The sequence below is a fragment of the Methylosinus trichosporium OB3b genome (genome assembly GCF_002752655.1).
Classification (GTDB): Bacteria; Pseudomonadota; Alphaproteobacteria; order Rhizobiales; family Beijerinckiaceae; genus Methylosinus; species Methylosinus trichosporium.
In genome coordinates, this window is sequence record NZ_CP023738.1 from 230686 (window position 1) to 285280 (window position 54595).

Annotated in this window: 34 protein-coding genes and 3 pseudogenes (1 of these 37 cut by a window edge); 12 read left to right on the top strand and 25 right to left on the bottom strand. The window is 64.6% G+C overall.

The features are described 5' to 3' along the window. A protein-coding gene (locus CQW49_RS22200) for an efflux RND transporter permease subunit (RefSeq protein ID WP_003612375.1) crosses the window boundary here: on the top strand, window positions 1–1395 show its final stretch. The gene continues 1761 nt to the left of window position 1, outside the view; the window shows 1395 of its 3156 coding nt (coding positions 1762–3156); its start codon lies off the left edge, out of view; its stop codon occupies window positions 1393–1395. A gap of 288 nt (window positions 1396–1683) precedes the next feature. Here CQW49_RS22200 and CQW49_RS22205 read toward each other — a convergent pair whose 3' ends face one another. The 5 genes and pseudogenes from CQW49_RS22205 to CQW49_RS26400 all read right to left on the bottom strand — a co-directional run bounded on the left by CQW49_RS22205 (window position 1684) and on the right by CQW49_RS26400 (window position 6920). Then, window positions 1684–2451 (bottom strand): phosphate/phosphite/phosphonate ABC transporter substrate-binding protein, encoded by a 768-nt coding sequence (locus CQW49_RS22205; protein ID WP_244441393.1) that lies wholly within the window; start codon window positions 2449–2451, stop codon window positions 1684–1686. Window positions 2452–2506: 55 nt separating this feature from the next. Next, complete coding sequence (locus CQW49_RS22210; RefSeq protein ID WP_003612378.1) at window positions 2507–3610, bottom strand: fatty acid desaturase; 1104 nt, start codon at window positions 3608–3610, stop codon at window positions 2507–2509. A gap of 313 nt (window positions 3611–3923) precedes the next feature. Next, the gene (locus CQW49_RS22215) at window positions 3924–4445 is read right to left on the bottom strand and encodes a c-type cytochrome (protein WP_024750066.1); all 522 of its coding nucleotides are present in this window, start codon (window positions 4443–4445) and stop codon (window positions 3924–3926) included. Next, window positions 4438–5709: a sulfite dehydrogenase gene (gene soxC, locus CQW49_RS22220; RefSeq protein ID WP_003612382.1), complete on the bottom strand. Its 1272-nt coding sequence runs from the start codon at window positions 5707–5709 to the stop codon at window positions 4438–4440. Before soxC ends, CQW49_RS22215 begins: the two co-directional genes overlap by 8 nt. Before the next feature lie 171 nt (window positions 5710–5880). Then, window positions 5881–6920, bottom strand: a pseudogene (locus CQW49_RS26400) (ABC transporter substrate-binding protein). Window positions 6921–6999: 79 nt separating this feature from the next. On the opposite strand from CQW49_RS26400, the gene CQW49_RS22230 reads away from it, so the two are divergent. The 4 genes from CQW49_RS22230 (at window position 7000) to CQW49_RS22245 (ending at window position 11824) form a co-directional block, all read left to right on the top strand. Further along, window positions 7000–9417: a DUF3604 domain-containing protein gene (locus CQW49_RS22230; protein ID WP_003612386.1), complete on the top strand. Its 2418-nt coding sequence runs from the start codon at window positions 7000–7002 to the stop codon at window positions 9415–9417. Then, window positions 9414–10157: an ABC transporter permease gene (locus CQW49_RS22235; protein WP_003612387.1), complete on the top strand. Its 744-nt coding sequence runs from the start codon at window positions 9414–9416 to the stop codon at window positions 10155–10157. Before CQW49_RS22230 ends, CQW49_RS22235 begins: the two co-directional genes overlap by 4 nt. Then, window positions 10145–10894, top strand: a complete 750-nt coding sequence (locus CQW49_RS22240) for an ABC transporter ATP-binding protein (RefSeq protein ID WP_003612388.1) — start codon at window positions 10145–10147, stop codon at window positions 10892–10894. The genes CQW49_RS22235 and CQW49_RS22240 overlap by 13 nt, the downstream gene beginning before the upstream one ends. Before the next feature lie 171 nt (window positions 10895–11065). Continuing rightward, window positions 11066–11824: a RibD family protein gene (locus tag CQW49_RS22245; protein ID WP_003612389.1), complete on the top strand. Its 759-nt coding sequence runs from the start codon at window positions 11066–11068 to the stop codon at window positions 11822–11824. Between the two features lie 127 nt (window positions 11825–11951). Here CQW49_RS22245 and CQW49_RS22250 read toward each other — a convergent pair whose 3' ends face one another. The 4 genes from CQW49_RS22250 to CQW49_RS22265 are packed head-to-tail and all read right to left on the bottom strand — an operon-like array spanning window position 11952 to window position 15292. Continuing rightward, on the bottom strand, window positions 11952–12803 hold the full coding sequence (locus CQW49_RS22250) for a hypothetical protein (protein WP_003612390.1): 852 nt from the start codon (window positions 12801–12803) through the stop codon (window positions 11952–11954). Next, complete coding sequence (locus tag CQW49_RS22255; protein ID WP_003612391.1) at window positions 12800–13858, bottom strand: glycosyltransferase family 4 protein; 1059 nt, start codon at window positions 13856–13858, stop codon at window positions 12800–12802. The genes CQW49_RS22250 and CQW49_RS22255 overlap by 4 nt, the downstream gene beginning before the upstream one ends. Then, window positions 13855–14259 (bottom strand): 6-pyruvoyl trahydropterin synthase family protein, encoded by a 405-nt coding sequence (locus CQW49_RS22260; protein WP_003612392.1) that lies wholly within the window; start codon window positions 14257–14259, stop codon window positions 13855–13857. The genes CQW49_RS22255 and CQW49_RS22260 overlap by 4 nt, the downstream gene beginning before the upstream one ends. Before the next feature lie 10 nt (window positions 14260–14269). After that, window positions 14270–15292: a zinc-dependent alcohol dehydrogenase gene (locus tag CQW49_RS22265; protein WP_003612393.1), complete on the bottom strand. Its 1023-nt coding sequence runs from the start codon at window positions 15290–15292 to the stop codon at window positions 14270–14272. Window positions 15293–15378: 86 nt separating this feature from the next. On the opposite strand from CQW49_RS22265, the gene mdoH reads away from it, so the two are divergent. Continuing rightward, window positions 15379–17181 carry a glucans biosynthesis glucosyltransferase MdoH gene (gene mdoH, locus CQW49_RS22270; protein WP_003612394.1) on the top strand — a complete coding sequence of 601 codons (1803 nt, stop codon included), beginning with the start codon at window positions 15379–15381 and terminating at the stop codon, window positions 17179–17181. A gap of 99 nt (window positions 17182–17280) precedes the next feature. After that, window positions 17281–17628, top strand: a pseudogene (locus tag CQW49_RS22275) (IS6 family transposase); the annotation flags it as partial. Window positions 17629–17731: 103 nt separating this feature from the next. Here the strand turns inward: CQW49_RS22275 and CQW49_RS22280 are convergent. From CQW49_RS22280 to CQW49_RS22290, 3 genes are read right to left on the bottom strand one after another with little or no spacing between them, the layout of a single operon-like run. Then, complete coding sequence (locus tag CQW49_RS22280) at window positions 17732–19321, bottom strand: efflux transporter outer membrane subunit (protein WP_003612397.1); 1590 nt, start codon at window positions 19319–19321, stop codon at window positions 17732–17734. Beyond that, window positions 19318–20517, bottom strand: a complete 1200-nt coding sequence (locus tag CQW49_RS22285; RefSeq protein WP_003612398.1) for an efflux RND transporter periplasmic adaptor subunit — start codon at window positions 20515–20517, stop codon at window positions 19318–19320. The genes CQW49_RS22280 and CQW49_RS22285 overlap by 4 nt, the downstream gene beginning before the upstream one ends. Next, complete coding sequence (locus CQW49_RS22290; protein WP_003612399.1) at window positions 20504–23722, bottom strand: efflux RND transporter permease subunit; 3219 nt, start codon at window positions 23720–23722, stop codon at window positions 20504–20506. Before CQW49_RS22290 ends, CQW49_RS22285 begins: the two co-directional genes overlap by 14 nt. A gap of 222 nt (window positions 23723–23944) precedes the next feature. Here CQW49_RS22290 and CQW49_RS22295 point away from each other — a divergent pair, with 222 nt between their 5' ends. Both CQW49_RS22295 and CQW49_RS26405 read left to right on the top strand, forming a co-directional pair. Then, window positions 23945–24859 (top strand): LysR family transcriptional regulator, encoded by a 915-nt coding sequence (locus CQW49_RS22295; RefSeq protein ID WP_003612400.1) that lies wholly within the window; start codon window positions 23945–23947, stop codon window positions 24857–24859. Between the two features lie 26 nt (window positions 24860–24885). Then, window positions 24886–24960, top strand: a pseudogene (locus CQW49_RS26405) (IS6 family transposase); the annotation flags it as partial. Between the two features lie 227 nt (window positions 24961–25187). Here the strand turns inward: CQW49_RS26405 and CQW49_RS22310 are convergent. The 11 genes from CQW49_RS22310 to CQW49_RS22370 form a co-directional block, all read right to left on the bottom strand. After that, window positions 25188–33449 (bottom strand): filamentous haemagglutinin family protein, encoded by an 8262-nt coding sequence (locus CQW49_RS22310; RefSeq protein WP_420845628.1) that lies wholly within the window; start codon window positions 33447–33449, stop codon window positions 25188–25190. Between the two features lie 1328 nt (window positions 33450–34777). Further along, the gene (locus CQW49_RS22315) at window positions 34778–38230 is read right to left on the bottom strand and encodes a two-partner secretion domain-containing protein (RefSeq protein ID WP_099831942.1); all 3453 of its coding nucleotides are present in this window, start codon (window positions 38228–38230) and stop codon (window positions 34778–34780) included. Window positions 38231–38401: 171 nt separating this feature from the next. Beyond that, the gene (locus tag CQW49_RS22320; protein WP_003615215.1) at window positions 38402–39427 is read right to left on the bottom strand and encodes a FecR family protein; all 1026 of its coding nucleotides are present in this window, start codon (window positions 39425–39427) and stop codon (window positions 38402–38404) included. Between the two features lie 47 nt (window positions 39428–39474). Continuing rightward, window positions 39475–39987: an RNA polymerase sigma factor gene (locus tag CQW49_RS22325; protein ID WP_003615217.1), complete on the bottom strand. Its 513-nt coding sequence runs from the start codon at window positions 39985–39987 to the stop codon at window positions 39475–39477. A 46-nt stretch (window positions 39988–40033) separates the two neighbouring features. After that, on the bottom strand, window positions 40034–40717 hold the full coding sequence (locus CQW49_RS22330) for an STN domain-containing protein (protein ID WP_003615219.1): 684 nt from the start codon (window positions 40715–40717) through the stop codon (window positions 40034–40036). 408 nt (window positions 40718–41125) lie between these two features. After that, entirely contained in the window at window positions 41126–43351 is a 2226-nt protein-coding gene (locus CQW49_RS22335) for a TonB-dependent receptor (RefSeq protein ID WP_003615221.1), read from the bottom strand. Between the two features lie 714 nt (window positions 43352–44065). Next, on the bottom strand, window positions 44066–45403 hold the full coding sequence (locus tag CQW49_RS22345) for an ATP-binding protein (RefSeq protein ID WP_003615225.1): 1338 nt from the start codon (window positions 45401–45403) through the stop codon (window positions 44066–44068). Then, window positions 45400–46062 (bottom strand): response regulator, encoded by a 663-nt coding sequence (locus CQW49_RS22350; protein ID WP_003615227.1) that lies wholly within the window; start codon window positions 46060–46062, stop codon window positions 45400–45402. The genes CQW49_RS22345 and CQW49_RS22350 overlap by 4 nt, the downstream gene beginning before the upstream one ends. A gap of 157 nt (window positions 46063–46219) precedes the next feature. After that, window positions 46220–46891, bottom strand: coding sequence for an IS6 family transposase (locus CQW49_RS22355; RefSeq protein WP_003616345.1), 672 nt, complete (start codon window positions 46889–46891; stop codon window positions 46220–46222). Between the two features lie 239 nt (window positions 46892–47130). Next, window positions 47131–47337: a hypothetical protein gene (locus CQW49_RS22365; RefSeq protein ID WP_024750055.1), complete on the bottom strand. Its 207-nt coding sequence runs from the start codon at window positions 47335–47337 to the stop codon at window positions 47131–47133. 227 nt (window positions 47338–47564) lie between these two features. Then, the gene (locus CQW49_RS22370) at window positions 47565–48236 is read right to left on the bottom strand and encodes an IS6 family transposase (protein ID WP_003616345.1); all 672 of its coding nucleotides are present in this window, start codon (window positions 48234–48236) and stop codon (window positions 47565–47567) included. Between the two features lie 176 nt (window positions 48237–48412). On the opposite strand from CQW49_RS22370, the gene CQW49_RS22375 reads away from it, so the two are divergent. Next, window positions 48413–49093, top strand: a complete 681-nt coding sequence (locus tag CQW49_RS22375; protein WP_155931335.1) for a hypothetical protein — start codon at window positions 48413–48415, stop codon at window positions 49091–49093. Between the two features lie 33 nt (window positions 49094–49126). Here CQW49_RS22375 and CQW49_RS22380 read toward each other — a convergent pair whose 3' ends face one another. Continuing rightward, entirely contained in the window at window positions 49127–49333 is a 207-nt protein-coding gene (locus tag CQW49_RS22380; RefSeq protein ID WP_003615518.1) for a hypothetical protein, read from the bottom strand. Window positions 49334–49350: 17 nt separating this feature from the next. Beyond that, on the bottom strand, window positions 49351–50946 hold the full coding sequence (gene rtcR / locus CQW49_RS22385; RefSeq protein WP_024750052.1) for an RNA repair transcriptional activator RtcR: 1596 nt from the start codon (window positions 50944–50946) through the stop codon (window positions 49351–49353). Between the two features lie 189 nt (window positions 50947–51135). Here rtcR and CQW49_RS22390 point away from each other — a divergent pair, with 189 nt between their 5' ends. After that, on the top strand, window positions 51136–52692 hold the full coding sequence (locus CQW49_RS22390) for a hypothetical protein (RefSeq protein ID WP_003615523.1): 1557 nt from the start codon (window positions 51136–51138) through the stop codon (window positions 52690–52692). Between the two features lie 729 nt (window positions 52693–53421). Next, on the top strand, window positions 53422–54585 hold the full coding sequence (locus CQW49_RS22395; RefSeq protein WP_051418955.1) for an RtcB family protein: 1164 nt from the start codon (window positions 53422–53424) through the stop codon (window positions 54583–54585). The last annotated feature ends 10 nt before the right edge of the window (window positions 54586–54595 follow it).

The following is a 54595-nucleotide window of genomic DNA, read 5'->3' on the forward strand; positions in this document are numbered from 1 at the left end:
GAGGCCGATCCGGGAGTCGAGTCGGCGTCCGCCGTGATCGGCGGCAGCTTCGGGCCCGGCGGTCCGGTCAATATCGCCGACATGCTCGTGACATTGAAGCCGCTCGACGAGCGCAAGGCCTCCGCCGACGAGATCATGGCGCGTCTGCGTCCAAAGTTCGCGCGCGTGGGCGGCGCGAGCCTGTTTCTGCAATCGGTGCAGGACATCCGCATGGGCGGGCGAACCGGCAATGCGATGTTTCAATATACGCTGCTCTCCGACGATCTCGAGCAATTGCGCACATTCGCTCCGCTCATCGTAGAGGCGCTGCGACGCGACAAGACTCTTGTCGACGTAAGCTCGGATCAACAGGACAGGGGTCTTCGCCGCAGCATTGTGATGGATCGCTCCAAGGCCGCGCGCTTCGGCCTGCCAGCGAGCGCGATCGACAACACGCTCTACGACGCTTACGGGCAACGCCAAGTCTCGACGATCTACGAGCCGCTCAACCAATATCATGTGGTGATGGAGGTCGCTCCGAATCTTCAAGGAACCGGGGAATCGCTCGACAATCTCTACATCGGGGCAGACGCCGCCGCGGCGCGGCGTGTGTTCTCCCCGCGCGCTTCGATGAGCGCGAGAAGCGTCGTCAACAGCGCGCCGGCGCCGATGATTCCGCTGTCGTCGCTCGCGCGCTTCGATGACGGCGTGACGCCGCTGCAAGTCAATCATCAAGGCCATTTCGCCGCGATCACGATCTCTTTCAATCTGGCCGAGGGTAAGTCGCTGGGCGACGCCGCGAGCGCGATCGCCGCAGAGATCGCCAAATCCGGCGCGCCCGGCTCGATCCAAGGCGTCTTCTCCGGCAACGCCGCCGGCTACCAAGATGCGCTCGCCAATCAACCCTTGATGATCGCGGCCGCTCTGACCGTGGTCTATATCGTGCTCGGGATCCTCTATGAGAGCTTCCTGCATCCGCTGACCATTCTGTCGACACTTCCGTCGGCGGGCGTCGGCGCTTTTCTCGCGCTGCTCGGCTGCGGAACGGAGCTCAGCATCGTCGCCATGATCGGCGTGCTCCTGCTCATCGGCATCGTGAAGAAAAACGCCATCATTCTAGTCGATTTCGCGCTCGACGCGGAACGGCGGCGCGGGCTCTCGCCCGAGGCGGCGATACGTGAAGCCTGCCGAACGCGCTTTCGTCCGATTCTCATCACGACTCTGGTCGCATTGTTCGGCGCCCTGCCCCTCGCTATCGGTTCGGGTGAGGGGGCAGAAATGCGCCGTCCTCTCGGGATCGCCATCGTCGGAGGGCTGCTCGTCAGCCAGATATTGACGCTCTACACCACGCCTGTGGCGTTCTTATATGTCGACCGGCTGAGAAAGATATTCGGACGCCGACCCGCGCGGCTCTAAATGACGGACAGGTAGAACGGGCGTCGGCGAGGAGGAGCGCTGCGCGCGGTCCACGCCGGGAACCGAGTGAAGCTCTTTGCGGATCGCGCCTGTTTGTCATGGAACGCGATGGACGATCTTGCGCCTTTCTCTCGAGAGTTGCCGCTACTGAATTCGCCCATGGCGTGAACGAGGCGTTCAGAACACGGAGACCAAAGCGGGAGCGCTCGGCCGGATCCCTTGATCCGTAGACCCATGACGCGCCGAATCGCTCGAGCGCGCATCATCGCGCATCACCGCTTGTCGCGCCTATTTCAGCTCGGGATAGCCCAGACCGACGGCTTCGCGCTCGAATTCCGCGAGACATTCGTAGGCGTCGACCTGGGGCGTGGAAAAGCCGGCGAGCTCCAACGCATCGCGAATGCCGGTCATTCGTGGATCGACCATCATCTCATGCAGTGTCTCGGCAATAGCCGCCGCATCGGATGCGCTCGTGCTCACCGCGGTCACAAATGGCAATGACGGGCTGGATTCCGTCTCGTCGAGAATCCGGTACCGGTCGGACTTGAAGGGACGAAACTTCTCGAACAGTCCCCAGGTCACATTGTCGATCGAGCACATATCGATGCTTCTCTCGTCGAGACGGTCGAGACTCGCGACATGTCCGCCGGTGATGACAACGGAGGAAAAGAAAGCTCTTCCTCCAGCAATCCGCGCAAGCGACAGTCGCGGCAAGTTCATGCCGGAGTTCGACAGCAGGCTGTTGCACCCGAATATCCGCCCGCGCATGTCTTCCAGACAATCGGCGGGATCATCGCTCCTGACCATGAAGAAGGCGCGATGAGTGGATCCCACGCATCCAGGAGCCGAATAATGTGGCGTTCCGAGAACGCGTCCTTTATCGCGGTAATGCTTGAACAGCGGATAGCCGCAGGTCTGGGTGAAGAATACCCCCGGCTCGAGGCCCTCCGGAGCTGCGCATCCTTCGGTCTGGAACTCGATGTCGGCGGTTTCGAGGCCCTTGGCGCAAAGACCGAGTTGCAAGGCCGCCCAGAAGGCGGCGTTGGCGGCGGCCATCTCGGGAAGACAGTACATCGGCAGGCTGGCCGTCCGACGCGATGGACGCGCTGCATCACGTCGCATGCGTAGGCGCCGTGATGCGCGTCTGCGTCGCAGGGCTGCGCTCGAGCGCAGCCGACTCAGGCAATGACTTCTCGCCGGCGCGGCCGGGCGGGTGGATCGGGATGAAGTTCGGCGTGGTGAGCCATCGCCGCGCGATCTCGCCGTAACCTCGAAACACGAAGCCGCCGTTGTGCGCTTCGATGCGCTCACGATGCCGGCGCCAGACATGGGGCAATTTCCACCATGACACCATCGGGAAGAGATGGTGAACGGCATGGAGGTTGTTCCACAAGAACAAAAGCCCGAACACCCAATTGGATTCGACCACGGCGGTGCGTTCGCTCGCCCGCTCGCTCCATCGGTGCTCGGTGAAGCTGCGCATCATGCCAAAGACAAAGCTGCTATAGCTGAACTCGACGAGATACGTCCAAACCGACATTTCGAATAGCTGCGTCACGAGCAGCAGCACCAAGGCTGAGCCGATGCAATGGCGAAACCAAATGCCGGCGTTTGCCATGTCGCCGACGATCATCTTGCCGGCTTCGTCGATCAAGAGGCGCGGCATTTGCAACAAAGGACCGATGAAGAGCCTTCCAGTGAAGGTCTGGTTGACCGTGAGCAGCCGCCTCCACAAATCGCCCTGCTCTTTCCAGCTCTCTTCCTCGACATAGTAAGATTCCGGATCCTTTCCTGGATAGGTGACATAGCGGTTGCGATGGTGCTGTGAATGCAGCCTCCTATAAATTTCGAAAGGACACCACACGCCGATCGGCGCCCAGACGAGCGCGCGACGCAGCCCCTTCGGGATCCCTCGCATGCCGTGAATCGCCTCGTGCTGCAAAGAGGAATGCCACTGCACGACGTAGCCCGCCAACGGAGCCGTGATCCACCAAGGAAGGCGTTCATGAGAAGCGAGCAGCAATAGCCAGCTGGCATAGATCGCCGCCGCAACCAGGAGCGTCGGCCCTTCATGCTGCTCGAACCATGAGTTCGCAGCCATATCTCCGGAAATGGCGAGCTTCAGGTCTTGCGACGCTCCCTCCGAGCCGACTAGGAATTTGTCGCCGCCAATTTCGCCCTCATGATCCGCCGGAATGAAGCGCGAATTTGTCAAGCACAGGTCTCCTTTGTCATGGCGATGCGCTCACCATCAGCGCAGGCCATTCACCGTAGCGACGACCCGGCGCTGAGATGATGCGGAAGCCTGCTTCCCGGGCGCCTGCGCGGCGCTGTCGTCCGGTGTGAAAGGCGCCGCTTTCGATGCGACTCTAAATATATAGTAACTTGGTGGACAATGTCATTTTTTTGGCCTCCGCCGGGTCATGGGCGGCAGATCGGCGATCGCGGTCAGATTTCGGTCGGCGTCAGCTCGGGCGTCGCGGAGCGCCCATGCCCGCCTTGAGCGCCGACTCGTCTTCGTGAGCAGGTCAGTCGCCCGGAGCAAAAGGCGCGAAGCCGTTTCGATTGGGCATCTCGATCTTCGGCAGAGTCGCGGCGTCTACCGTCGCGTCCTCGCCGATCACGCCATTGAGATGAAGAAGATAGGCCGTTACCGCATAGACGTCTTCGTCGCGCAACGACTTCGGCGCGTCGAAGGGCATCGCTCTGCGCACATAATCGAAAACCGTCGTCGCATAGGGCCAATAGCTGCCGACGGTCTTTGTCGCCGGCTTTTGCCCTGCGAGCGCGCCGACGCCGCCGACCAGCCGATCATTCGGCTTGCCTTCGCCTTTTTCGCCATGGCAAGCGACGCATCTCGCCTCATAGACCATGCGTCCCTCGCGCGCCGTTCCCGAGCCCGGCGGCAGGCCCACGCCGTCCGGGCCGACGCTGATGTCGAAGCGCGCGATTTCGCTCGGCGCAGCTGATCGACCGAGCCCGGGTCCTTCGGCTCGCGCGGCCGCACAGGCCAAAGCGAGCAGCAGCGCCAGAGCGGCGGGCTCACGCATAGACATGCGTCACCCTTCCGCTCGCAGCGACACCCCAGCTCGCGATCCCGTTGAAGTGATAGAGCGCTCGCGCGCCGCGACGCGCGAGCAGCGCTTCGCGCGTCGGCTGCACATTGCCCTCCTCGTCGGTCGCGCGACTCTGCAGCACGGCGGGTCCTCCGTCCCAGCGCCAGCCGAGCCGAAAGCGCGTCAGCGCCTTCGAAAGGATCGGTTGCTGCAAATGCGCTTCGGCCCAGCTGCGGCCGCCGTCGGCGGACACTTCCACCTTGACGATGCGGCCGGCGCCCGACCAAGCGAGTCCGGAGATCTCATAGAGCCCCGGCTCCTTCAACGACAATTCCGGCGAGGGCTGCGTGATGACCGATTTGACCTCCATGGCGAAGACGAACTGCAGCGCCGAGCCGTCGGGCCGCAGCAGCGTGTATTTCGCCGTCTCGTCCCGCGTCATCGCCGGCGTCTCGACGAGCTTCAGACGGCGCAGCCACTTGACCTGCATGTTGCCTTCGTAGCCCGGCAGCAGCAGACGCATCGGATAGCCGTTGGACGGGCGGATGCGCTCGCCATTTTGATAGAGCGCGACCAGCGCATCGCCCATCGCCTTGGCGATCGGCACGCTGCGGCTCATTCCGGCCGCGTCGCCGCCCTCGGCGAGGACCCAGAGAGCGGTGGGATCGACGCCCGCTTCGTCGAGCAGCGTGGACAGCCTCACGCCCGTCCATTCGGCGCAGGAGACGAGGCCGTGCAGCCGCTGCGCATCGGCGTCCAGCGCTTCGGTCTGATAGAGCTGCGCGCTATTGCCGCCGCATTCGATGAATGCGATTTGCGACTCCATTGGATAGCGCGACAGGGTCTCGAGCGAGAAGACCAAGGGGCGCGCGACGAGCCCGTGGATGAGCAGACGGTGCTTGTCGGGATCGATGTCCGGAACGCCGCTGTGGCTGCGCTCGAAATGCAAGCCATTGGGCGTGACCATCCCTTGCAGCCGATGCAGCGGCGTGCGTGCGGCGCCAGAGCCCGGCGCGTTCGGCGGGTTGGCGAACACGCGGGCGACGCCGGCCTCGAAGCGCGAGGGCTGGCCATAGCCGGTGAAGGGCGAGCCCGGAGCGGTCATCCACGGCTCGACCGCGAGCCCCTCGGCGCGCGCCGGCTCCGCCGCGACGGCCCCGGCGATTGCGGCGCCGGCGATGAAGGCCCGGCGGTGCATGAGGCCTGCGCCCGCAGCCTGCTCGAGGTCGGGCGTCGGCGTCCTTCGTCTTCGTTTCATTTTCGTCGTCTCGAAAAATTCGCCGCACCGGCCGTGGGACGGCGCGAGCCGCCGGCGGAAAAACCTAGCTATTCTTTGGATATCGCGAAGGAGACGGCGCCGACGAGCGGGAAACGAAATCGATGATTCCCTCGTCGCCATCGTCCTCGTCGCGACGCTGTGCGCGGCGGCTCACTTCTTCGAGGATTTCTCGCTCCTCGTCTTGTCGAAGAAGCTCGAATCGAAGAGGCCATCGACGCTCGGCGCCTTGTCGGCCACGCCGAGCGTGACCTGATAAGCGAGCAGGGCCTTGGTCGATTCGGTGATCGCGTTCGGATCGACGACGAAACGGACGGCGGGCGACGACAGCGATTTTCGAATGGTCGCGCCGTCGACGATGCCCTTGGACAGCGCCGCTTCGATATGTGGCGCCGCCCGGTCGGGGTTTTTCTGCAGTTCCTCCACGGCGCGGACGAGGCCTCCGACCAACGCTTGAACCTGCTGCGGGTGCTGCTCGAGAAAATCCTTCGAGACCGCCGCCACAGTGCCCGGCTGACCCGGAAAAAGCTCCGCCCCCCCCCCGCGATCAGCGCGATCTCGGGATTCGCCTTCTGCACGATCGTCAGAGTCGGCTCGCGCACGGTCGCGGCTTCCACGGCGCCCGCGAGCAGAGCCTGCTGCGTCGCGTCTATGCCGATAGAGACGATCTCGATGTCGGACGGGTCGGTATGCGTCGCCTCGCGCAGCCAATATTGCAGATTGGCGGCCGGCACCGAGCCGGGCGGCTGGGTTGCGATTCGGGCGGGCCGACCATTGGCGGCCCGGAAGGCCTTGAAAGCCGCCGCCGGCGCGACCCCTTTCTTGAAGAAGGCTTTGAGCTTGGCGCCGCCGACGAGCACATTCTCGTCCACGGCGAGGGCCGCCACGACGCGCAGGTCGATGCCTTTCGCCCGTCCGGCCGCGGCCGGCGCGACTCCCCCGATGTAGATGTCGATGCCGCCGCTCGCCGCCGCCTGCACGATATTGGGGCCGCTCTCGAAGAGCTTGGTCTGCAGCTCGAGGCCGCCCGCCCGGAGCCAGCCTTCCTTCTCCGCTATGAACAGAGGCGCCGCGCCGATGACCGGGATGACTCCAACGCGCGCGGTCACCGTCTCGGCAGCCGAGCCGGTCGCATGGAAGGCGATGGCCATGGCCATCGCGACGAGCTTCTTCGACACCGATCTTCCCTCCATCTCGGATCGCGATGCGCGCGAGTTTGCGTCGATATGACGATTTAGTCTATAGTTTAAATGGACTGAAGGAGCGCTCGAATTGTCGGATGAGAAGGATCGGCCGCAGACCCGGCCATTGGGCTCGCGATCCGCAGGGCCCGTCGCGCCGGAGGGGCTCTATGAGAAAATGAAAGAAGGCCCCTTCGCCGGCCGGCTCGCTTGCAGCCTCGAGGAAGCGGAGGCCGGATCCTGGCGGGAGATCGTGCTCGACTATGAGGTGGGCGCGAGCGGCGTCGCCGATGGCGCGACCTTGAAGGTCACGTTCAAATTCTATTCCGACTGGGCGCTGTTTCAGACCGCCGATCCGAAAGGCGCCGATTATCTCAGCGTCGACTATCAGGCGGGCCCGCTGGCCCCAGGCCAATCGCCGGCGAGCGTGCAGCATCTCGCGGTCCGCTTCGACCAAAAAGGACATGAGCGGCCTTATCAGAAGGCCGTGATCGTCGATGTGATCGACGGCTATCTCAATATGGGCGACCACATCGTCATCCGATTGGGCGATCGCCGCGCCGGCGGACCGGGCACGCGCGTCCAGACCTTCGTCGACGATGATTTTCGCTTTCGCGCCTATGTCGATCCGCTCGGAACGTCGCGTTATGTCGCCGTGCCGGGCGATGTCTCGCTGCGCGTCGTCGCCGGCGCGCCGGCGCGGCTGTCGCTCGTCGGCCCGCGCTTCGCGCGGCCCGGGGCGCACGCGCCATTCCGCCTCTCGGCGCTCGATCGCTGGGGGAATATCGTCGACGATTTTCCCGGCCGCATTCGTCTCTCGATCCTCGCGGGCGCCGAGACGATCGCGTCCCGCGACCTCGCCTTTCCCGACAAAGGCTGGGCGAGCGTCGCGATCGAGGATGTTCCGACCGATCGCGGCGATGTGACGCTGATCGCCGCGCTCGACGCGCGCGACATTCCCGCGGCTTCGGCCTTTCTCTCAGTCTTCGCCGATGCGCCGGCGCCGCGCGGCTTCTACGCCGATCTGCATGTCCATGCGCATGACACGGTCGGAACGAACAGCCCTTCCTACAACGCCGCCTTCGCGCGCGATGTCGGCGGCGTCGACGTGTTCGGCTATACGGCCAATGATTTTCAGATCACCGACGCCAATTGGCGCGACGGAGTCGCGGCGGTGAACGCTCTCGACGCGCCCGGACGCTTCGTGACCTATCCGGTGCAGGAGTGGTGCGGAAGCTCGACGGCGGGCGGCGACCACAAGGTGATCTTCCTAGGCGAGGAGGAGCCCGACTTTCCGTATGACGCGCAAGGGCGGCACAATCGCACCTTGTCCTGGAACGAGGACATGAAGTCGCCGAAGGTCGAGCTCGGCCGCTGGCCGGTGAACGAGCTGTGGGACGCTTATGGCCATTCGCCGGAAACCCATCTCGTTGTGCCGCATGTCGGCGGGCGACGCTATATCGCCGATTGGCACCACCCCGAGCTCGAGCGGCTCGTCGAGATCGCCTCGGCCTGGGGCCATTTCCCCTGGCTCTATCGCGATGTGATCGCCCGCGGCTATCGGCTCGGCGTCTCCGCGAACAGCGACGAGCATCGCGGACGGCCGGGCGGCGGCGCGCCTGGCGTGCAAGTGTTCGGCGTGCGCGGCGGGCTGACCGGCGTTTTCGCCGAAAGCCTGGACCGCGCCGCGATCGGCCGCGCATTGCGCGCGCGCCATAGTTTCGCGACGACCGGCGAGCGGCTCGCGCTCATCGTCCGATGCGGCGATCGCCTCCAGGGCGACGCCTTCGAACATGAGGGGCCGGCCGAGATCGACTATCGCTTCCTCGGCGACGCCGGTTTCGACGAGATCGCCGCCTTCGACCATGAGGGGCTGCTCTGGCGTCGAAATCTCCATGCCGAGCTCGGCTACTCACACACGCGCGCGCGGCTGCGCTGGGGCGGCGCGCGAATAAAGGACCGCTATCGCTGGGCGAGCTGGAATGGTCGCCTGCGCGTGCAGGGAGCCGTGGTGCGCAGCTTCGCCAGCGTCGGCTTCGAGCATGACGAAGAGAACGCCTGGCGCGCCGGGGCGACCGACATCGCCTTTCGCTCGGAGACCTATGGCGACGCCGACGCGCTGGAGCTCGAGATCGACGATCTTTCCGCCGCGCGCTTTCTGGTCGAGGGAACGATCGGCGGCTTCGTCAAGGTCGGCGATCCCCGCTTTCCCGCGCCGTTCGTCCATGCGCCGGAGTTTCGCTTCGAGGCGACCGGCCGCGAGCTGATCGAGAAAGGCGAGCTGCGGCTCGACCTCGGCGGCGTCGAGCTGTTCCTCGCTCTCGAGCGTCTCGCGGACACGCCGCCGCCACGCGACATCGCGGGGCGCTTCACGGTCGAGCCGCGCAACGGGCCGTTCGGATTTCGTCCGGTCTATCTGTTCGGCCGTCAGCGCGACGACGCGAAAATATGGTCGTCCGCGCAATTCATCACCTTTGTCGACGGGCCGAACGAGAGCGAAGCGAAATGAAGCAACGTCTCGCAGCCCTGCTGGGCCTCGTGCTGTTCCTCGGCGCATGGGAGCTCGCTCCCCTGCTCACTCCGGGAGCGCATGCGCTTCTCCCCGTCCCCAGCCAATTGCCCGGAGCCTTCTGGCGCGAGTTCCAGAACGGCGTCTGGCTCGCCTGTGTCGGCGCGAGCCTGTCGCATTATCTCATCGGCCTCGGCGTCGGCGTGGCGTTCGGCGTCGCGGCGGGCGTCGCGACCGGCGCGCTTCCGCCGCTCGAATGGGCGACGGCCTGGATCACGCGCATTCTCCGCCCTATCCCCGGCCTCGCCTGGATTCCCTTCGCCATCCTCTGGTTCGGCGTCGAGGAGAAGGCGGCGGTGTTCATCATCGCCATCGGCGTGTTCTGGATCGTCTATTTCTCCGCCCATGGCGCCATTCGCAATGTGGATCGCGATCTCGTCGAGGTGGCCGCCGCTTTCGGCTTCAGAACCAGCTGGGAGAAGCTGGTGAAGGTGCAGTTTCCGGCGAGCCTGCCCGGCATTCTCGTCGGCGTGCGCACCTCGCTCGGCCAGGCCTGGATGGCCGTGGTCGCCGCCGAACTGTTCGGCGTCGCCGGACTCGGGCAGCGGATGAACCAAGCCTCCAGCCTGCTCGCCACCGATATCGTCGTCGTCTACATGCTGACCATGGCGGCGCTCTACGGCTTGATCGACATGGCATTCATCTTCGCGCAATCGAGGCTTCTCACATGGAAGGCGTGATGGCGCCGCTCATCGAGATCGAGGGGCTGGCGCTCGGCTATGAGCACGACGGCGCCCATGTCGCCGTGCTGGAGCGGCTCGATCTGACGATCACGCGCGGGGAATTCATCGCGATCCTCGGCGCCTCCGGCGTCGGCAAATCGACCTTGCTGCGCGTGCTGATCGGCCTCGCCGCGCCTTCGGCCGGCGCATTGCGATTCGACGCGCGATCCGATTGCGCCATGGCGCTGGTGTTTCAGGATGCGCGATTGCTTCCCTGGCGGCGCGTCGAGGCCAATGTGGCGCTCGGCCTCGAAAAGATGAAGCTTTCGAAAGCGGAGCGCCACATTCGCGCGCTGGACGCATTGCGCGGCGTCGGGCTCGAGAACTATGCGGAGCGCTTTCCGCATCAGCTCTCCGGCGGACAGAGGCAGCGCGTCGCCCTCGCCCGCGCGCTCGCGGTGCAGCCGGACCTGCTGCTGATGGACGAACCTTTCTCCGCACTGGACGCGCCGACGCGACAACGCCTGCAGGACGATCTGCTCGAGCTCTGGCGCGAGACCGGCAAGACAATCCTCTTCGTGACGCATGACATCGACGAAGCGGTCTATCTCGCCGACCGCGTGATCGCGCTCGGCGGCAAGCCGGGCGAGGTCCGCGCCTCCGTCACGATCGACGTCGCGCGCCCGCGTCGACGCGCCGACCCGTGTCTGCGCGACATCGCCGCGCTCGTCGAGACCAAGCTGCGCATCGAATGACCGGGTTCACGGGCGGCGAGACATAGTGCGTAGCCGATGTCTGGAGAGCGAGACTTCAAGCTCGATCTTCGAATCGGCTGACCCGAAGGCCTCCGGCCGCAGTTGTTGACATTTGTCTACAGAAAATATCTGCGCGCGTCTGGCGCGTTCATCGAAGCGGGAGGGCGCAGCGTGCGAGTCGAAGGCGCGAGCATCGGCGGCGAGACGCCGCCCATCGCCGCGGATATATTCGCTCCCTTCTCCGAGACGCCGTCTGAGCGCCCTTTCGTGGTGGGTCAGGTCGGTCAGTCGCTCGATGGCCGCATCGCCACGCTCTGTGGCGAATCGCGCGACATCAGCGGACAGGCGGCCCTGGATCATCTGCATCGCATCCGGGCCCATGTCGACGCCGTGATCGTCGGCGCTCGCACCATCGTTCTGGACGATCCGCAGCTCTCTGTTCGACGTGTCCCAGGAACGAATCCGGCGCGCGTCGTGATCGATCCATCCGGCCGTCTCGACTCCCGCGGTCGATGGCTGGCCGATGACGGCGCGCGGCGCATTCTCGTCACAGGCGAGCGCTCGTCCGTCTCTTGCGGCGCGGAGACGATTCGTCTCGAATCGCACGCCGGAATCATTCCGCCCGCGGCGATCGTCGAGGCGCTTTTCTCTCGCGGGTTGAAGCGCATCCTCGTCGAGGGCGGCGCTCGGACGCTCTCGACCTTTCTCGAGACGGGACATCTCGATCGGCTGCATGTGCTCGTCGCGCCGATGATCATCGGATCCGGCCAAGCAGGCCTCGACCTGCCGCCGATCGCGAAGCTGGAGAGTGCGCTGCGGCCGCGCGTCCGGGCGCATCTCCTGGAGGGCGGCGACGTGCTTTTCGACTGCGATCTATCCGCATGTCGCTGGAATTTCCGAGCAGGCGCGCGCGGGAGAGAGAGGCCGTGACGCGGAATGCGGCATTCGATCCTCTATTGCGGCGATTTGGATATCCCGGCTCCGCAGCGATGGATCACCGATGGACCAATGGATCGGGCTTCGTCGAACCGGCGAAAGCCGTGCTCGGGACGCGCATCTAGGAACCTGCGGCGCCCGGCGGCCGTGCGAAAATATCGATATGGTCGATCTCGCAAGACGTGGAGCCGCGCCGAAACGCGCGCCATTCCTCGACTACCGCCTCCGGAACGAGCGCCGTCTCGATCACCGCCTGAGCCGAGCCTTCGACGAGAGCGCCGATCAATTCGGCGTCGGATCGGCCGAGGCGCCAGGGGCTCGCTCCGCGCTCGACGACATATCCTCTCCTCTCGAGATCGCACTGGAGCAGAAACACCGCGCTCGGGCCGGCGGCGGGACCAAAGCCTTTGTCCCGCATCTGATGTTGGAGAAAGGCTTGGAGCATCGCCTCATCGGCGGGATGCGCGGGCCGCCAACGCTCGCGTCCCTCATAGGACAGCGTCGCGTAGAGCGGCAGGCGTCGCCGCTCCAGCTCGTCACAGAATTGCCCGATCCATGTCGCGGAGACGAGGTCGAGGAACGCCGCCGTCGTGACGAGATCGGGCGCGTCGTCGAGGGCGTCGCGGTCGAAGACGGCGAGGTCGATCGGCTCCAGGTGGATCTCGAGCCGTCGATCCGCCTTGCGCAACACGAGCGGCGCGTCGCAGTCCACGCGATCCGCCCAAGCTACCAGCGCGGCTCGCGCCGCCGCGAGGAGCGCCTCGTCATGATCGACGAGGCGCCAGCGCTGCCGGCGCGGCAAGCGCGACGCCTGCGCCCGGACATTGGAGCCGGCGCCACAAGCGAGATCGAGGATCGACATCTCGTCGCGTCCGGCGAACGCCGCCTCCACGAGAGCCTGCACACGGGGATCGCGCGCGGCGTGATCGGCGGGCTCACGCAAGGCGAGCCAATCGGCGGAAAAGGCGCTCACGCGCCGCTCGCTCCCACTTCGGCCGTAACGCGCGCGACGACGCGCGCCGTCTCGTCCCAGCGCGGAAGGCCCTGACCGGCGCGCCAAGACGCCTCGGCCAATCCGAGCCGCAGAGCGGGCTCGCCGATCGCCTCGCGAAGCGCGTCCCGCAAGGCGACGACGTCGCCGGGGCGACACTTCAAAGCGGCGCCCTCCGGGACGGTCTCCGCGGCTGCGCCGCCAGTCGATGCGATGATGGGGAGCCCATGCGCCATCGCCTCGGCGAGCGCCATCCCATAGCCTTCATAGCGAGAGGCGGAGACGAAGAGATCGGCCTGGTCATAGACCTCCGCGAGCTTCTCGCTCGCAATCTCCCCCGACAGCTCGATGCGCGGCTCGAGACCTTTCGCCGCGATCTGCGTTTCGAGCGCCCTCGCGGCGTCGGGCGCGTGGGAGAGGCTCCCGACGATGCGCAGACGCCAATCGAGATCGACAAGCCCGCCGAGGGCTTCGACGAGAACGTCGTGCGCCTTGCGTGGAATGACCGCGCCGACGACGAGCAGCGACGTCGGCGCGCCTGACCCCCGCGCGCGCGGCGCCGGATCGACCCCGGGAGGCGCGACGCTGATCGTCTCGGGCGCGAGCCCGAAGTCTCGGACGAGGAGAGCGCGCGTATGCGCGCTGGTGACGATCACATGCGCGGCGAGCGACAAGGCCCGCCGCTCGCTCTCGAGCAGCGCCGCAGCGCGCTCCGGGACGAGGCCGCTCTCGAGCGAGAGCGGATGATGACAGAGCGCGACGATCCGGGGACCGAGCGCGCGAACGGCGGCTTCCGGCAGAGCGCCATAGGCGAGCCCGTCGATCAGGAGCACGTCTCCTGCGCGGCGATGCCGCGCGATCGCCTCGATGACCCGTGCGACATCGTCGGCGGAGGGGGCGGGAAAGGTCGGTGGAAGGGCGCAGCGCGCCGCCTCGACGCCGCGCTCGGCCAGTCCCGCGAGCACGCGCCGGTCGTATTCATAGCCGCCCGAGCGTGTGGAGATGTCACCCGGGATCGCGAACACGATCCCGGTCATCCGGCGACCGGTCCCTCGAACCAGGCGCGCGCTACATGCGACTCGTGCAGCGTCACGCGGATGCGAGAGACGCCCTCGCCGCCGGGACCGAGCGCCCCGGCGCGCGCAGCCTGCGCCAGAGCGTCGAAAATATGCCGAGACAGGAACTCCGTGGTGGTCTGCACGCCCTCGAAGGTCTCGACCTCGTCGAGATTGCGATAGGCGAGCGGCGCGAGAATCGCCTTCAGCGCGTCATGGGCGCGGCCGATGTCGACGACAACATTGTCCTCGGTGAGCTGCTCCCGAAAGAAGGCCACGTCGACGACGAAGGTCGCGCCGTGCAGCCTCTGCGCCGGCCCGAACAGCTCCCCGCGAAAGCTGTGGGCGATCATGATGTGGTCGCGAACTTCGACGGCGTACAAATGCGTCTCCTTATCGAGAGGATGGATAGCGAATGACGGTCGCGAGGCCCGGCGCGTCCGCCGCGAGGAGCCGCGGCAGCTCCTGCGCTGCATCGGAGAAGGCGACTTCCTCGCCGATGAGCGCGTCGAGGCGCTCGTCGCCGAGAAGCTCCAGCGCCTTGTCGAGCCGACGCGCATAGGTCCAACGTGCGCGGCGGGACGCCGCGACGTGTCCGACCTGCGACGAGATCAGCTGCAGGCGCTTGGCGTGAAAGGCGCCGCCGAGCGGAACCGGCGTGTCGCCCGCGCCGTGCCAGCTCGTCTCGACGATCTTCGCCTCGAGGCCGCCGCAGGCGATGGCGAGCGCGAGCCCCGCGGCCGTGGCGCTCGCATGAAAAACGATGTCGGCCTCCGATGTCCCGAGCGAGAGATCGCGCGCAGACCGGAACATTACACCGAGATCGGAGCACACGGGACCGCGCGCCTCGTCCTTGTCGACGACCACGACCTCGGCGCCCGGAAGCCGCGCCGCGAGAAAAGCGATCAGCAGCCCGAGAACCCCGGCGCCGACGACGACGATACGGTCGCCGGGCCCGGCGCCCGCGTCCCAGAGCGCGTTGAGCGCCGTCTCCATATTCGCGCCGAGCGTTGCGCGGCGCAGCGGCGTGGCGGGAGGGATGGCGCGAAGCGCAGAAAGTGGCGCGACGAAGCGATCCTGGTGCGGATGGAGGCAGAAGACGGTTCGGCCGATCCAGTCGGCCGGGCCCGCCTCGACGACGCCCGCAGCGCAATAGCCATATTTCACCGGAAACGGGAAATCGCCCTCCTGAAAGGGCGCGCGCATCCGCGCATGCTCGGTAGCCGGGACGCGTCCTTCGAGCACCAGACGCTCGGTGCCTCGGCTGATCGCGCTCCAGCTCGTCGCGACAAGCGCCTCGTCCGGCCCCGGAGCCGGAAGGAGCTGCACGCGTAGACGCGCCAGCCGCGGCGCTTCGAACCACAGAGCGCGCGCCTCATTTTGAGGCTTTTGATAGGAGTTTACGCTCGCAGACACTTTGCAGACCCCTGCTTTTGCTAATAAGTGTAATCGAAGGCGCGATCCGGCGCCAGCGATATCCCATATCGGCAATAGGAAACACGATGCACGGTCGCATCTCGCCGCGGACACCCACCGGGCTGCAGAGCCTCGCGGAGCTCGAACGCCGGCGTCTCGTCGTCCTCGCCGTGAACGGCCTCATCTATCTCGTCATGCTGGGCTGGCTCGCGGCGAGCCTCGGCGCGGGCGGCTGGAGCATCCTGCGCGTCGCTATTCTCCTCGCTTTCGCGATCGCCGCGCCATGGAGCGTGCTCGGCTTCTGCAACGCCGCCATCGGCTTTTGGCTTCTGCATTTTCACCGCGACGGCCTCGCCGCTGTCGCGCCCTTCGCGCGTTCCGCCGAAACGGACGCGCCGCTACGCAGCCGGACGGCGATGCTGCTCACCCTGCGGAACGAGGACCCGGCGCGCGCCCTCGCGAGGATGCGCGCGATGATGGCGAGCGTGGCGACGACGGGCTTCGCCGATCGCTTCGACTGGTTCGTCCTCAGCGACACCAGTGATCCCCGGATCGCCGCGCGCGAGGAGACCTTGCTCGCGCGCTGGAAGATGGCGGCTCCCCATGACGCGGCGCGGCTGCATTATCGCCGCCGCGCGGAAAACAGGGGCTATAAAGCCGGCAACATCCGCGATTTCTGCGAAGCCTCCGGCGCAGGGTTCGAGTTCATGATCCCGCTCGACGCCGACAGCCTGATGGACGGCGAGACGATTCTGCGGCTGGCGCGCATCGGCGAAGCGCATCCGATGATCGGCATTCTGCAGAGCCTCGTCGTCGGGACGCCCTCCGATTCGGCCTTCGCGCGCATCTTTCAGTTCGGTATGCGCCATGGGATGCGCACCTACACCATGGGCGCGACATGGTGGGCGGGCGATTGCGGACCGTTCTGGGGACATAATGCGCTCGTCCGCGTCGCGCCTTTCGCAGAGCGCTGCGCGCTGCCCATGCTGAAGGGCGGCCGGCATATCCTCTCGCATGATCAGATCGAGGCGGCGCTGATGCGACGCGCCGGTTTCGAGGTGCGCGCGCTGCCGCAGGAGAGCGGAAGCTTCGAGGAGAACCCTCCGGATTTGCTGGCCTTCGTGCTGCGCGATCTTCGCTGGTGCCAGGGCAACATGCAATATATCGAATTGCTGCGCCTGCCGGGCCTTCTGCCCGTGAGCCGATTTCAGCTCGTATGGGCGATCAGCATGTTCATCGGCGCTCCCGCCTGGACTGCGATCATCTCGCTCGGCGCCGCGGCTCCGGCTCTCGAGGACGTCTCATCTCTCGCCGCAGGTTCACTACGCGAAATCTATCTGACCTTTCTCGGTTTCTTTCTCGCGCCCAAACTCCTCGGCCTGCTGGATGTCCTGCTGACGCCCGGTGGCCTCGCGCGTTATGGCGGCGCGGCGCGGTTCTCGATCGGGGCCGCGATCGAGATCGCGAGCTCCTTCATCATCGGAGCCGTCGCCACGCTGAGCGAGACGATGTTTCTCGCCGGCCTCGCACTCGGCCGCACGGTCGGTTGGCCGGCGCAGAGGCGCGATGCGCGTGGGCTCGCGCTGCACGAGGCGGCCAAGGCCCTCTATCTGCATTTCCTCTTCGGCGTGGCGACGCTCGCGCTCGGCTTCGTTTTCGCGCCGCGGCTCGCCCTGTGGTCCCTTCCCGTGACCATCGGCTATGTCATCGCCGCGCCCTTCGCGGTCTCGACAGCCCGGCCCGGGCTCGGAGACTGGTTTCGCCGCCACCTTCTCTGCGCGACGCCCGAGGAACTGGCCTCGGCTGAAATCCTGCGCAGGATCGAGTCGAGAATGCCGTCCCCAGAGCGCGCGCGTCCCTGCAAAGGCGAGGGAGCGCAGGCCGGATGACGACGTCGCCTCGACGCGGCTCGCCCGTTCACGCCAGCGCATCCGCTCGGCCAACAGCGAGATCCAGAACGTCTTGTTCGAAGCGAGCTGGAGAATCAGTTTCGTGCTCGCAAGCGCGCGATCGGATCCAGCTGACGTCTCGATGAGACCTATGTGAAAGGCGAAGGCTGCTGGAAATATCTGTATCTGGCCGTCGACAACGCAGGCGCGACGGTGGACTTCCTGCTGACGGCGAAGCGGAACTGCAAAGCCGCGATGCGCTTTTTGCGCAAGGCGATCGGCCAGCATGGCGAACCGGAGAAGATCACGATCGACAAAGGCGGCTCCAACACGTCAGCGATCGAACGCTACAATGCGGAGCATGAAGCGGACATCGAAATCCGACGCATCGAATATCTCAATGATATCGTCGAGCAGGACCATCGAGCGGTGAAGCGAGTGACGCGGCGTCGAGAAATTCGTCGACGCCGGCTATGAACATCGAGCGACAGAATGGTCGGGGACGTCCAGGCGGCGCGATCCGTCACGACCCTTCGCGTCATGGCGCGCGTCAGGACTTCGTCGGGTGCGTCGCCATTTCGCACAGCGCGCAGGGCGACTCCGCGACGGGAGGCGGAGAGACCGGGCGACTCCAGCCGCCGCCGAGCGCCGTCATCAGCGACAACGCCGCCTGCAGGCGTCCCGTGCGCAATGCGATCGCCTGACGCTGCGCGGCGAAGGCGTCGGACTGCGCCGTCACCACCTCCACATAGGTCACGACGCCCTCCTCATAGAGCTTCAGCGAGATATCGAGCGTCTTATTGCCGGCGACGACGGCGGCGGCAATATCCTTTTCCTGACGGTCGAAATAGCGAATGAGCGCGAGCGCGTCCTCGACCTCGCCATAGGCGCGCAGGACGACGCTTCGGTAATGCGCCACGGCCTCGAGATAGGCGGACTCGGCGTCGTGCAGATCGGCCGAATGCGCGCCGCCGTCGAAGATCGGCAGCGTTACGGCGGGCCCGAGCGACCAGAGGCTGTTGCGTGCGTTGAAGAGGCTGAGCCCCGTGTCTTGCGTTCCGCCGGAAAGATTGATCGTGAAGCGTGGGAAAAACGCGGCGCGCGCGACGCCGATCGAAAGATTGGCGCCATAGACCCGCCGTTCGACGGCGGCGATGTCGGGGCGGCGCTCGAGCAGCTGCGACGGAGCGTCGAGCGGAATTGTCGGGGCAGCGACGCGCGTCTGCGACGACGGCAGAGAAAAGCTCTCCGGCATGTGGCCGGCGAGAATAGCGACCGCATGTTCGAGCAGCGCGCGGCGCGCCTCTATTTCAGAGAGCTGCGCTTTCGCGAATCCGATCTGGGTCTGCGCGCGCGTCACGTCGGCAGGCGAGGTGATGCCGCCGCCGACGCGTTTCTGCACGAGAGCGAGCGAGCGGCCATAGGCCGAGACGATGCGCTTCTGCAGCGCGATCTCATTGTCGGCGCCTTGCAGGTTGATGTAGTCGCGCGCGAGCTCGGCGTGTAGGCTCAAGGCGATCGCGGCGAGATCGGCTTCGGACGCCTGCGCCTGTGCGACGCCTGCGGCAGCGAGATTGCGGATGCGCCCCCAAAGATCGATCTCGTAGCTCGACTGCATCGACAGCTGATTGTCGCCGTAATAAGTCGGCGCATTCGTGGGCAAGCCGTGGGACAGCGCCGATCGCGCGAAATCGGAGCTGCTCGGATAGGAATTGGCCAATCGAAGCGGGCGGTGCAAAGATTCCTTGTTCTCAGTCAGCTGGCCGCTCGCCGTCAGCGTCGGCGTGAGGCCGACGGCGGCTTTCGCGGCCAAGGCGCGCGCCCGGTCCATGACGGCCATGGCCTGGCCGAGGTCTGGATTGAATTGGTCGAGATCTCGCTCCAGCGCGTCGAGGCGCTTGTCTCGGAAGGCGCCCCACCATGATCCCCGCGGATGTAGATCCGACGGATCGGCGGAAGACCATTGCAAGCCGCTGTCACCCGAGTGGGCGCGCCTTTTTTCGGCTGAGGATCCGCCTCCATTCGCTTCCTTGAAGTTCGCCGGAGTCTCCACCGTCGGCGCGATATAGGCCGGCGCGAGGTCGCAGCCGCTCAAAGACACACATGCCGTCATCAAGAGGAAACGACGCAACAATCTCATCTCGCCTGCGCTTCCTTCCGCTCGCCGTCCTTGATTCTCACCGCGATCCCGTCATGCACGGATTGCCATGGCGTGCGGATCACCCGATCGGTCTCGGAAAGCCCCGCCGATATCTCGAGCGATGGTCCGAGATCACGCGCGATCTTCACGGTCTTCATGCGCACGACGCCAAGCTCGTCGACGGTCGCTACTTGCGGCGACGCGTTGACGAAGACGAGCGCGCTCGCCGGCAAAAGCAGCGGAGCCCCTTCGGGAGGAAGCGAAATCCTGATTTGTCCGAACGCGCCCGGCAGCAGCGCGCGATCGGGATTGTCCGCCTCGAATTGCACGAGCAGAGTTCTCGAGCCCGCGGCGATCGCGCTGGCGGTCGTCATGATCTTCGCCGAAAATTCCCGCGTCGGATATTGCGGCAACGTCAACCGCGCGGTCAGCCCCGGCGTGATCTTCGCCGCATAGGCCTGCGGCGCGCGGACATAGACGCGCATCTTGTGAATGTCGGCCACGCGAAACAGCTCCCGCCGCCCCGCGCCAGCGTCGACCAAGGCGCCGACGTCGACATTGCGCGCTGTGACGACGCCGTCGAAAGGCGATGTCAGATTGAGATAGGCTTCGAGAGCGACGAGCCGGTCGAGATTGGCCTGAGCCGCATTCTGCGAGGCGGCCGCCGCCTCCAGATTTCCGGTCTTTTCGTCCGCGCTCTGGGGCGAGACAGCGGCCTCGTTGCGGAGCGTGGTCCAGCGCTTCGCCGTCGCGCGCGCGAGATTTTGCTCCGCCTTGCTGCGCGCGAGGAGACCCTTCGCCTGCTCCACCTGCTGGTTGAGGTCGGGCGCGTCGATGACGCCCAGCACGTCGCCGGCCTTGACCTGCGCGCCTATGTCATAGGCCCAGCTCTTCAAATATCCGTTGACGCGCGCATAGATCGGCGCGTCGACGAAGGCCTCGACATTGGCCGGCAGCACGAGTTCCTGGATCGCTGTCGAGAGCGTCGGCTTACATAATTCCACAGTCGGAATCGCCGCCTCCTGCGTCACGCGCGCGAGCTCGGCGTCGCGCGCGTGACGAGAGCTCACGCCGAAGACGGCGAGCGCGAGAATGACGCCCATGGCGACGAGCGCTCTCGGACGCAGCCTGCGCAAGAGCTCCGCCTGCGCCAACGGGTCCGGCGGTTGGAGACGAGGCGGCTCATGGTGCGACATTCGCATGCTCCAATTCCGTATTCTCCGGCGCGTCGTCTTGCGCGCGCGCTCTGCGGCGGGCGAGGAACCCATGCGCGAGACTGAACATGACCGGCAGCAACAGCAGCGTTCCCAGGGTCGCGAAGGTCAGGCCGCCGATGACGGCGCGACCGAGCGGCGCATTCTGCTCGGCCGAGAGCGCCATAGGCGCCATGCCGATGATCATCGCGAGAGCCGTCATGATGACGGGGCGAAAGCGCGTCACCCCCGCCGCGGCCGCCGCATGGAGCGGAGTGTCGCCGTGATCGAGCCGCTCGCGCGCGAAGGCGATGACGAGATTGCTGTTCGCCGTCGCGACGCCCATGCACATGATCGCTCCGGTCAGCGCCGGAACGGATATGGTCGTCTCGCTCAAAAAGAGCACCCAGACAATGCCGGCCAACGCCGTCGGCAGGCCGGAGACGATCAAGAACGGGTCCAGCCAGGATTGGAAATTGACGACGATGATGAGGTAGACGAACACGATCGACAGGACGAGGCCGAGCAGCAGATCCGCATAGGCGCTGCGCATCGTCGCGATCTGACCGCGCAGCGCCAGATTGGAGGCGGCCGGCGCTTCCTTGCGGGTATCGTCCAATATTTTTTGAACGTCGTCCGCAATCGCGCCGAGGTCGCGGCCGTGAACGCCGGCATAAATGTCGAACGCCGACTGGCTGTTGAAATGCGTGACGACGCCCGAGCTCCAGCCGCGCCGAATCGAGGCGACGCCGCTGAGAATTTGCTGTCCCTCGCCCGCAGCCACCGGCTTGCTCGCCAGCGCGTCGAGGCTCGTGTTCCAAAACTGCGGCTCCATCGTCACGATCGGATAAGAGACGCCGCTCTTGACGTTGAGCCAGAAGGCAGGCGAGGTCTGGAACGAGCCGGCGAGCATGGTCTGCAAGGAGACCGTGACGTCACGCTCCGAGAGTCCGACCTCCTGCGCGAGCGTTCGATCGACGTCGACGTGGAGCGTAGGCAAATCGCCCGCCTGCTGCATGCGCGGGTCGGCGATCCCCGGCACGCGGGCGACTCGCTCCAAGGTCTTTTGCAGATAGGCGAGGTTTTCGTCGCGCTTGCTTCCCGAGATCTGGATGTCGAGCGGAGCCGGCAAGCCGAAATTGAGGATTTGCGTCACTATGTCGGCCGGCAAGAAAGAGAAGACGACGCCGGGAAAGGCGCGGGGCAGACGCGCGCGCAATAGTTCCGCGAAGGGATTCGCATCGGCGACCTTCTCGGGATCGAAGCTCAGCGTCAGATCGGCGTCGTTCGTGCCGATGGTGCCGGAGTTATTGTAGCTCAGATTGATGCCCGAGATCGGCAGGCCGATGTTGTCGACGATGCTCGTCAGCGCGCCATGCGGCAGAGCGTCGCGTATCTCGGCTTCGATCCGGTCGCAGAGAACCCCGGCCTGCTCGAGACGAGTTCCCGTGGGGAGGCGGACATGCAGTCGCAAGGAGCTGCTTTCCGTCTCGGGGAAGAAATCGCGTCCGAGAAAGGGGATCAGCGTGAATGAGAGCACGACGACCGCGAAGAACATGGCGACGAAAACCTTCGGGCGCGCAAGCGCCAGTTGGAGCACGCGCGCATAAGCGTCGAGCAATGTTTCGAAGCCTCTTTCGAACGCGATTTGCGCGCGCGTGAACGTCGCGAGGACGACGCCGCGCCGGGCCGGGCCGTATTTCGCCTCGCGCAGCGCCTCATGTTGCTGCGCGCTGAGGAAATAGCGGGCCATCGTCTCGACCAGAGTGTAGGTCAGAAAGTAGGATGCGATCATCGCAAAGACGACGGCTTCGGCGAGCGGACGAAACAGGTAACCGGCGACGCCGCCGAGAAGCAGCAGCGGCGCGAACACAATGCAGATGCAAAGCAGCGACACTGTGGCGGGCGTGATGATCTCCTTTGCCGCCTTGATGATCGCGTCGTCGATCGCCTCGCCCGCCTCCATGTGACGGTTGACATTCTCGATCGTGACGGTCGCGTCGTCGACGAGGAGTCCAACGGCGAGCGCGAGACCGCCGAGCGTCATCACATTGACGGTTTCGCCGAGCGCCGACAGCGCGAAGAGGGCGGCGAGAATGGAGAGCGGGATCGAGATCGTGATGATGATCGTCGAGCGCCAGCTGCCGAGAAAGAGCAGGATCATGAGGCCGGTGAGCGCGGCCGCGATCGCCGCCTCGCGCGCGACGCTGACGACCGCTCCGCTGATGAAGGCGGATTGGTCTCCGATCACCGTCATTTCGATCCCGTCCGGGAGCGCGAGCTTCAATCGCGGCAGCATCGCCTTGACGCCGTTGATCACGTCGAGCGACGACGCCGATCCGGAGGTCAACACGGGCAGCAGCACCGCTGGCGCGCCGTCGACGCGCACGAGATTGGTTTGCGGCGCGTTGCCATTGTGGACATGGGCGACGTCGCGCAGATAGACAATCGCGCCATCGGCGCGCTTTATCGGAAAATCATTCAGCGCGGAGATGTCGGCAGGCGCGTCGTTGATCAGGACGGCGTATTCATAATCGCCGATCTTCTGCGTGCCAGCGGGAATGATGAGATTTTGCCGTTCGACGGCGGTCACCACGTCTTGCGCCGTGAGGCCGAGCCCGAGCAGCTTCTCCTGGTCGAGGTCTATGCGCACCTGCCGCGATTTGCCGCCGTAAGGAAATGGGACGGCGGCGCCGGTCACAGTCGTCAGTGGCGGCCGAATGAGCGTGTAGACGGCGTCGGCGACCTCCGCCTCGGTGCGTGTGGCGCTCGAGAAGGCGATTTGGATGACCGGCACGGTCGACGCGTTGAAAGATATGACCTGCGGCGGCTGCACGCCCGGGGGGAGCAGGCGCAAGACAGTCTGGCCCGCCGCGCCGACCTGCGCTAGCGCGAGATCTATTTTCACCTTCGGCTGAAAATAGATCTTGTTGACGCCGATGCCGTTGTAGCTCTGCGATTCGACGTGGTCGATATCGTTGACGAGCGCCGTCAACGCGAGCTCGTAGGGATAGAGGATGCGGGTGGACATATCGTCTGGAGAAAGGCCGACATAGGTCCAGATCACAGAGACGACGGGAATGCCGACCGCCGGAAATATGTCGACCGGCGTCCTGAAAATCGCCAAACCGCCGAGTATGACGATGAGAATCGCCGCCACAACGAAAGTGTACGGTCGCCGGAGAGCGATTAGCACGAGCTGGAGCATTTCGAAGTCCTAGCCGGACAGACGGCCGCCTGCGCTGGGTGGCCGACAGATTCGACGCTTTCGGCGATCGGCGGCGACGTCTCCGCCCGCCGAGCGGACAACATCCGGCCGGCGGATAGAGGAGCCGTTGACGAAGCATCGACGCCACACCTTGACCGCGAGCAAGCTAGCACCGACAAATTTGCCTTGCCAGAAGTGATTTTGCAGGAGGAGTCTGCAAAAATGCAGAATCTGAATTGGGACGATCTACGCTATATCATTGTCGTGTCACGGACTGGTCGCTTGGCACAGGCGGCGCGGCAGTTGCACGTCGACGAAACGACGATCGCGCGGCGCGTGGCCCGCGTCGAGCGAGCTTTGGGCTCGCGGCTGTTCGAGCGCGCCAATGGGCAGTTGCTGCTCACGGAGATGGGTCAGGAGGTTCTCCGGCACGCCGAGCAGATCGAGATGAGCGTCTGCGGCATCAAAAGCGTCGCGACAGGCCTCGATGACAGGGCGGCAGGCAAGGTCCGTTTGACTTCGGTGGCTCTGATCATGAATCGGATCTTGATGCCGGCGCTCCCACAATTTGTGCGAGCCCACCCTCAATTACAGTTGCACTTGGTCTCCGAGCCTAGAAATTTGGATCTCGGCAATAGGGAGATCGACATCGCCGTGCGCTTCGCTCGACCCGAGCAGGACTATCGCCTCGTCGCGCGCCGCATTTGTGAACTGCCGTACGGGGTCTTCGGAGCGGCCGGACCGGCGACGGGCAAGCTGCCATGGGTCACTTACGAGGAGAGCCTTTCCGCTCTGCCGCTCGCGCGCTGGCTCGCCGAGGCCGTGAAGCAGGAGCCGGACCTCGGCCCGGGCTTGATCGTCAACGACTCCGATCTCGCGATGAATGCCGTGCGCGCCGGCTTGGGTCGCTCGCTCATGCCGCTCTGCGTCGGCGACCATGACGACGGGCTCGTTCGGCTCAGTGGAGCCGAACCCGTCCTCACGCGAGAGCTCTGGCTATTGGTTCGATCCGATTTGAAGCATCTCGCGCGCATCAAGCTCGTGATCGAGTGGATCGAGCGACTCTTCGCGGAAATGGAGGCTCGGTGCGGCGAACGGGCGAACCGCGCCGGGACTGCCGGAGGCCCCAACTCTTGATTAGGGCCTGTCATCAATCGAGCCAGATGATCCGAAAGGACCAGTTGCGCACCAGGGGCGAATTGCGTCCAGCCCAGCAGTTCTACGCCCTCGCGGCGTGAGCCATGTCAGCGTCGAATGATCGACTTCGACGCCTCCCTCTTCCATCATTTCCTCGAGCTGACGATAGCTCACCGGTAGGCCACATATCGCTGGACGCCCCGCAGGATCACGTCGCGTTCAAAATGGCCGCCTTTGAAATCGGTCATCGCGCTATTCCGCCTGCGATCACAGCCCATACCGGCCCGCGAGAAAAAAATTCGCGACAAAACCGCCGAAATCGAACAGGTCATCGCGTCAGCCTGCTTTGTTCCGACTCGGAAAATTTTCGCTTCTGCTTTTCCGAAAGCGCGCCGACGCCAACGATCTGAAAGGCGCTGGCCGCATTGTAGGTCGGCTGCTGCTCGCTTCGGCGCTCTCGCTTCTCGTCCCGCGGAGCGGTCGGCGCGTCGCCCTCGCCCCCACCATAGCCGATTACCTCGACTGTGACGATCGACGGCGCATCCGATGGTCCGGCGCCGGCCCGCGGCCCGTCGATCGCCTTGGTCAAGGCGGAGGCGGCGTTGGAGGCCGTGATCAATGTGCCGGCGCTCGGACCGGAAGGAGCCGCCGTCAAGCCGGAGGCGTTTCCCTGCACCTGAATGTTGAAGGCGTTGACCACTCGCGCCGCGACGATGTTGAGATTGCCGGCGACGCGAACGCCGGCCGCGCCCGCATCCACCGTTCCATGCGGCGCGGTCAGCACCACATTGCTCTTCGTCGGATCCTGGCTCGCCACAGTGAGCAGCGCGCCGATGCCGGCGCCGGTGACGAGTCCTGCCGGACTAACGGGGCAATAGCCGTCGACGTCGCAGATCAGCTTCAGAGGCGGGTAGGCCGCCGAACTCTTCGGCCCCTTGCCGGCGTTGAGGTCGCCGTTGGCCGAAAACATCTCCACGTTGCCGCCCTGCTCGGTGAAGATGCGGCTCTGATAGATCAGCGCGCTGTCATCGGTATAAGTGCGGATCGAGCCGCCCTGCAAAGTGAGGATGCCCTGCTGGGCCGGCGTCAAATTATCGGCGCTGTTGGACCCGACATAGGCGTTGCCGCCGGGGCCCAGGATCTCGATGTCGCCGCCGGTCTGTGTTTCGACCAGCGTGCGCGCCATGCGCAGATCGCCGGTGTGCGCGAGTTCCGGGACCACGCCGGTGCCGCCGCCGGAGTTGTCGGTATAGCCGAGGGAGGCCGGGAACAGCGTGGCGATCGCCTCATAGGCGCGGGCGTAATGGCGGTAATAGGGGCTCGACGCATTGTTGTAATCGATGCTGACTTGGGTCAGCAGCGCGAGGAAGCCGCGGTCGATGGCGAGCTTCATCGCCTCCTGTTGCTGCAGCAGGGCGACGAATTGCGACGGCAGCAGGTTGAAGGATAGGCCAGAGAGGCCGGCCTTCTCCGCCAGCGCCGTCAGCTTGCCGTTGATGGCGAGCGTCGGCAGCGCGGCGAACAGATCCGCAGCCTCGGCCGGGGTCAGCGTCACGTTCACCACCGGATTGGCGACGCCCGCGGCTTTGGCCTGCTCGATGATGAGATCAGTGAGCAGCTTCTCCACCTGCGGGACAATGCTGGAGGCGATGTCGATGCCGCTTGCGGCCGCGGCGGCCGCATCGCCATATTTGGCAATGGCGGCGGCATAGTCGACACCGCCGGCGACGCCGTAGCGCAGCGTGATGTCGGCGCCTTCCCGCGGCAAGTAGTCCTTGACGAGGCTGGTTTGGCTGCTGGTGCTCTTGTTGGATCCGTTGCCGATGGCAAAGATGCCGCCACCGTAGACCTCCGGATAGTCCGCGATGGAGGCAGCGTCATAGGTGCTGAACGGGCCGAGGTTGCGGCCGGCTTCGATGACGAAATCGCCCGGGCCATATAGCGTGAAGATGCTGCGCCCCGACCGACGCGTCTTGTCCAGGACGTCGGGCTGCAGCGTGGCGAGAATATCGCGACCGGCGATGATGCTGGTGATGTCGTCGTCCGACGTGTTCATGCCGGTGAAGACGACATTGAGGATGTCGCGCCCCGCCCACATGCGCGCCTTCTTCAAAAGCGTGTAGCTGCCGCCGTTGATGTCCTTGCCGGCGTAGATGATCACCGGCTCGTCGTCGCCGGCGTGCAGCGGCGCCGTAAGCGCGGCGGCGGGGCTGCCGAGCGCGGAGTTGCCGTCGCTCATCGTCACGCCGCCACCGTCATTGACCGTGATCGAGCCGTTAGCGACGAGGCTCAGCTCGCTGGTCGCAGATTGATAAAGGGAGATGCCGGACGTGATGCCGATATCGCCGGTCAAGGCCGTAGCGGAGAGGCTCGCCGAGGCGCCTCCCGATGCTGCCGATTCGGCGCCAAAATACGTCGTCGGGGAATGCATGAACAATGTATTCAATGCATTCTCACCGACGCTGATCGAGCCGACGCTGCTCAGCAGGGACACGCCGCTGTTCGCGCCGTAGCTGTTGAAAACGGCGCCGATATGCGCGGTCAGGGTTTGGGCCGCCCCATCTTGAGTAGCGGTGTCACGCACGACGTTCTTGCTCACTTCGACGGGAAGCGCCGTCGGCTCGAATATGCCGCCGAGCGTGATATCACCCGCCGCCTGCACACCGATCTGGCTGTCCTGCGCCGCGAGCAACAGGGGCACCGAGATCTCCGGCGTCGAGACCACCACCGCGGTCGCCCCTCCCTGATCGTCATAAACCCACTGAGTATAACGGACCGCCGGTTGCCCATAATTGGAAACGAGGTCGGAGTAATAGATCGTTTCATGCAGCGTCGCGTCCGCGGCCACGTCGCCGCCGGCGTGGATGCGGCCCGTGCCGCGGCCGACATAATAGAGGCCCGAGAGCACGTCGTTGCCGGCTTCGACAAGCAAGTTTCCGCCACCGTAATAGTGTGCGGTCGCGGCCGCCCCACCGGCCGTTTGCCCGCCGGACACTTGGATGGTCTCGGGCAGAGAGGCGGAGACATCCTGCACGTTGCGCCCGGCATTCAATGTGATGTTGCCGCCGCCGAGAGCGCCGAAGCCCTGGAAGAAGGTTCCGTAGTTGATCCAGCTCGAATACTGCTCGCCGCCGGCCGAGGGATCGAAGGGGGCCGTCGAGCTGCCGGTCGACTTGCCGTTGACGTAGTACCAGGCGCTCCAGAACTGACCAGTGGAGACGCCGATCGAACCCGTATCGAACGCACTGAACTGGCTACCAGTCGGATCGACCGGTGTCTCGATGCCGATGATGTCGCGCCCGGCGGTCACGATGATGTCGCCGCCGTCCGTCGCCCAGACCGGCGTCGTCAGAAGCCCGCTGCTGATAGTCGTTGCGCCCAGCGTCGGCGCTGTGAAGCCGTCGGCGTTGTCGGCGACGTGGCCGGCCGTATAGACCGCGCCGGGCGAGACCTCGTCCAGCAGCGCGAAATCGCCAGCCGCTGCGATGGTGATCGAGCCGGTCCCGGTGCGCAGCAGGCTGGGAACAACGACGGTCAAGTTGTTCAAGGGATTGATGTAGGACGTGTGCCCGTCGATGGTGACGTCGCCGGTGACCGTCGGGGAAAGCGACGAGAGTTGCGCCACGGCATTCGGATTGACCGACGACGCCCCATCGGCGTTGAACAGTGCGCCGCCGACGAAATCATAGGAGAAGCTGCCTTTGCCGCTCACCGCCGCCGTCATCAGATTGGCGGAGGAGGTGGTGTTGTAGACGGCGACATCGCCCACGCTGTAGATCGCCGGATTATTGGCGATGAGATCGGCGGGAACGGCCGGATTGGTGGTGAGAGACGATACGTAGCCAGCCTGAATGCTCGTATAGGCGGGCGGCGCGTGAGGCGGCGTCGCAGCGATGAGAATAGAGCCGCTCCTCGTATCCGCGCCGGGAGCCGACGAAAGCGTCGGCAGTTCCGTGAATTTCCCGCCAACAAAAATCAAGTTCGTGTTCAAGACGTTGAAGAAATACGCGGCCCATTGCGATGCGTAATCGGCGCCGGACGCGGTCGTGAAACCGGTCTGCGACTCCAGGCTGAGCTGCAATCCGGAGCCGATGCTGTAGTAGCTGCTGCTCGTGGTCGGCGCGGTGGGAACTGTGATCGCAGCTTGATCTACAGTGCGACCGAGCGCCGTCAGCAGCTGAATATAGAAGGGCATGGACAGGTATGCGCCGCCCTCCACTCCATAGTTGGCGACTGCGCTCGTGTTCCCGATTACGGTCTCGGCCGCATACGAGTTGAACATGCTCACATATTCGGCGTAGTATTGGTTATATTGGTCGATGACTTCAGTGGAGCACGCCCCACCGGCGCAACTCAATATGGATGGCTTCTGCAGTTTGAACTGCAACGCATTGTACGTATTGCTTGATATGCCATAAAACTCGGCGCTCGCAGCAGAGGTCGAGGGTGGGGGGGAGATATTCACTCCGAACCATTGGGCCCAAGTCTGTCCATAGATAGAGATGAGGTTGCTGATGCCGCTCGAGTCATATTGCAACGCGTTGTTCGTGAACAGGGCGAGGTAGGCCAGGTAAGTATTTGAATTAACCTCGGCTTCGTACTGTAATGCAGCATCATCTACCGCATTACTAGCAACATAATCCGTGAAGAATCCATCCGTAATAGTGGCATTGATGGCGACGTTGTTGACGGCGCGCAGGGTGAGCGTGCCGGGCTCACCGCCGTTGGTGGTGCGGTAGAGCAGATTGACGTTGCCGGAATCGTCGATGCTGCCGGCGCCGAAGTTCCAGTTGGAGGCGACGGTGATATTGCCGGAGTTGATCGCGGTCGACGGATTGACGAGGTCGATCTCGGGGCGCAGGTGCAGCTCGGCCGTCGGCAGCGCGGTCGCGACGTTGGATCCGACTTGCAGTGTCGCGCCGGCGAAGCTCGCGGCCACCGCATTGGCGTCGAACGGCGCGTTGACGAAATTCAGCAGCGTCGTCTGATAGAAGGCGACATGCGGCGCGTAGGCGCCGCTCGCTGGCGCGTCGGCGGTCGAGGTCGGATAGAGGCCGTTGTCGGCGAAGACGATCTGCGCGCCGGACGCATCGAAGAAGCCGGCCGGATCGATGATGCCGTCGAAGTGCTTGTCGAGGTCGGTAGAGCTGTCGGTGGTGCTCCACACCGCGAAGGCGTTGGCGACGAGGCCGTCGCCGCTCGCCGTGCCGTCGCCCTTGGCGTTGGTGACGACGGCGCCGTTGAAGGCGACGTTGATCGCGCCATTGGTCAAGATCGGTGCGCGGATGACGACGCTGCCGCCGGTGTTGTCGATGTCGACGCCGCCAGCGCCGCCCGAAACGTCGAAGATTGCCCCCGACGCCACCGTGACGGCGCCCGATCCCGGCACGTTCTGATAACCATAGGTGGCGTTCACCGTGCCGTTCGGCGTTCCTGTCGTGCCGAGCGTGATCGTCCCGCCGCGCTGCACATTGGTCGATGTCCCGTCGCCATAGCCGGGGCTGTTCGGATCGGGCGCCTGATAGCGCGCGTAGAGCTTGGCGTCGGCGCCGATGGTGACGCCCGAGGCGGCCGCCGTGCCCGCCGCCGCGGTCGAGGCGCCGGCGCCATAGAGACCAATGCTGCCGCCGGAGGCCGAGCTGGCGTCGATGGCGCCGTCGACTGTGACGCCGCCGGTATTGGCGACCAAGAGCACGGTCTCGGATTTGAGCGTCTCGCCGGCGGCGATAACGATATCTCCGTGCCCCAAGCTAACCTCGAAGCTGCGCGTGAAGCCGGCCTCGAGCGGCAGGCCGCCGTCGAGCCGGTCGGCGATGAGGGCCAGCTCGCCGCCGAGGTCGCTGTAGCGCGCCCCGCCCTTTAGCGCGCCGTGAAGCCCGGCCGCGCCGCCGGCATAGATCGCCAGCGAGCCGGCATAGCCCGAGCCGGCGCCGGAGACATCGACCGTGACGCCGGACCCGACCGTCATGTCGCCGAAGTCGGCGTAGAGATAGATCGATCCCGCCGGCGTGTCCTGGATGAGGTCGCCGATCGTGATGCGCGTGCCGGCGGCCGACAGCAGCGCATTGCCGGAGAGCGTGAGATCGCCCCTTGTCGCCTCCAGAGAGAGCTTGCCGCCCTGGGCGATGAGCGTGCCGCTGACGTCGATGGAGCCGCCGGTGAGGCTCAGCGCGCCGCCGATCGTCGGGTCGATGGTCGCAGCGGCGCCGGCCCCCTGCGCCAGCGTCAGGGCGCCCGTGGTGGTGAGCGACTGGGAGGCGGAGGCGCCGACGAGGACGAGCGGGGCCGTCAATGAGACAGCCGCTCCCGCGGCGTCGAGGCTGCCGGCGCCGGTGAACAGGATCTCGGACGCCGCCGTGGCGGCGATGCCGGCAAAGCCAGACAGCTTCTTGTCGCCAGCGCCCAAGGTGATCGTCCCGCTGGCGTCGAGGACCAGGCTGCCACCCGATCCGCCAGTGTCGGCCCCGGCGAGGTTGGCGACGCTCTGGTTGTCGACGATGACGATGTTGCTCGCCGTGATGGTGGTGGCGCCGCCATCGCTGTAGAGGCCGGCGCCGTCCAGCGTCAGCGTGTCGATTGCGTCGGCGGCATTGCCGAAGCTGTTCGAGCCGTAGAGGTTGAACACCGAGTCCGAGCGCAGGCGCACGGTCTCGGCGCCCGCGAACTTGCCGATGAGGCCGCTCGTCAACACGAGGCCGCTCGAGCCGCCGCCGAGGTTGATGACGCTTCCCGAGAGGTCGTAGTTCTTGGCGATGAGCCTGGCGCTGGCGGAGAGCGTGGTGTCGCCGCTCGAATCGACCGTCAACGAGTTGCCGGAGAGCGTGACATTGTTGCCGATCGCAAGATTGCCGCGCGCGACGGAAGACATGGGCGGCGTCGGCGCCGGCGTCGTCGCGGGCGCTTGGTAGATGCCGGGCACGAAGTGGCGGATGACATCGACCATGCCGCCGTTGGACACGCGCAGCAATGCCCCGTCGCCGCTCACGCCGGCGTTCCAGCTATTGAGGCTGCCGTCCCAATAATTGTAGATGGCGACCGGATCGACGCCGATAACGAGCGCGCCGGCGTTCGTGCCGCTGACAGTCCCGCTCGCCATGATGACGCTGCCATCGTCGACGATGAGGCCGCGCACGCTCGAATCGGCGCTCGTGGGCGCCAGCGAGGTGAGCAGCACCTCGGGTCCTGTCAGCGGATGCCCGGCATCGGTGGCGATCTCGAGGTTGAGCGCCGTGGCGGTGATCAGCGTGCCTTCGCTGGTGTTGCTGCGATATCCGCCGATGAGGGTGCTTTCGATGCCGAGGCCGCTCAGCATGTCGGCGTCGAGCACGAGGTAGCCGCTATAGTCGCCGCTGGCCAGCAGCCCCCCGCGCAGGTCGCTCGCCGCCACGACGAGGTTGACGCCGGTGATGTCGAGCTCACCTCCAAGACCGCCCTTCGCCGGACCAAACAGGTTGGCGCCGTTGAGCGCCAGCGAGGTGGCGGCCGACACCACGAAACGGGCCGCATCCTCGGCAAGCCGCGGCGTCGCCGTGTCCTTGCTCGCCGCCAGCGCGGTGAAGTAGCTCGAGCCCTTGGCAATGTCGATTTGAGAGTACCGGGTCCACACGCTGTTCGACTGGATCTGCAACAGCGCCGTCTGCGCCGACGACGAGCCATTGATGGCGTTGCCGAGCACGCCAGTCATGTACACCGAGCCGTCGGCGGTGGTCGTCGTCTTCGTATAGGGACTGGCGTTGGTCGAGACGACCACCACGCGATAGGCGCCGGGCAGCGTCGCATATTCCGCAGGCAGCAGCGTGTAGGCGCCGGCCGGGATGCCGTTGCCGCCCGGCAGCGTGACGGTCATACCCGCGGCGACCTCGGTGGTGAAGCTCGGATCGTACGGGGCCAGCGCCGATGAGTATCCTGGCGCCAGAGCGTAGACGGTCTGTGTCGAAGTCGTCAGCACGTTGCGCGAGCCGCCGGTGCCGGGCACGAACTCGGTGGCGTAGATGTCGCCGCCACCGCGGCCATCGATGATGGCGCCCGCCTGCGTGTCGACCCTGGAGCCGCCGAGCGCGATGAGCTTCTCCGGCGGGCCGTTGAGGACCGTGCCGTTGTCGGTCCAGTTTGCCCCGTCTGTCGTGGAGCCGTAGGGGATCGAGAGGCCATTGGCCGACACCGAGGTGACGCTGCCCGGAGCCAGCGTGACGCTTTCGGTCGCAACCGTGGCGATCGTCGAGCCATAGAGACCAACATAGTAGGTCCCCACCTCGACCGGGTTGTAGGAATTGTTCGTCGGCCCGTCGATGAAGATGGAAGGCAGTGTCTGCCCGGCGCCGAAGCCGAGCTGAATGGCGCCGAGCGGGGCGTAGAGCGCGCCGCCCTGCACGATCGTGCGGGCGTCGACGATGATCGCACCCCCAGCTGAGAGCGGCGCCACCGGGGCCGCGCCGTTGGAGGCGATCGCGATAGTGTTGTGAACTCCGGCGGCGTCCGCCGGCGCCAGGCTCAGTGACATCAGCAGGTAGGCCGTGTCGGTCGTCGGATAGATCGTGCGCGCCGTGAGGTTGAGATTGTCGGCCACCAAGAGGCCGCCGGCATACGGCATGCCGCCATAGCCGTCGCTGACGGCTATGGCTGATGCGCCGTCTGTAGCGGCAAACCGGCTGAAGTCGTTCGTGCCGATGAGGCGGATATCGCCGCTGGACACGAGATTGACGGTGCTCACGTAGTCGACCGCAAGCACGCCGACAAGATCGATCTGCTGCGCGGCATTGAGCGTCAGCGTGCCGTCGGCGAGCTTCGGCGGGTTCGGCGGGTATACGCCGCCGGCGATAGACGCGTTGCTGTCGGCGAGTCGGATATAGCCCGCCTCCAGCGTCACGTTGGTGGCGCCAATGGAGGGGATGCAACTGTCGGAAGACGCGCATGATGCCGCGTAGGAGGTGTCGACGACCCCCGTCGGCAGCAGCGTGGTCGTGCCGTTGGAGGAATTGTCGATCAGGATCGAGCCGGCGAGTTTCAGATGGACATCGCCGCTGAAGTAGAGTTGGCCGGTGAACGACGCCGTGTCGAGGCCGCTGTGGGCGGTGTTGATCGTGTCGGCTGTGATGTTGGCGCCGCTGGCGGCCACGAGTGATGCGATATTGACCCCCGTTCTCGGATCGACACCCGCGAACGCTGCAGCGACGTTGCCGCTTTGGGCCACGACCACAGTATCGATGGAAGAGCCGATGAGCAGCGTGCCGCCGGCCGCCTGCGGTGCCCCGCCTGCCGCATCGATCGTGCCGGCAAAATAACCCGTCCCTGTGAGCGTCAGGCTGCCGCCGTTGCTCCACACTTGCTCGGCGCCGTAGCGCTCTCCGCCGAGGCCGTTCGCAGTGGGCGCCTCGATCGTTGCGCTGGCGCCGGAAATGTCGAAGACCGAGCCCTGTTCGGCGACAAAGACGCCCGAGGCCGCGCTTCCATTCGGGCCAAATGTGATGGAGCCGCCGGAAAGCACCGTGCCGGTGGCGTAGGAAGTTATGAGCGGATTGGGCGCGAAGGCGCCGGAGACGTCGAGCACCGCGTGATCGCCGATCCATATATATTGCGGCAACCCATCATGAGCGAGCGGAGTTGACGGGGCGAAACCCTGGTTGACGCTGATGCTGCCGCCGTGCGCGATGATGCTGCCGAGCACAATCGCCGGCCCGCCGGCGGTCAGGGTAATGTTCGCTCCAGGATCGGCGATGATGCTGGCCCCGTCGTCGATCAGCAGCTGTGCCGTCGCGCTGCGGTCGCCCGCAACGCCCCAGTTGTAGGCGCTTTCCGTCAGCGCCAAATCGACGGCGTGGCGCAGTCCGTCGGCGGCGTAGCCGACAGCCGCGACATCGCGCAGGAGCGCCCCCGTCGCCGGCAGGCTGCTGAGCGATGCGGCAAGGTAAGTCTGCTGCTTCAAGTCGAGCGTGGCGCCCGCGGCGACGGTCGTGCCGCCATAGGTGCTGGTGAGCTTGAAGCTCCCGAACCCGCTGTCGGTGAAGAAGGAGGTCGGCAGCACCACCGTGCCGGCCTGATCGCCCGAGGTGATCGATGCGACCTGCGTCGCGTTGCCGTCGATGATGATCTCCGGCGCCTGCAGAGTGAAGGTCCCCCCTGCGACAGACCAGTCGCATAGATCGTCCCGTCCATTATGACGTTGGCGTTGGTCGCTGTCTGCGGCGCCCAGTAGCCGCCGCTGAAAGCATAATAAGTGTCTTGAGCAACGCCTGTGCTGCCGTACCACTCGCCGTTATATGTCAGGAGCGTCAGATTGCCGCCCTTGCCCTTGGGCAGGCCGTCGGAGCCCGTTGCAATCTTGCCGTTGGCGCCGACATAGCCGCCGCTGGAGACGTCGATCACGCTGCCGCGCTGCAGCACGATCGACGGGCTGTAATCCGTCGCCGTGACGACCATGGTGTTGGGGTCGTAAGAGACCCCATTGCTCAGATTCGTGGTGCTCAGGCTGACGCTGCCGCCATTGATGTAGAGGGCGCCTGTGAAATCGCTGTAATTGCCGGCGTCGTTGATCCACTGCCCGCTGACGTCGAGCAGGGCATTGCCGCCGATGGTCAACGCACCGACCACGCCCGTCGCAGGAAGCGTGCCCGGCGAACGCGCAACGGCGCTGGAGATGGTCGCGCCGCTGATGCTGATGCTGCCGCCATGGGCGGTGAGCGCGCCGTCGATCGCTGTGACATTCGCCAGCTTGATGCTGCCGCCAGCCAGTACCGACAGGCTCGCCTGTTCCGTCATGGCGAGCGTGTCGGCGCCGTTGATGGTGATCGAGCCGAGGCCGAAGGCCGAGAGCCGGTCTGTCGCGTAGGTCAACACGGACACCCCGTCCGCATTGGTCGGCAGCGACAATGACGAAGCGAGCGTGATGTCCGATCCCAGCACATTGGATGCCGAGGCGTCGAGGATCACCGCATCATGCAAGCCGTAGCTGCTCGCTGCCATCGTGATGGCGAGCGAGGCTCCATTCGGCAGTTGGGTGGGCGTGGCCTGCGCGCCGCCTGTCCCCGTCCCGACTTGCGCGAGCTGGCGCTGTTGCGCGCCGATGACGATGTCGCCGACGAGATCGCCTTCGATAATCGGGTTCACCGCTGTGACGGAGATGCTGCCGGCGCTGACGCCATCGACGTAGCCGGCCTTGTTATAGCCGCCGCTGATCAGACGATTGGTGTAAGTCTCGGTGACGCCCCACCTCGAATGGTCGACGATGAATTGCCCGGCGACGCCCACATAGGAGATGAACGGATCGGCGCTGCCGATGTCGTAGCGTCGCCCGTCCGAGCCGACCAGCTGCGTGGTCGTGACGTGGGCGCCGGTATATTGGATCAGGCCGCCGGAGACGTTGATCGTCGATCCCTGGGCCTGCGCGACATCCACGAAGCCCGCCGACGCTGCGCCGTTGCCGACGCTGTAGCCGCCGCCGATGGTCAGCGAGCCGCCCTTGGTCAGGAGCTGGTCTATACCCTGCGGGACGTTGCCCAGATAGCCCGCGCCCGAGGAGGCAAACAGCGGCGAGCCGACCCAAGTCTCGCCATCGGCCCTGGTGCCGGTGAGGCTCAGGTCGATTGTCACCGTCTGGCCTATCAGACTCTGCGCCAGCGGCGTGTCGGCGACGTCGTTCGCCGTCACCTTGAATGTGTAGAGGTAGTCGGAAACCGAGCGGTCGGCCGCCAGCCCGGACAGGTCGATGGTGCTGCCCGCCTCCATCAGCACCCGGCCCACCGGCAGCGCCGCCGAGCCGTCGGGTTGATTGCCGAGGCCCGCGCCCGTCAGCGTCATCGTCGCCGACGGCGCATAGACGAACGAGCCCGACTGGAAATCGACATAGGGTGCGGAGATATCGATGCGCGGCCCCACGAAGCCGGCGAGCGAGGCGGAATCCGACAGGATGGTCTCGCCGTTCTCCTCTGGCAGGATCGTCGTAAGGCTCTCTGTGCCGAACAGCACCTGGTTGGACGTCTCCGCCCCGTTCGCCGCGATGGTGATCGATCCCGCCCGCGTGATGCTGGTGGTCGCCTCCGCCAGCCCGAGCTGCTCGACCGCGTCGCCGCTCAATGTGACATTGCCGCGCTGGGAAATCAGCATCCCGCCCACGTCGTTGAGCACGAGCGAACCGTCGCTCACCGACGGCGGCGTATAGAGCAGCTCTCCGCTGATGCCGGCGCCGGCCCGTACCGAGTAGAACGTCTGGGTCGAGTTCGACGCCGGCTCGGCGATCTGCACGCTCGCGCCCGCCGCCAGGATGATCTCGCCCGCCGACGTGGTGATCGAGCCGGCGTTGGTCACCCGCGGACCCAGCAGCGCGACGAAGCCGCCGTTGTCGCTGCCGCTGATATCGGTCACGATGCGCGCGCCCGCCTCGACCTCGACACCGATATTGCTCTGCCCGGGAATGAGCGCGGCCGAGAACAGCGCCGAGGCGCCGGTGGACGCCAAGCTGCCGTCGACGACGGTCTGAAAGGCGCTATTGACGAACAGACCGTTGTTCAAGAACGTCGTGTTGGCATTGGCCTCGTCCGACGGCGCCAGGATCAGCGCGCCATTCTCCGTCGTCTGCACGAGCCCATCCACCGTCAGCGGCACATACGCGTCCCCGCTCGACTTGAAGGCGCCGTTGGCCGTGCCGGTAAAGCTGTTGAGGTCCATCGCCGCGGCGATCAGCGTATGCACGTCGATCTGGCTGGAGCCGGTGAAGATGATGCCGTTCGGGTTGATGATCAGCACCGTGCCCTCGGCCTTGATCTGGCCGAAGATCTGGCTCGGCCTGCCGGTGGCGTCGATGCGGTTGAGCACCACCCAGCTGTTTCCATTGGCGGAATTGCCGGCGCTCTGGTCGAAATGGACCGTCGTGTCCTTTCCGACATTGAACGACTCCCAGGTGGCGATCGCCCGCTGCGCGCTCTGCGTGAGGGTCACTGTGTCGTGACCGGCCGGGTCGACGGTCTCGACCGGCGCGCTGATATTGGACCAGAGGCCCGACGTCGTGCTGACTCCGTTCGTGAAGTGGACGCGCGGATCGACGACGAGCCCGCCCGGTTGCAGGCCGTTCGGCACGACGGCCGTGGCGGCTTGCGCGGCGGCGCGGGCGGCGGCCTGCGCGGCCTGCATGGCCTGAATCGCCTGCGCCGCCCGCGTCAGCGACGACTGTGCCTGTTTGGCGATCTTAGTCGCCTGCGCCGCCCCCGCCAGCGCGTCGGCCACCGCCGTCGTGGGCGCCGAGACCACACCCGCGCGTCCGAGCGGCCGCGCCTCCGCGTCATGCGGAGAGGTCAGCAGCGACAGAGCGCTGACGCCGGCGAGAAGCGCGCGATCAAGCGAGGGCCGGGAGCGGAACGAACGGGCGGCGGGGTGAAGCATGAGCGTCTACTCCAGGTCGACCGAAAATCGGTCGAACGAACCTCTCGCGCCTGAGCGGGGGGTTCTCTGCCTGCACGACGAACGTCGACCCGCGATGAAGAAGTGAAAAATTATCGACGGAGCAAAAAATAGTTCTTGACCTCATCGAGAGTGCCCGCGCTGATCGCCCGGTCACGTCAGAACGACGACGCCTCCCGGCAACGACCTGACGACGGCGCCGAACTCCCGCTGCGCCAGAAGCAGAATATCGTCAACGCCGTCGATGCCGAATCGGGCGTTGACCGTGCGGCGGCCAAGCGGCGCGTTCAACAAGACGATTCGGCCACGCCGATAGCGATTGATCTCCGCTATGACCTGCGACAGCGGCGCTTGATGAAAGATCAGCAGCCCCTGCCGCCATGCGGTCGCGACATTCGCGTCGGCCGGTCGCGTCGGACTGAGGCCGCCGTCGCTATAGGCCACGAGCCTGTCGTACTGAAGCTCCGCCACAGCGCCACGCCGCGCCACACGGACAGAGCCGCGCAGACAAGTGATCGCGCAGGCGGCGTGGCCGTCGAAACGAACATTGACGCTGGCGTCCTGAAAATCGATCCGCCCGTCGCCGACGCGAAGGACATGGACGCGACGCGACTCGCTCGTGGCGCTGATGACCGCTTCGCCCGTGACGAGCTCGACGCGATCTTGTTCGTCGCCCGCGGGATGCATCGCAATGCTGGTCCGCGTATTCAAGGCGGCCGTGAGCCCGTCGCCCAGCGCGACTTGCCGCTGTTCGCCGGTTTCGGTTCGGTAGTCGGCCCGCAGCTCGGAAATAGAAGGCCATAAATCGAAAGGTGGGCGGATCGCCGCATATCCGGCGATCACGGCGCCGGCCGCCGCCGCTCCGCCGAGCAAAGCCCGCCGACTCGCACGATACTGCGCCGATCGCTGACGTTCGGAGGCGAAAAGCTCCCTGTCTCGCTCCAGAATGTCTCGCCCAACCGGACCGAGGCCGCTCCACAGGCGACGCGCCAGCGACATCGCCTCGGCGCGCGCCGGGCTCGACCTCTCCCAGAGCTCGGCGGCCTCGAGCGTTTCCAGAGTCGCGGAGTCCGACATCAGGCGTCGGACGTGATCCAGCGCCTCGCTTTCGAGCGCGCTCAGAACATCGGCATTGTTCGCGTCGATCGCCATCTCGCTGTCGTTCCACTGTGGCGTCATCGCATTTTCATCTTTTTAGTCGTTGTCGGAGTTCGCATAGCGAATGATCATTTTCCAGCTCTGCGAAGACGCATAGCGCAATGTCTCAGCGCGCGCCTCAGCTCCATGTCGACCATGCGTCGCGACAGGCCCAGATCGTCGGCGATTTGCCTCAGCGGCGTTCCCTCGACGCGCGAGGCCAGCAAGATCAGCCGTCGTCGCGGCGTAAGCTCCTCCAGCGCCTGGCGCAACAGCTCCATATCCTGTTGCGCTTCGACGATCCGCGCCGGCCCGGGCGAATCGTCGGCGGCGTCGAGAAAAGCGTCGACCTCGATCCATCGGGCCGAACGTGCGGCTCTGCGCCGCTCGTCGATCGCGATGTTGAAGGCCGTGCGCAGCAGATAGCCGGCCGGATTATGAATGCCTTCGCTTCCCTGCTTTTGACGCAGATGAAGCCAAGTGTCATGCAGCGCCTCGCGCGCGAGCTCTTCGGAGTTCAATCGGCGCGCGAGCTGAGCGCACAGCTCGCCATAGCGATGGACGAACATCTGGCGCAAGGCGGACCAGGCGGTCTCGGTCATGGCGCGTCGCGCCCACGGATGCTCGAGACGACCGTCATGATTTCGCCTATCGATGGTCCGAGAAACCGCAATCACCCGATTGTGCGAGCGGTCGCGGCGAAATGATCATGCTGAGAGGCTGCGCCATGCTTGGCGGAGGGTTCAGCGGAACGCGCAGGCGGCCGAGCGCTTCCACGATCATGAGATCGCGTTGCCGATCGCCCGTCGAGCTCAGCAAGTCCGGCGACATTATTTCGCCCGCCGCGCCGATGCGGAACTGCAGGGCGGCCCTATATTGGCCCGGCTTGGTTTTTTCCCTTTCGCAAAAAACCCGCTGAATCGTGCGCTGCACGAGCGCGAGATAGGGCATATCCGCGGCCTTGAAGTCGCCGGTCCCGCTTTGCGGGTCGGACGGCTCAACCTCGATCCCGAAGGCTCTCCCGGCGCTGAAGACGGCAAGGCCGGTTCCCTCGAGCAGAACGCGGATGGCGACGTCGGGCGCCAGCTCGCCGCTGACCGCCGTCGACCGCCGCTCCTCGGCCAGACGGCTGTCATAGAGAACCATCAGCCCTGTCGCCGCCGAATAGGCGTCGAGCGCATGGGCCAGCGGCTGCGCTGGAATGTCGAAGCTGATAGGGGCGCCATCTCGGCCGACCGGCCGCGCGTCCGTCTGGCCCACAGCGCTCTCGGCCGATCCGAGCGCCGCAACGAGCGACAATGTCGCCAGCCAGCCGACGCGCAAACATTTCACAAGCTTCGTCCTCGTGAGGCCGCATGCTCGTCACCGCCGATCGAAGCCGGCCGGGAACGCCACGCAGCGCCCTACTCCTCAGAACAATCGCAAGTTGTTCCGAGCATGGGTAAAGCGGCAATGTCACAGTTTCGCGACGACGTCGGGGGGACGGTTAAATTAACTGGGTTGCGCTGACCATTGACTATTTCCCATGCGGGAAAGTCCCTTTCCAACGGCGATGCATTGGAAGATCACGATCGAAGGCATGGATGAATTCGACGGGCGCGTCGGCAGATCGAGAGCCTCGGCGGCCGCCCAATCCGTTCAATCTCCAGCCGCGGCTCACCGGCTATGACAACTAGATCTTCGTGCAGGCGGCGGGCGCCGACAAAATCCAGCCGGCGAATCTCGGCTTCGACTTCGAGCTCAGAATTTGAACCCCAGCTTCGCGACCACCGTGCGCGGAGCGCCGGGGTAATAGATGCCGCTGGTGGAGGTCTGTTGATAATAGCTGTTGCTGACCTGGCCGATGTAGGCGGCGTCGAACATGTTCATGCAGGAGAGGCTCGCCGTCATCGTCCCCCAATCGAGCTTGTGCTCATATTGCGTCGTCAGATCGAGGGTCGCGTAACCGGCGAGAGGCTGGAGGCCGGAGGTGTCGCCGGCGCGACTGCCGACGATATGCACGATCGGCGTGATGGTGACCTGCTCGACCCGCAGATTGGCGCCCAGCGTCGAGATCAGATAGGGCACGTTCGGCAATTGCCGGCCCTTCACCCGCGTCGACCGATAGGTCGCCTCCGAAGCGCCTGGGACGATCGGCAAGTCCTCGACGAACTCGGCGCGCTGATAGCCGAACGAGGCGAACATATCGAGATTGTCGATCGGCGAATAATGGGCGAGCGCCTGCGCGCCATAGCTCTGGCTCTCTCCGACATTCTGGCCATACTGCGTGCCGATGCCCGGATCGTAGCTGACGAGCTTGTTGTGGTTGCGCGAATAATAGACGGTCGGCTCGATATAGCCCGAGCCCAGGGCGCCCGAGTAGGACCAGCGTAGGCCGAGGTCGAACAGCGTCGATGTTTCGGGCCGGATCGAACGCCACAATTGGTCGGCGGTGATTCCCTTGGCGAGGAAGGCTGCTGAATTCTGCTGGAAGACTGGCCAAGCGTCGTAGCCCGGCCCGCCATAGCCGCCGCCGCCGCTGAATTTGATCTGCAGATCCTCGGTCAACTCATAGGTGAGCCCGCCATAGGGCACGAATGTGCCGATGGTGAAGGCGGAAACGCTGCGATTTGCTATTTTGCCGGACGACAGAGCGAGCGCCGCATCATAAGAGACGTCGCCTATGCCGACGGAATTATATTCGTCGATTCCGGCCATGCGCTCCCAGATGTAGCGCCCGCCCGCCTCGACATGGAGAGGCCCGAAGTCACGGCTCGCAAGGCCATAGGCCACGTCGAACATATGCGGCGACGTTTGTCGGGCGAGGATCGGCCAAGCGGCGTTGGTGAGGCCGCCGAGCGCATTGGGGGTGAACATTTGCCAGGCGGTCGGCGGGCCGGGCGCGTTCTGTACGCCGTGCCAATAGCCGAACGTCGCCTCTGTTCCGAGAACGCGCGTCTGCAATTCGCTCGTCACGCCCCAGGTGTCGTGATCGAGGAGCCATTTACGGACTTTTCCGTTGGCCATGCCGTCGAGATAATAGCCGTCCTCGCGGAAATAATATGGCTTGACGACGAGCCGCGTCGCTTCGTCGAAACGCAGCGTCATCTCGGAAAGAGCGAGCCAGGAATTGAAATGTTGGAGGTTGTAGCCGTAGTAATTGACCATCGTACTCGGAACTGCGCCTGGAGTGGCGGCGAAATCGAAGCGCCGGTAGAGCCCGAGATTGCTCGCCTGCGCATAAGTGAGTCCATCGTAAGTGTTGGCGTCCAGGCTGGTCTTGGCGACGAAGACTTTCGCTTCGAAATTGTCGGCCGGCTTGGTGTCGATCCCGATCGCGAAGCCGGATTTGCCTTGCGGGGCCTTGCCGACGCCGCGCCACTTGTCGGCGTCGGTCCAGGAGCCGGAGACGAAGGCCTTGGTCGTGCCGTTCAATATCTCGCCGGTGTCGACGCGAGCGAATGTGCGCAGAAAGGAGAAGGAGCCGACGCTCTGGGAGATTTCGCCGCCCATTTTTTCCGCCGGCCAGCGCAGGCGGCTGTCGAAGGTTCCGCCGACTGTGAAATATGAGTTCACATTGGAGGGTATCGGGCCTTGCCGCAGGACGAGCCTGTCCAGATTCTCGTTGTCGACGAGCCAAGTCGCGCCAGGACCGGGATCGATTCCCGAGACCGGAAGGCCTTCGATCAATCCGATGCTGTTGCCGTGTTGGCTGAGCTCGCCGCGAATGCGCACGCCCTTGTTGCCGCCGGAGAGGTTGGCGAGGCCGTAAGGATCGATCGCTGGCGCATCGACGGAGGGCAGGAAGGAGATGCCACGAATGGGATTGGTTCCGCCCCAGCCGCTGGCGAGATCGAGGCCCTGACGGTCGACGGCATAGGAGGTCGAGGGGGCGTTGGAGGCGGGACCGACAATGGCGTTTTTCGGCTTCGGCTTCAGCTTCTGCGCCGGCTTCTCGGATCCGACCGATATTTCCGGCAGCGTCATATATTGCTGCCCTATCGCGTTATCGCCGGCGGCAAAGCACAGGAGAATCGAGCCGCTGGCGAGGAGCCTTCTCCGAAAGCGTGAATAGTTGCGGTTTGCTGCGCTCGACGTGAGAAATGCCATAATGACGTCGCCCCCTCCTCGGCCGGATCGCGATCGCTCGGCTCGATATATAAAACTATTACATAAATTGTCCGACCTCGGCCGACAAGCCGAATATCTCGGCAATGTGCCCCACGAACGCGATTTCTGAAGCTTGTTTAGGCGGCTGCGCCTCGCCGCAACTATAGATCGAATATCGAGCCTTGCTCGCGCGCGTCGTTCGATTCACTGAAAACTCTTCGCCTTCTTGATCCCTACGACCCATATGCCTTTTTCGACGGGCCGGAGCGGCAGGACGGCCGCGCCGGCGGCGAGCTGCGGGCGAAGCCGGCCTTGGGTGTCGATCCCGTCGCCCGGAGCCGGAACCTCGGGGTCGGTTTCGTCTCTTGGATCGAACTTGACGAGAAGCTCGCCTCTGGCGCTGGCGATTCCCATCCCAACGCGAACTCGAATTCGAGGAAGGTCATCGCCGCGAAATGCGCAGGTTCGTTGCTTTGGCGTGCTGTTGGATCAGGGAAGGTCGAGCCAGGATGAGATGCGCTCGACCCATCGTCGTGCCGATCAGGCGCTCGATGTGTCCGCCATAGTGAGGCGCGCGCGTGCAGGCCGTTTTCAGGCGGCTTCGGATCCGTCCGCGAAGCGTAGCGCCGCTCTCAGCCCGGCGCGATCTTTCCTGTTGGTCAACATGAGCCGCCAACCGAGCCGAAGCGCCGCCAGCTCGACGATGGACAAGCCCAATCCCGCGCCTGTCGCGCTCTTGCGTCGACCACGGAAAAAGCGACGAACGGCCAAGGGCAGCTCGTCCTCTGGAATGCCGGGCCCCTCGTCCTCGATCACAATGCAACGCGGCTCGTTCTCGTAACCCCATGAGATCACGCCGGACGGCGACACGTATTGGAGCGCGTTCTCGTGCAGGTTCCGCAGAGCGACGGTCAGGATCTCGCGATTCGAGAACACGTTCGTCCTGTGCAGCTCCGGATCGATGCGGATGAAAACGCTGTCGTTCTTCGGTTGTGACGAGGCGACGATCTCATCGAGTATCTCGCCGAGATTGACATGCTCGGACGCCATGGCCTGATGGGCCTCCGCATCGAGCGTGGCCAGCGTGAGAAGCTGGCGGATCAAGCGCGTCGTGCGATCCGCCGACACCAGGATTTGCAGCAGCGCGCCTTCTCTGACAGCGGGATCGGCGGCGGCGAGCGCGATCTGAGCCTGCGTCTTGAGGCCCGCGAGCGGCGTGCGTAGCTCATGGGCGGCGAAAGCCGTCAATTCGCGGTCGTGCCGAAGCGCGGCGTCGAGATTGGCGAGGAGCCCGTTGAGCGCCTCCATCAGCGGGCGCACCTCCGAAGGCGCCAGCGCGGCGTCGACAGGCGTCATGTCGTCAGCGGCGCGATCGCGCAATTGCTCCGCCATGATCCTCAGCGGACGCAGCTCGAGCCGCAGGCTCAGCCAGAGCGCAGCGCTTAGCACCGGAATGACCAGCAATGCCGGCACGACAAGTCCGGCGACGAGATCATGGACGAGATGATCACGCATGCCGACGCGGTCGCCGACCATGACTCGCACGCCCTTTGCCGTGTCTTCGGCGGTGTAGACGCGCCACGACTCGCCTTCGACGACATGTTCGGAAAACCCCGAATCGGCGAATGCCAGCCGTCCCTTCGGCGCGCCGCTCGAATGGGCGATGAGCCGTCCGTCGAGCGACCAGATCTGGCACGAGAGCACGCGCTCGTAGCCGGGGCTGGCCGCCGCGTCGATCACGTCGGCGGAGAGCAGCGCGCCGCCGGAGACCAGCGACGCGACCATCTTGGCGGATTCGCGAAGACGGTTGTCGAAGGCGCGCTCGAACTCGGCCTTGCTGCCGATATAGACCCAGAAGGTCGCGCACAGCCAGATCACGCAGGTCGCCGTGAGCAGAACGACGAACAGTCGAGCGCGCAACGAGCTCATTTCGGCCGCCGCATGCGATAGCCGAGGCCGCGGATCGTTTCTATGGCGTCGCGTCCGAGCTTGGCGCGCAGATTGTGGATATGGACCTCTACCGCATTGCTCTCCACCTCTTCCCCCCAACCATAGATGCGATCCTCGATCTCGCTCTTCGAGCGAATGCGGGCAGGCTGCTCCATCAGCATCGCGAGCACCGAAAATTCGCGGCGGGACAGATTTACGGGCGCGCCGTCGAGCGAGAGCGACATGTCGGCTGGATCGAGCACGATGCCGCCGAGCGTGAGGCTGGGCGTCGCACGGCCGTCGCGCCGTCGCACGATGGCGCGGATGCGCGCGGCGAGCTCGTCGAGATCGAAAGGCTTGCCGAGATAATCGTCGGCGCCCGCGTCGAGCCCCTCGATGCGATCGACAACCTCGTCGAGCGCGGTCAACAGCAGCACAGGCAGATTGTCGCCGCAGCGGCGCAGTTCCGCGAGGATTTCGATCCCAGAACCGTCCGGCAGCATCAAATCGAGCACAACGGCGTCAAAGCCCGGCGACGCGAGAGCCGCGCGCGCGTCGGCGCAAGTCGAAACGCTGTCCACCGAATTGCCCGCGAGCTCGAGACCGACCTTCAGGCCGTTCGCGAGCACGTCGTCGTCTTCCACGATCAGAATCCGCATCCGAGGCGCCTCCCGCTTCTGCCTGCGGCTCCCAGCTTAAGGTTGCCTTAAGGTGAGCGTCCAACAAAAACGTGACCTATCGATGAGGGACGCCACGCGTGGTTGTGTCGCAAATTTTGTCTACGGACGCGACACCGGCGTCTGAGAGTGACGCGGCTCACGCCACGAGGGCATAGAACTGCTGCGCTGGACGCAATTCGCCTGTCGTTCGCAGCTGCCCCTTGCGGATCATATGCATGAGCTCGATCCCGGAAAGTGTCGCGGCAGCCGATCGAAATGATTTGAAACCCAACATCGGCCGCGTCACTCGCTTCACCGCTCGATGGTCCTGTTCGACAATATTGTTGAGATATTTGATGCGGCGGATTTCGATGTCCGCTTCATGCTCCGCATTGTAGCGTTCGATCGCGGCCGTGTTGGCGCCGCTCTTGTCGATCGTGATCTTCTCCGGCTCGCCATGCTGGCCGATCGCCTTGCGCAAGAAGCGCAACGCGGCTTTGCAGTCCCTCTTGGCCGTCAGCAGGAAATCCACCGTCCCGCCTGCCTTGTCGACCGCCCGATACAGATATTTCCAGCAGCCTTTGACTTTCACGTAGGTCTCATCGAGACGCCAGCTGGATCCGATCGAGCGCTTGCGAGTGTGGAACTGTTTCTCCAGCAAAGGAGCATACTTGACGACCCAGCGGTTGAGCGTCGAATGGTCGACTTCGACACCTCGCTCTTCCATCATTTCCTCGAGTTGACGATAGCTCATCGGATACGCCACATACCAGCGGACGCCCCACAGAATCACGTCGCGTTCAAAATGGCTGCCCTTGAAATCAATCATCGCACTCGTCCGCCAGCTCCACTACCGGCAATTATAGCCCCAAACCGACCTGCGACAAAAATTCGCGACAGAACCAAAAATATTCCACGCGCATCTTCATCTTATCCCGCGACGGGTCGCCGACACTCCGCCGCCGCCGGCGCGCCCGGTCGCTTGAAACGAGTTGCGGCGTTCCCATGGCTTCCACGATTATCGTCATTCGGCACGGCCGCGTCGCGCTTGCATCCGACGGGCTCCTCTCACGCGAGGACTTCCTCCGCTACGTCGAAGATTACGATGCTGCGTCCCTCCGCTCGGATTCCCGTCCGCCGGAAGAATTGACCGAACGGCTCCGGCTTGCTCGCAGGTTGTTCGCGAGCGAACTGCCACGCGCGAGAGAATCGGCGCGCATCCTCTTTCTCGATCGAGACATTCGATACGAAGCGATGTTCAATGAAGAGCCGCATCACGTCGTTCCACGACTCCCATTTCGAATGCCGCTCCTGGGCTGGTTCGCTTGGTCGCGCGTCAGCGAAGCAATGAGTCCATCCCTGCGTCGAGCGGTCGCCGCACGCGGATCGATCGCGGCGAAGCGGCTAATCGTCGAGGCGGATCACGAACCCACGGCTCTGATCGGGGTTGTGTCGCAAATTTTGTCTACGGACGCGACACCGGCGTCTGAGAGTGACGCGGCTCACGCCACGAGGGCATAGAACTGCTGCGCTGGACGCAATTCGCCTGTCGTTCGCAGCTGCCCCTTGCGGATCATATGCATGAGCTCGATCCCGGAAAGTGTCGCGGCAGCCGATCGAAATGATTTGAAACCCAACATCGGCCGCGTCACTCGCTTCACCGCTCGATGGTCCTGTTCGACAATATTGTTGAGATATTTGATGCGGCGGATTTCGATGTCCGCTTCATGCTCCGCATTGTAGCGTTCGATCGCGGCCGTGTTGGCGCCGCTCTTGTCGATCGTGATCTTCTCCGGCTCGCCATGCTGGCCGATCGCCTTGCGCAAGAAGCGCAACGCGGCTTTGCAGTCCCTCTTGGCCGTCAGCAGGAAATCCACCGTCCCGCCCGCCTTGTCGACCGCCCGATACAGATATTTCCAGCAGCCTTTGACTTTCACGTAGGTCTCATCGAGACGCCAGCTGGATCCGATCGAGCGCTTGCGAGTGTGGAACTGTTTCTCCAGCAAAGGAGCATACTTGACGACCCAGCGGTTGAGCGTCGAATGGTCGACTTCGACACCTCGCTCTTCCATCATTTCCTCGAGTTGACGATAGCTCATCGGATACGCCACATACCAGCGGACGCCCCACAGAATCACGTCGCGTTCAAAATGGCTGCCCTTGAAATCAATCATCGCACTCGTCCGCCAGCTCCACTGCCGGCAATTATAGCCCCAAACCGACCTGCGACAAAAATTCGCGACAGAACCTCGATGGCGGCTTCGACGACATCGCGATCAACGCTTTCTTCGCCGGCAAATGGCTCGACAGACAATATTCTGGCCTGACGGAGCTCAGCGCGCGAAAGCTTTTGACCCAGGCGGCCGATCGGTTTCGTGAACTGGCGCAGGCGCCGGAATTTACGCCGCCTACCTTGGAGGCGCTGTTCGCGGCCGAACGGCGGAAAATGCAAAAATGCGCGGCGCAGCATTGTTTTGATGCAGACGCGCTCATGTGGTTCGTCAAAGAAGTCGGCGCCGGGCTCGCGGGCGTCGTGATCGAGCGGCCGGAGGAATCGCAGCATTTTTCATTGTGCTGGCAAAGGGCTGATCGACGCGTCTATTTTGGCTTCGAAGGCGGAGACCATCACAGAAGCTGGAGCGCGATCGCCAATGAAGCGATCGTGCTCGCCGGTCGCGAAGGCGGCGCATTCTCTGCTCGCGCGCTGCGCACGTCCGACCTGCCGCATATTCCCCGTGAAACCTGGAGAGAGGCGAGAACGGCGCTGGAGTCCGCGAAAGCCAAGGGATTTGCCGTCGTCGAGCTGTCCGCGAACCGCTATAGCGAAATTCTAGCGGCGCGCGCGCTGCACTCCGACGCCTTACAAGGCGCCACCGCCTTTGACGGAGGTGAAACGCTCGAGTGGCTGCAGAAGCGGTTTGCGCCGTTCTTGAATGAGTTGGCGGCCGCGCCGCAGGCGGTTCGTTCTGATGCCGGACAAAGTGAAATTGCAGCGGGGGCCCCCAGCAACGAAACGGCGATGTCAGGTTAGTGGGCAGCAGAATCTTGTGTTCTCATGTAGATGCTAGTGGCGTGATTCAGCCATTTTGGTTGGGAAGGTCGGGTAGAGGCGTTTGAGCTTGATGCGGGCGTCGGCGGTGGTGAACTGCCAGTCCGCCTTCGCCTGATGCATGTTGCGGTCGGCGACTTCGGCGCGCAGGCTTTCGATGTCGCCGATGCGGCGTGGCTGGAGCTGTCGCTCTCGCCAATCGCCAGTGGCGATCAGGCCCACCCGATACGTTCAAACAGCTATCTTGCCGAAATCACTTTCCAGTCGAGCTCGAAGCGGGCCAAATATTTTCGCAATCGATCGGCGTCATTGACGCTCGAGCGTTGCGCGCGCGAGGCCGAGAAGAGCGCGCGACCGGCGGCGCTGAGAGAGGAATGCGCGCGGCAGACCTGGGCCACGGCGGCGAGCTGGACACGATCGAAAAGATCGATCTCGGCGAGCGCCTCCTCGCTGAAGAAGTCACGCAGCAAGGTGTCCGGCCCCTCCGCGCCTCCGCGCGACCATGATTTCTCGAGCCGCGCGATCTCCTCGACGACGATCTCCTCCGTGATGCGCCGCGCCGGCGCCAAGGTCGCCATTCGCGTCACCGAGGCGCCGAGGTCGCGAAAATTTGCGCGCCAGCTCGCGCGGTCGGACCGCGCGAAAGCGAGATAGCGCTCGCGCGCCTCGCGATTGAAGGTCGCCCGAACGCCTTCGCGCTCGGCGAAGCGCACGAGCTCGAAATCGAGATTGGGCTCGATGTCCTCGCGTCGGTCCTTCAGCGCCGGCAGCTCGAAGGTCCAAAGATCGAGACGCGCGAGCAAATCCTCGCGGAATTTCCCTTTGGCGACGTCGACTGAAAGATCGCGATTCGTGCCGGCGATCAATTGAAAGTCGCTCATCGTCTCCTTGTCCGAACCGAGCGGCAAAAAGCGCTTCTCCTCTATGGCGCGTAGGATCACCGCCTGCTCGTCGAGACCCAGCTCGCCGATCTCATCCAAAAAGAGCATGCCGCCGTCCGCCTTGCGGAGCAGGCCCGGCCTCTCCGCGAGTGCTCCGGTAAAGGCGCCCTTGGCGTGGCCGAAGAGCGCCGACATCGCGCCGTCCCCCCGCAAAGTCGCGCAATTCACCTCGACAAAGGGGCCCTTGAGGCGATGGCGCATCTTCTTCAATTCATAGATGCGGCTCGCGAGCTGTGATTTTCCGGCGCCCGTCGGACCCATGAGCAGCAGCGGAGCCTTCGATAGCGCCGCTACTTGCTCGATGCGCTCGATCATTCGGTTGAACGCCTCGTTGCGCGTGGCGATGCCCGATTTGAGGAAAGACGTCGCCTGCGCCTTCTCGGCAGCGAAGCGCGTGGCGATCTTATCGTATCGCGCGAGATCGAGATCGATGACGCCATAGGTCCCTGCGCCGCCTTCGCGCCAGCGCTTGGGCGGCGTCAGCTGCAAAATCTTCGCTGGAACATAATGTGCCTCGACGAGCAGAAACCAGCAGATCTGCGCGACATGCGTTCCCGTCGTGATGTTGACGAGATAGTCCTCCTTCTCAGTGTCGAAGGAATAGGCGTCGGCGAAGTCGCGCATGGCGCCATAGACCTCCTGGAAATCCCAAGGGTCGGTCAAATTCAAAATTCGCCTTTCAACCTTCGTCTCTGGCGAGACCTGCGCGATGTCGCGGGTGACGCGCTCCGCGAGCGCGGCGGCGTGATTGTCGTGAATGAGCTCCAGCCGGTTGACCAGAAAATCTTCGTGCTGGCAGAGCGCCACGGTCGGGCGCCAGCGCTCCCAGCGATTGTCCTTGCCGGCGTCCATCGTCGTGCCGAGAAAGCCCATGACCACTCGAGGCCGCGTCATCTGTCTATCCAAAAAGATAAGATACGATACTTATAGCTCCCATAGATGGAAGCCGCAACGGCGCAGATCATCGTCGGTAGATTCTATTATCATGTAATACCAATATGTTAACATAACGGACCGCTGGCGCGGCCCCTCTGGCACGCTGGTCGCAATAAAGGCTCCGTCACAGTGAGAAGGAACGGAGCCATGGCGAGCAAAACTCTGTTCGCGTCCATCGTCGGAAAGCTGCTTCCGCGAGCGAATGCCCGGAATGAAGCGGGCGGCCCCGCCTATGCGCGGACCCCGCGCCATAGACTCGCGCAGCTCGCCGCAACGGGAACGCTGAACCACACCTTCTACGCGGATGCGCAGAGTCAGCTCGACAATGCGCTGCTGACGGCGCTCGACGTCGATCCGGCCTTCGTCGCCAAGGCGGCCATTTATGCGCGTCAGAAAGGGCATATGAAGGACATGCCGGCCTTGCTCGTCGCGCTTTTGTCGACTCTGCAGACGGACGACTTTTCCAAGGCGTTCCGGCGCGTGATCGACAATGGCAAGATGCTGCGCAGCTTCGCGCAGATCATGCGTTCGGGCGCGGTGGGCCGCAAGTCGCTCGGCTCACGACCTAAGCGTCATATCGCCAATTGGCTCGAGGACGCGTCGGACATCGAGATCATGCGCGCCGCGGTGGGTCAGGACCCATCTCTCGCGGATGTGATCAAAATGGTTCACCCGAAGCCGAGGTCGAAGGAGCGGGAGGCGCTCTACGGCTATCTGATCGGACGGCCCTATAACGTCGCGGCGTTGCCGCAGGTCGTGCAGGAGCTCGAAGTGTTCAAGCGCGATCCGTCGCAGACGCCGCCGAATGTGCCGTTCCAGATGCTGACCGCGCTTCCTCTCGACAAGGAGCATTGGGCGGCGATCGGCTCCAAGGCAGGCTGGCAGATGCTGCGCATGAACCTCAACACTTTCGCTCGCCATGGCGCGTTCGATGTATCGTGGTTCCCGTGCAAGGCGGCCGAGCGGCTGCGTGACCGCAAAGAGATCGAGCGGGCGCGCGTGTTCCCTTATCAGCTGATGGCGGCTTACGCCGCCGCGGACGAAAAGGTTCCGCGCATAGTGCTGGACGCGTTGCAGGATGCGATGGAGATCGCGGTGTCGAATGTTCCGCGCGTGAAGGGGCGAGTGGTCGTCTGCCCGGATGTCTCCGGCTCGATGTCATCGCCCGTGACGGGCTATCGCAAGGGCGCGACGTCGAAGATTCGCTGCATCGACGTCGCCGGCCTGGTCGCGGCGGCGTTTCTGCGGAGCAATCGGCAGACGCGCGTGCTTCCATTCGACTTCGACGTGGTCGATGTGCGTCTGAACGCGCGCGACAGCGTGATGACGAACGCGCAGAAGCTCGCTTCGATCGGCGGCGGCGGAACCAATTGCTCGGCGCCCCTGCGTAAGCTCGTCGCCGAGCGCGCCGAAGTCGACCTCGTGATCCTCGTCTCGGACAATGAGTCCTGGGTCGATGCGCGGCAGGGCGGGCGCGGAACGGCGACGATGGAGAGGTGGCAGGAGCTGAAGCGTCGAAACCCCGACGCCAAGCTCGTCTGCATCGACATTCAGCCCTACGCGACGACGCAGGCGGCGGAGCGCGACGACATTTTGAATGTCGGCGGCTTCTCCGACGCCGTGTTCGAGATGGTCGCGGCCTTCGCGAAGGGTGAGCTCGACGCGGAGCATTGGGTGGGCGAGATCGAGAAGATCGATCTTTAGGAGCAAACAGGGCCATGGCGAATGCGGTCGGGAGTACATTGCCTGTCACGCAAACCGCCTCCCGACGATCGGCGCGAGCCTCTCGTCGCCATGGCCCGCCTGACGCGAACAGGTCGCGACGAATGCGGAACGAAACTACATCGCTTATGACGACCGGGTCGCGGGTTCGAATCCCGCCGGGCGCAAGCCCGTAGCTCAGTGGTAGAGCAGGGCTCGAGGAGCGCGGCGCGAGCTGCTTTCGCAAGAGCTATGTTTCGTTCAAATTTGTCGTCGCGGCCTTTTTCCGACGAAAGAGAAGGAAAACGCGAAAACGTCATGGCGAATGCCGGCGGGAGTACATCCTCCATCCGGGCGCGGCGGCTGGAAACCGCCCCCGACTCACCGTTATCGGGAGCCCGCCTCTCGCCATTCTCGTCGCCATGGCGTCCAAATGAAAATGCGGCGAATGCCTGTGGGACTACATTGGTAGAGCGCCCTTGACCGGGAGGTCGGCGGTTCGATCCCGCCCGCGCATCGTAAGGATGCGTCGAAGCTCATGTCCTGCGCCCTTTTGTCGCCGCGCCCTTGGAACTTGTATCTCTCGCGCGGAAACGTCGATATGCGCGATGTTCTGCGTCGAGCGTTTTGAAAATGAGGAATAGATCGATGGGGACGAAAGCGGATCGCTCTTATGACCTTCTCAGCGAGGCCTTCGACGCCGCCAAGGGGAGCAAGGCGGCGCCGGTAAAAATGTGGACGCGCGGCGTGCCGGTGGACGAGGCCTCCAAGCAGCAGCTGCTCAACACCGCTGGCATGCCGTTCATCTACAAATGGCTCGCGGTGATGCCCGACGTTCATTATGGCAAGGGCTCGACCATCGGCTCGGTGATTCCGACCAAGGGCGCGATCATTCCGGCGGCAGTCGGTGTCGATCTCGGCTGCGGCATGATGGCGGTTCGCACCTCGCTCGCGGCGTCGGATCTCCCCGACACGCTCGCGCCTCTGCGGGCAGCGTTGGAAAAGGCCGTGCCGCATGGGCGCACTTCGGGCCGAGACAAGGGCTCCTGGAGCGATTTGCCGGCGGCGACGGCCGAGGATTGGTCTGCGTTGGAAGCTGGATTCACGCGCATCGTCGACAAGCATCCCAAGCTCGCCAAGGCCAACACCGCGAACCATCTCGGCACGCTCGGCACGGGCAATCATTTCATCGAGCTCTGTCTCGATGAGGAGGATCGCGTGTGGCTCATGCTGCATTCGGGCTCGCGCGGTGTCGGCAACGCCATCGGCTCCTATTTCATCGAACGCGCCAGGGAGGACATGCGCCGCTACTTCATCGATATTCCCGACAAGGATCTCGCTTATCTGCCGGAAGGAACCGAAGGATTCGACGATTATGTCGAGGCCGTGGAATGGGCGCAATCTTTCGCCATGGCCAATCGCGAAGTGATGATGCGCCATGCGGTCGACGCCGCGCGCGAGGTGATCGCAAAGCCCTTCGAGGCGCATCTCGAGGCGGTGAACTGTCATCACAATTATGTCGCGCGTGAACATCACTTCGGCGAGAATGTGCTGATCACCCGCAAGGGCGCAGTGCGCGCGGCCGAGGGCGTGATGGGAATCATCCCCGGCTCCATGGGGGCGAAATCGTTCATCGTGCGCGGCAAGGGCAATGTGGAGAGCTTCTGCTCCTGCTCGCATGGCGCCGGACGCGTGATGTCGCGCACCGAAGCCAAGCGTCGCTTCACGATCGAGGATCATGCGGCCGCGACGGCGGGCGTCGAATGCCGCAAGGACGCCGATGTGATCGACGAGACGCCGAAGGCTTACAAGGATATCGACGCCGTGATGGCGGCGCAGGCCGATCTCGTCGACATTGTCCATACTCTGCGTCAGCTCGTTTGCGTGAAAGGGTGAGCGTGCCGAA

Coding starts and splice junctions, on each gene's coding strand:
- CQW49_RS22205 (WP_244441393.1), bottom strand. CDS start 2,451: ATGGCCGCCGCCAACGCCGCCTTCTGGGCGGCCTTGCAACTCGGTCTT.
- CQW49_RS22215 (WP_024750066.1), bottom strand. CDS start 4,445: ATGCGTGAGCCCGCCGCTCTGGCGCTGCTGCTCGCTTTGGCCTGTGCG.
- soxC (WP_003612382.1), bottom strand. CDS start 5,709: ATGAAACGAAGACGAAGGACGCCGACGCCCGACCTCGAGCAGGCTGCG.
- CQW49_RS22235 (WP_003612387.1), top strand. CDS start 9,414: ATGAAGCAACGTCTCGCAGCCCTGCTGGGCCTCGTGCTGTTCCTCGGC.
- CQW49_RS22240 (WP_003612388.1), top strand. CDS start 10,145: ATGGAAGGCGTGATGGCGCCGCTCATCGAGATCGAGGGGCTGGCGCTC.
- CQW49_RS22255 (WP_003612391.1), bottom strand. CDS start 13,858: ATGACCGGGATCGTGTTCGCGATCCCGGGTGACATCTCCACACGCTCG.
- mdoH (WP_003612394.1), top strand. CDS start 15,379: ATGCACGGTCGCATCTCGCCGCGGACACCCACCGGGCTGCAGAGCCTC.
- CQW49_RS22280 (WP_003612397.1), bottom strand. CDS start 19,321: ATGAGATTGTTGCGTCGTTTCCTCTTGATGACGGCATGTGTGTCTTTG.
- CQW49_RS22285 (WP_003612398.1), bottom strand. CDS start 20,517: ATGTCGCACCATGAGCCGCCTCGTCTCCAACCGCCGGACCCGTTGGCG.
- CQW49_RS22290 (WP_003612399.1), bottom strand. CDS start 23,722: ATGCTCCAGCTCGTGCTAATCGCTCTCCGGCGACCGTACACTTTCGTT.
- CQW49_RS22295 (WP_003612400.1), top strand. CDS start 23,945: ATGCAGAATCTGAATTGGGACGATCTACGCTATATCATTGTCGTGTCA.
- CQW49_RS22310 (WP_420845628.1), bottom strand. CDS start 33,449: ATGCCGTATGCCGGCGGCCTCTTGGTGGCCGACAATCTCAACCTCACG.
- CQW49_RS22315 (WP_099831942.1), bottom strand. CDS start 38,230: ATGCTTCACCCCGCCGCCCGTTCGTTCCGCTCCCGGCCCTCGCTTGAT.
- CQW49_RS22320 (WP_003615215.1), bottom strand. CDS start 39,427: ATGACGCCACAGTGGAACGACAGCGAGATGGCGATCGACGCGAACAAT.
- CQW49_RS22325 (WP_003615217.1), bottom strand. CDS start 39,987: ATGACCGAGACCGCCTGGTCCGCCTTGCGCCAGATGTTCGTCCATCGC.
- CQW49_RS22335 (WP_003615221.1), bottom strand. CDS start 43,351: ATGACGCTGCCGGAAATATCGGTCGGATCCGAGAAGCCGGCGCAGAAG.
- CQW49_RS22345 (WP_003615225.1), bottom strand. CDS start 45,403: ATGAGCTCGTTGCGCGCTCGACTGTTCGTCGTTCTGCTCACGGCGACC.
- CQW49_RS22350 (WP_003615227.1), bottom strand. CDS start 46,062: ATGCGGATTCTGATCGTGGAAGACGACGACGTGCTCGCGAACGGCCTG.
- CQW49_RS22355 (WP_003616345.1), bottom strand. CDS start 46,891: ATGATTGATTTCAAGGGCAGCCATTTTGAACGCGACGTGATTCTGTGG.
- CQW49_RS22365 (WP_024750055.1), bottom strand. CDS start 47,337: ATGCGGCTCTTCATTGAACATCGCTTCGTATCGAATGTCTCGATCGAG.
- CQW49_RS22370 (WP_003616345.1), bottom strand. CDS start 48,236: ATGATTGATTTCAAGGGCAGCCATTTTGAACGCGACGTGATTCTGTGG.
- rtcR (WP_024750052.1), bottom strand. CDS start 50,946: ATGACGCGGCCTCGAGTGGTCATGGGCTTTCTCGGCACGACGATGGAC.
- CQW49_RS22390 (WP_003615523.1), top strand. CDS start 51,136: ATGGCGAGCAAAACTCTGTTCGCGTCCATCGTCGGAAAGCTGCTTCCG.
- CQW49_RS22395 (WP_051418955.1), top strand. CDS start 53,422: ATGTGGACGCGCGGCGTGCCGGTGGACGAGGCCTCCAAGCAGCAGCTG.